The 56,513-nt window shown below is 55.9% G+C and carries 48 protein-coding genes and 6 tRNA genes (1 of these 54 only partly in view); 25 read left to right on the top strand and 29 right to left on the bottom strand.

Annotation, left to right across the window (positions count from 1 at the left end; translation table 11 throughout):
- Nucleotides 1-373 carry the 3' portion of a ribonuclease R gene (gene rnr / locus K4305_RS04280; RefSeq protein WP_331561134.1) on the top strand. Its footprint begins 2,003 nt before the window's first position, so only the last 373 of its 2,376 coding nucleotides appear in the window; its start codon lies beyond the left edge, outside the window; its stop codon occupies nt 371-373.
- A gap of 38 nt (nt 374-411) precedes the next feature.
- Here the strand turns inward: rnr and K4305_RS04285 are convergent, their stop codons facing one another.
- A complete protein-coding gene (locus K4305_RS04285) occupies nt 412-1,125 on the bottom strand; it encodes a type 1 glutamine amidotransferase (protein WP_331561135.1) in 714 nt (237 codons plus the stop codon).
- A complete protein-coding gene (locus tag K4305_RS04290; protein ID WP_331561136.1) occupies nt 1,118-3,661 on the bottom strand; it encodes an ATP-binding response regulator in 2,544 nt (847 codons plus the stop codon). The genes K4305_RS04285 and K4305_RS04290 overlap by 8 nt, the downstream gene beginning before the upstream one ends.
- A gap of 428 nt (nt 3,662-4,089) precedes the next feature.
- On the opposite strand from K4305_RS04290, the gene cqsA reads away from it, so the two are divergent.
- Nucleotides 4,090-5,337: an alpha-hydroxyketone-type quorum-sensing autoinducer synthase gene (cqsA, locus tag K4305_RS04295; protein ID WP_331561137.1), complete on the top strand. Its 1,248-nt coding sequence runs from the start codon at nt 4,090-4,092 to the stop codon at nt 5,335-5,337.
- Nucleotides 5,334-6,176: a GNAT family N-acetyltransferase gene (locus K4305_RS04300; RefSeq protein ID WP_331561139.1), complete on the top strand. Its 843-nt coding sequence runs from the start codon at nt 5,334-5,336 to the stop codon at nt 6,174-6,176. Before cqsA ends, K4305_RS04300 begins: the two co-directional genes overlap by 4 nt.
- A 9-nt stretch (nt 6,177-6,185) precedes the next feature.
- Here K4305_RS04300 and K4305_RS04305 read toward each other — a convergent pair whose 3' ends face one another.
- The 4 genes from K4305_RS04305 to trpB all read right to left on the bottom strand — a co-directional run bounded on the left by K4305_RS04305 (nt 6,186) and on the right by trpB (nt 8,843).
- Nucleotides 6,186-6,560 carry a rhodanese-like domain-containing protein gene (locus K4305_RS04305; protein ID WP_331561140.1) on the bottom strand — a complete coding sequence of 125 codons (375 nt, stop codon included), beginning with the start codon at nt 6,558-6,560 and terminating at the stop codon, nt 6,186-6,188.
- Between the two features lie 562 nt (nt 6,561-7,122).
- Nucleotides 7,123-7,209: transfer RNA gene (locus K4305_RS04310), tRNA-Ser, on the bottom strand.
- Nucleotides 7,210-7,408: 199 nt separating this feature from the next.
- A tRNA-Gly gene (locus tag K4305_RS04315) sits at nt 7,409-7,481 on the bottom strand.
- 162 nt (nt 7,482-7,643) lie between these two features.
- Complete coding sequence (gene trpB, locus K4305_RS04320) at nt 7,644-8,843, bottom strand: tryptophan synthase subunit beta (protein WP_331561141.1); 1,200 nt, start codon at nt 8,841-8,843, stop codon at nt 7,644-7,646.
- A 164-nt stretch (nt 8,844-9,007) separates the two neighbouring features.
- Between trpB and K4305_RS04325 the strand changes: the two genes are divergently transcribed.
- Nucleotides 9,008-11,659 (top strand): putative LPS assembly protein LptD, encoded by a 2,652-nt coding sequence (locus K4305_RS04325; RefSeq protein WP_331561142.1) that lies wholly within the window; start codon nt 9,008-9,010, stop codon nt 11,657-11,659.
- Here the strand turns inward: K4305_RS04325 and K4305_RS04330 are convergent.
- Nucleotides 11,656-12,537 carry an alpha/beta fold hydrolase gene (locus K4305_RS04330; RefSeq protein ID WP_331561143.1) on the bottom strand — a complete coding sequence of 294 codons (882 nt, stop codon included), beginning with the start codon at nt 12,535-12,537 and terminating at the stop codon, nt 11,656-11,658. The genes K4305_RS04325 and K4305_RS04330 overlap by 4 nt on opposite strands.
- A gap of 183 nt (nt 12,538-12,720) precedes the next feature.
- Here K4305_RS04330 and K4305_RS04335 point away from each other — a divergent pair, with 183 nt between their 5' ends.
- Together K4305_RS04335 and uvrA are read left to right on the top strand one after the other, a co-directional pair.
- Nucleotides 12,721-13,152: an RrF2 family transcriptional regulator gene (locus tag K4305_RS04335; protein ID WP_331561144.1), complete on the top strand. Its 432-nt coding sequence runs from the start codon at nt 12,721-12,723 to the stop codon at nt 13,150-13,152.
- Between the two features lie 90 nt (nt 13,153-13,242).
- Nucleotides 13,243-16,101, top strand: coding sequence for an excinuclease ABC subunit UvrA (uvrA, locus tag K4305_RS04340; protein ID WP_331561145.1), 2,859 nt, complete (start codon nt 13,243-13,245; stop codon nt 16,099-16,101).
- A gap of 16 nt (nt 16,102-16,117) precedes the next feature.
- Here uvrA and K4305_RS04345 read toward each other — a convergent pair whose 3' ends face one another.
- On the bottom strand, nt 16,118-16,408 hold the full coding sequence (locus K4305_RS04345) for a hypothetical protein (protein ID WP_331561146.1): 291 nt from the start codon (nt 16,406-16,408) through the stop codon (nt 16,118-16,120).
- A 234-nt stretch (nt 16,409-16,642) separates the two neighbouring features.
- Between K4305_RS04345 and groES the strand changes: the two genes are divergently transcribed.
- From groES to K4305_RS04375, 6 genes are all read left to right on the top strand, one after another.
- Entirely contained in the window at nt 16,643-16,930 is a 288-nt protein-coding gene (gene groES, locus K4305_RS04350; RefSeq protein ID WP_331561147.1) for a co-chaperone GroES, read from the top strand.
- A 52-nt stretch (nt 16,931-16,982) separates the two neighbouring features.
- A complete protein-coding gene (groL, locus tag K4305_RS04355) occupies nt 16,983-18,626 on the top strand; it encodes a chaperonin GroEL (RefSeq protein ID WP_331561148.1) in 1,644 nt (547 codons plus the stop codon).
- 140 nt (nt 18,627-18,766) lie between these two features.
- Nucleotides 18,767-19,447 carry a 7-cyano-7-deazaguanine synthase QueC gene (queC, locus tag K4305_RS04360; RefSeq protein WP_331561149.1) on the top strand — a complete coding sequence of 227 codons (681 nt, stop codon included), beginning with the start codon at nt 18,767-18,769 and terminating at the stop codon, nt 19,445-19,447.
- 115 nt (nt 19,448-19,562) lie between these two features.
- Nucleotides 19,563-20,249: a CPBP family intramembrane glutamic endopeptidase gene (locus K4305_RS04365; protein WP_331561150.1), complete on the top strand. Its 687-nt coding sequence runs from the start codon at nt 19,563-19,565 to the stop codon at nt 20,247-20,249.
- Nucleotides 20,250-20,266: 17 nt separating this feature from the next.
- A complete protein-coding gene (trpA, locus tag K4305_RS04370; RefSeq protein ID WP_331561151.1) occupies nt 20,267-21,070 on the top strand; it encodes a tryptophan synthase subunit alpha in 804 nt (267 codons plus the stop codon).
- Between the two features lie 10 nt (nt 21,071-21,080).
- Nucleotides 21,081-22,121 (top strand): glycosyltransferase family 2 protein, encoded by a 1,041-nt coding sequence (locus tag K4305_RS04375; protein WP_331561152.1) that lies wholly within the window; start codon nt 21,081-21,083, stop codon nt 22,119-22,121.
- Here K4305_RS04375 and K4305_RS04380 read toward each other — a convergent pair.
- Both K4305_RS04380 and K4305_RS04385 read right to left on the bottom strand, forming a co-directional pair.
- Nucleotides 22,098-23,159 (bottom strand): SDR family oxidoreductase, encoded by a 1,062-nt coding sequence (locus K4305_RS04380; RefSeq protein ID WP_331561153.1) that lies wholly within the window; start codon nt 23,157-23,159, stop codon nt 22,098-22,100. The genes K4305_RS04375 and K4305_RS04380 overlap by 24 nt on opposite strands.
- Nucleotides 23,160-23,194: 35 nt before the next feature.
- The gene (locus K4305_RS04385) at nt 23,195-23,737 is read right to left on the bottom strand and encodes an SRPBCC family protein (protein WP_331561154.1); all 543 of its coding nucleotides are present in this window, start codon (nt 23,735-23,737) and stop codon (nt 23,195-23,197) included.
- A 243-nt stretch (nt 23,738-23,980) separates the two neighbouring features.
- Here K4305_RS04385 and K4305_RS04390 point away from each other — a divergent pair, with 243 nt between their 5' ends.
- Both K4305_RS04390 and K4305_RS04395 read left to right on the top strand, forming a co-directional pair.
- The gene (locus tag K4305_RS04390) at nt 23,981-24,112 is read left to right on the top strand and encodes a hypothetical protein (protein ID WP_331561155.1); all 132 of its coding nucleotides are present in this window, start codon (nt 23,981-23,983) and stop codon (nt 24,110-24,112) included.
- A 77-nt stretch (nt 24,113-24,189) separates the two neighbouring features.
- Nucleotides 24,190-25,164, top strand: a complete 975-nt coding sequence (locus tag K4305_RS04395) for a calcium/sodium antiporter (RefSeq protein WP_331561156.1) — start codon at nt 24,190-24,192, stop codon at nt 25,162-25,164.
- A gap of 18 nt (nt 25,165-25,182) precedes the next feature.
- Here the strand turns inward: K4305_RS04395 and K4305_RS04400 are convergent, their stop codons facing one another.
- Nucleotides 25,183-26,388 carry a methionine adenosyltransferase gene (locus K4305_RS04400; protein WP_331561157.1) on the bottom strand — a complete coding sequence of 402 codons (1,206 nt, stop codon included), beginning with the start codon at nt 26,386-26,388 and terminating at the stop codon, nt 25,183-25,185.
- A gap of 122 nt (nt 26,389-26,510) precedes the next feature.
- On the opposite strand from K4305_RS04400, the gene bshA reads away from it, so the two are divergent.
- Entirely contained in the window at nt 26,511-27,644 is a 1,134-nt protein-coding gene (bshA, locus tag K4305_RS04405) for an N-acetyl-alpha-D-glucosaminyl L-malate synthase BshA (RefSeq protein ID WP_331561158.1), read from the top strand.
- A 140-nt stretch (nt 27,645-27,784) separates the two neighbouring features.
- Here bshA and K4305_RS04410 read toward each other — a convergent pair whose 3' ends face one another.
- Nucleotides 27,785-28,813 (bottom strand): rod shape-determining protein, encoded by a 1,029-nt coding sequence (locus tag K4305_RS04410; RefSeq protein WP_331561160.1) that lies wholly within the window; start codon nt 28,811-28,813, stop codon nt 27,785-27,787.
- 258 nt (nt 28,814-29,071) lie between these two features.
- On the opposite strand from K4305_RS04410, the gene hisD reads away from it, so the two are divergent.
- From hisD to acnB, 3 genes are all read left to right on the top strand, one after another.
- Nucleotides 29,072-30,358 carry a histidinol dehydrogenase gene (hisD, locus tag K4305_RS04415; protein WP_331561162.1) on the top strand — a complete coding sequence of 429 codons (1,287 nt, stop codon included), beginning with the start codon at nt 29,072-29,074 and terminating at the stop codon, nt 30,356-30,358.
- Entirely contained in the window at nt 30,355-31,404 is a 1,050-nt protein-coding gene (gene queA / locus K4305_RS04420; protein ID WP_331561163.1) for a tRNA preQ1(34) S-adenosylmethionine ribosyltransferase-isomerase QueA, read from the top strand. The genes hisD and queA overlap by 4 nt, the downstream gene beginning before the upstream one ends.
- Nucleotides 31,405-31,721: 317 nt before the next feature.
- Nucleotides 31,722-34,289, top strand: a complete 2,568-nt coding sequence (acnB, locus tag K4305_RS04425) for a bifunctional aconitate hydratase 2/2-methylisocitrate dehydratase (protein ID WP_331561164.1) — start codon at nt 31,722-31,724, stop codon at nt 34,287-34,289.
- 233 nt (nt 34,290-34,522) lie between these two features.
- Here acnB and K4305_RS04430 read toward each other — a convergent pair whose 3' ends face one another.
- The 8 genes from K4305_RS04430 to murA form a co-directional block, all read right to left on the bottom strand.
- A complete protein-coding gene (locus K4305_RS04430) occupies nt 34,523-34,999 on the bottom strand; it encodes a hypothetical protein (protein WP_331561165.1) in 477 nt (158 codons plus the stop codon).
- Between the two features lie 432 nt (nt 35,000-35,431).
- Entirely contained in the window at nt 35,432-36,565 is a 1,134-nt protein-coding gene (locus K4305_RS04435; protein WP_331561166.1) for a rod shape-determining protein, read from the bottom strand.
- Between the two features lie 294 nt (nt 36,566-36,859).
- Nucleotides 36,860-36,932, bottom strand: a tRNA-Gln gene (locus tag K4305_RS04440).
- 127 nt (nt 36,933-37,059) lie between these two features.
- Nucleotides 37,060-37,950 (bottom strand): hypothetical protein, encoded by an 891-nt coding sequence (locus K4305_RS04445; protein WP_331561167.1) that lies wholly within the window; start codon nt 37,948-37,950, stop codon nt 37,060-37,062.
- Nucleotides 37,951-37,986: 36 nt separating this feature from the next.
- Nucleotides 37,987-38,063, bottom strand: a tRNA-Arg gene (locus K4305_RS04450).
- A 7-nt stretch (nt 38,064-38,070) separates the two neighbouring features.
- Nucleotides 38,071-38,144, bottom strand: a tRNA-Glu gene (locus tag K4305_RS04455).
- 41 nt (nt 38,145-38,185) lie between these two features.
- A tRNA-Ile gene (locus K4305_RS04460) sits at nt 38,186-38,259 on the bottom strand.
- A gap of 83 nt (nt 38,260-38,342) precedes the next feature.
- Nucleotides 38,343-39,617, bottom strand: a complete 1,275-nt coding sequence (gene murA / locus K4305_RS04465; RefSeq protein WP_331561168.1) for a UDP-N-acetylglucosamine 1-carboxyvinyltransferase — start codon at nt 39,615-39,617, stop codon at nt 38,343-38,345.
- A 256-nt stretch (nt 39,618-39,873) separates the two neighbouring features.
- Here murA and K4305_RS04470 point away from each other — a divergent pair, with 256 nt between their 5' ends.
- The 3 genes from K4305_RS04470 to K4305_RS04480 are packed head-to-tail and all read left to right on the top strand — an operon-like array spanning nt 39,874 to nt 42,736.
- On the top strand, nt 39,874-41,331 hold the full coding sequence (locus K4305_RS04470) for a murein hydrolase activator EnvC family protein (protein WP_331561169.1): 1,458 nt from the start codon (nt 39,874-39,876) through the stop codon (nt 41,329-41,331).
- A 5-nt stretch (nt 41,332-41,336) separates the two neighbouring features.
- The gene (locus K4305_RS04475) at nt 41,337-41,900 is read left to right on the top strand and encodes a hypothetical protein (RefSeq protein ID WP_331561170.1); all 564 of its coding nucleotides are present in this window, start codon (nt 41,337-41,339) and stop codon (nt 41,898-41,900) included.
- Nucleotides 41,900-42,736, top strand: coding sequence for an NAD+ synthase (locus K4305_RS04480; protein WP_331561189.1), 837 nt, complete (start codon nt 41,900-41,902; stop codon nt 42,734-42,736). Before K4305_RS04475 ends, K4305_RS04480 begins: the two co-directional genes overlap by 1 nt.
- A 357-nt stretch (nt 42,737-43,093) precedes the next feature.
- Here K4305_RS04480 and nadB read toward each other — a convergent pair whose 3' ends face one another.
- The 9 genes from nadB to mreC form a co-directional block, all read right to left on the bottom strand.
- Nucleotides 43,094-44,689 carry an L-aspartate oxidase gene (gene nadB, locus K4305_RS04485; protein WP_331561171.1) on the bottom strand — a complete coding sequence of 532 codons (1,596 nt, stop codon included), beginning with the start codon at nt 44,687-44,689 and terminating at the stop codon, nt 43,094-43,096.
- 20 nt (nt 44,690-44,709) lie between these two features.
- Complete coding sequence (locus K4305_RS04490) at nt 44,710-45,324, bottom strand: DedA family protein (RefSeq protein ID WP_331561172.1); 615 nt, start codon at nt 45,322-45,324, stop codon at nt 44,710-44,712.
- A gap of 152 nt (nt 45,325-45,476) precedes the next feature.
- Nucleotides 45,477-46,022: a pyruvoyl-dependent arginine decarboxylase gene (locus K4305_RS04495; RefSeq protein WP_331561174.1), complete on the bottom strand. Its 546-nt coding sequence runs from the start codon at nt 46,020-46,022 to the stop codon at nt 45,477-45,479.
- 83 nt (nt 46,023-46,105) lie between these two features.
- Nucleotides 46,106-47,323: a tyrosine--tRNA ligase gene (tyrS, locus tag K4305_RS04500; RefSeq protein ID WP_331561175.1), complete on the bottom strand. Its 1,218-nt coding sequence runs from the start codon at nt 47,321-47,323 to the stop codon at nt 46,106-46,108.
- 25 nt (nt 47,324-47,348) lie between these two features.
- Entirely contained in the window at nt 47,349-47,822 is a 474-nt protein-coding gene (smpB, locus tag K4305_RS04505) for an SsrA-binding protein SmpB (RefSeq protein WP_331561177.1), read from the bottom strand.
- Nucleotides 47,823-47,837: 15 nt separating this feature from the next.
- Complete coding sequence (locus K4305_RS04510) at nt 47,838-49,322, bottom strand: FAD-binding oxidoreductase (protein WP_331561178.1); 1,485 nt, start codon at nt 49,320-49,322, stop codon at nt 47,838-47,840.
- The gene (mrdA, locus tag K4305_RS04515; RefSeq protein WP_331561179.1) at nt 49,319-51,268 is read right to left on the bottom strand and encodes a penicillin-binding protein 2; all 1,950 of its coding nucleotides are present in this window, start codon (nt 51,266-51,268) and stop codon (nt 49,319-49,321) included. The genes K4305_RS04510 and mrdA overlap by 4 nt, the downstream gene beginning before the upstream one ends.
- 3 nt (nt 51,269-51,271) lie before the next feature.
- Nucleotides 51,272-51,763, bottom strand: coding sequence for a rod shape-determining protein MreD (gene mreD, locus K4305_RS04520; protein ID WP_331561180.1), 492 nt, complete (start codon nt 51,761-51,763; stop codon nt 51,272-51,274).
- Nucleotides 51,764-51,766: 3 nt separating this feature from the next.
- Complete coding sequence (mreC, locus tag K4305_RS04525; RefSeq protein ID WP_331561182.1) at nt 51,767-52,627, bottom strand: rod shape-determining protein MreC; 861 nt, start codon at nt 52,625-52,627, stop codon at nt 51,767-51,769.
- Between the two features lie 142 nt (nt 52,628-52,769).
- Between mreC and K4305_RS04530 the strand changes: the two genes are divergently transcribed.
- The 4 genes from K4305_RS04530 to K4305_RS04545 all read left to right on the top strand — a co-directional run bounded on the left by K4305_RS04530 (nt 52,770) and on the right by K4305_RS04545 (nt 56,087).
- Entirely contained in the window at nt 52,770-53,159 is a 390-nt protein-coding gene (locus K4305_RS04530; RefSeq protein ID WP_331561183.1) for a co-chaperone GroES, read from the top strand.
- A 96-nt stretch (nt 53,160-53,255) separates the two neighbouring features.
- Entirely contained in the window at nt 53,256-54,212 is a 957-nt protein-coding gene (gene nadA, locus K4305_RS04535) for a quinolinate synthase NadA (protein ID WP_331561184.1), read from the top strand.
- A gap of 35 nt (nt 54,213-54,247) precedes the next feature.
- Complete coding sequence (locus K4305_RS04540) at nt 54,248-54,976, top strand: hypothetical protein (RefSeq protein WP_331561185.1); 729 nt, start codon at nt 54,248-54,250, stop codon at nt 54,974-54,976.
- Between the two features lie 10 nt (nt 54,977-54,986).
- Nucleotides 54,987-56,087 (top strand): pentapeptide repeat-containing protein, encoded by a 1,101-nt coding sequence (locus tag K4305_RS04545; protein WP_331561186.1) that lies wholly within the window; start codon nt 54,987-54,989, stop codon nt 56,085-56,087.
- Nucleotides 56,088-56,513 lie beyond the last annotated feature (426 nt).

Consider the following 56,513-nt stretch of genomic DNA (forward strand, 5'->3'; position numbering starts at 1 on the left):
TGCCGAACTCGAAGAGAAAATCAGGGTTGTCAGCCGCATCTCCAACGAGCGCGAAAAAAGCGCGGTCGAAGCCGAGCGCGAATCCATCAAACTCAAGCAGGTCGAGTATATGGCCGGCCATCTCGGCAAGGTCTATCAGGGGGTGATTTCAGGAGCGACCGAATACGGCATTTACGTCAGGATGGTCGATTTCGCCATCGAAGGTCTCGTGCACATGCGCAACCTTACCGACGATTATTACGAATACGACGAAACAACCTACTCTCTCATCGGCAAACGCCGCAAAAAACGGCTGCAGATCGGCCAGCGGGTAAAGGTGAAGGTCCATACTGTCGATATGCAGCGGCGTACCATCGACCTTGTTATCGCATAGGCTCTTTCGATGCGCAGCAATAGTCTGGTTCTGCGGAATCAGGCTATTGCTGCGATTTTCAGGAAATTCGTCATCAGGGCGATTCCCGTTTCGGTATACTCCTTCCGGATAGCCTCGAACTGTTCATAGAGGATATCGCTTCCGGTGTTCTGCAGGTCGGGATCGAGCCTCGACCATTCCATCAGCATGTCGGCAGTAAGTTCGAAATGGCACTGCAGCCCATAAGCTTTGGGCCCGACCAGGACAGCCTGGTTCCTGCAATGCATGCCGACGCCGAGCAATCTCATCGATCCGGTTATGTCCACGGTTTCCCCGTGCAGCTGGAACACACGGAACGATTCCGGCATGTTCCGGAACAACGGATCATTTATTCCTTCGCCGGTCAGTTCCATGCGGTATGGGCTGCCTTCAGGGTCGAAAAAGCCGATCTCCCTTACGGGGCTTGCCGTAACCAGACCACCGGCGGCTTTGACCATCACCTGCAGCCCGAGGCATATGCCGAGGCAGGGCATTCCGGCCTGCAGGGCTCGCCCGGCCATGTCGAGCTCCATTCGCATGGCAGAAGTGTCGTCGTCAGCGCTTTGCGGCCCTCCGAGGATGACCAGAGCATCGCAGGCAAGCGGATCGGGAATCGTATCGCCTCGCGAAACATCGCACACCGTATATGCGACGCAGTGTCTTTCGAGAACAGGCTCCAGCAGTCCCGGACCCTCTCTGGCAATGTTCTTGACGATCAGGATGCGTTTACCCATCGATCACTTTATTTTCGAGCATAGTCGATATAGCGCCGGAGGTATCGTTGAATGTCTGCCAAAGCACGGCAATCCAGCGGTCGTTGTCCGGCCATCTGCCTTTTCTGGTGGATTCGTTTATATAACGGGTCAGAATATACAAGCGGTTCGCTCCGCAGCTTCCCGAAGAGCCTTTCAGCGTATGAATGAGCATATCGACGCTCTTTATATCGCCTGAAGATACTGCAGAGCCGAGTCTCTCCAGAATTTCCTTCGTATCGTCAATATAGAGCCGCAGTATGCTCGTGACCAGCTCGTTGCCGCCTGTTTCCATCAGGCTGCTGATGATCGACCGGTCAAGGATTTTTTCCCCGGCGATAGTTTCCCAGAAGTTTTTCTCTTCAGGCGCCTTCCGTACTCCGTTCTGCCTGAGGCTGTCCGGCTCGATTCTGCAGGTAAGCCAGGAGGTTATCACCGATATCAGTTCGTCCCTGAAAACCGGTTTGCCGATATGATGGTTCATCCCTGCCGCCTTCGATCTGGCGATGTTTTCGGTATCGGTATTGCCGGTGATCGCGATGATCGGGATGGTATCGAACTTTCTGAATCGCGTGAACCGGTCTCCCTTACGGATTTCTCGTGCTGTCTGCAGGCCGTTCATGACCGGCATTTCCATATCCATAATGATGAGATCGTAATCCTGAAGTTCGAGGCGTTCCAGAGCGACTTCGCCGTTTTCGGCCTGTCCGGTCAGGCAGCCGTAATGCTCGAGAATCATGCTCATGAACTTCCGGCTCGTTTCATTGTCGTCCACCAGCAGGATTCTGCTGCCGCAGATGGTATCCTCCTGTTCCGACGATATCGTCGATGTTTCCGAGAAGAAATACCGCTCGAAAACACCCACGATATCGGGTCTTCTGATCGGTTTCGAGAGAATTTCGTTCATCCCGCACTTCGCTGCGCGCATACGGGCTTCGGACTGAGGAAGGGCCGTTATGCCGATGACCGGCGCCTGAAGGTAATGCATGGCGATCGACGGCTCGATGTTTTTTGCCGATCTCAGCCGGGTTATTGCGCAATCGCCATTGAGTTCGGGCATTTCAAAGTCCATGAATATAAGGTCATAGCGACGGAGTGCCGCCATTTCGAGTGCCTGTTTGCCGTTCTCCGCCTCGTCGAAAGGACATTGCCATTCCGAAACATACTTCGCAAGCAGCAGTCGGTTGCTCACCTGATCGTCGGCCATCAGGATCCTTTTGCTTTTCATGATCTCTTTTTTCAGATCGATAACCGTTTTCGAATGATATGCGGGAAGCCTGATGGTGAACTCCGTCCAGCGGCCTTCTTCCGAGTCGCAGCTTATGTCGCCGCCAAAAGCCTGCAGCACTCTTTTGCAGAAAGAGAGTCCCAGACCGTTACCTCCGCTTTTTCCATACGTGTAAAACCGGTCGAAAATCCTTGCCCGTTTCGTTGCCGGTATTCCCGGTCCGTAATCCCTGACTTTGACGAAGTTGCAGGTACTTCCGCATTCCGTCGCTATTTCGATACTGAAGCCCGGACGGCTCTTGTAATAGAGCGCATTTCTCATCAGGTTGAACAAAACATAGATGAACAGATCCTTGTCGCCGAAAAAGTCGAAGTTGTCCGAAGCCTTATTGGTAACAAGCGCCTTGTCCTCAGCGGAGCCGTAACCGTAACTGTTTATGGCCGTGTGGATAATGGTTTTTGCCGAATGCCTTTTGAAATTGTTGATATCCACCGATCCATCCTGAAGGCTGGCCAGAATTGAATCGATGATTTTATTGCCCCTTCGTATCGTTGCCGTACTTTCTTCGATAACATCGTGGATATTGATCAGGCCGGAGCAGCTCAGATCGACTCTGCCTTCCGAATCGCTGCTGTGCGGCTTGTTCGGCAGAATAGCCTGCAGCGAGCTCATGGCATTGGTTATGGAGCTGAGCGGATTTCTCATTTCATGGGCGATGCTGCCGCTGAGGCTCTGCAGGAGAGATACCCTGCTCTGATGCGCAAGCTGCCTTCTGTGATTGGCGATGATGCCGCCGGATATGGAGAAAAGAAAGATCGGAATGTATTCGGGAGTGAAGTATGCGTAAGATACCGCGCCATCAAGAAACAGTACCGCGGCATAGGCTGCAAGAAATCCGGACAGGGTCATGATGAAGATGATCATCCAGTCGAAGATGAACAGCGTCAGCAGAAATGTACCGGCCATGAACGACATCGCCCATACCAGCGACCATTCGTTCTTCAGCATCATGAAACTGAAAAAAAAGGGCATGACAATAAAAAGCGACAGAAAGAAATAGACCGGAAACAGCTTCTTCCACTGTTTCGGCAGTTGTCGGTAGAGCACCCAGGGGAGAGATATGAACGCACAGAGAATCCTGAACGACAGGTTCTCGTAAGGCTGCGGAAAAATATAGGTCCAGATAAGGTAATAAACCGGATACCCGAGAATACCGAACAGTCCGATAATGCCCATATTCGGTTCCGCATGTTCGACAATATCTATCGCTTTCTGTTTCAGTTTCTGCATTGAAAAAACATTTCTGGACGCCTCGACTGGATACTGGCAAAGGGGAAGGGGTTCGGTGTTTGTTTCATTAGTTGAACCGTTTCTGCACGCAATCAGTTTCTCCCTGTAACTACATGTGGCAATAGAGAAAATTCCTACCGGTCACGTTCCGGTTCTCATGCGTTTCCTGTGCTCCCGATACCTTTTGTCTGCGATTATGCGTCACCTGACGTGCAATTCCATGGTATGGGCAGGAGCGTTCTTTTTCTGCCGAATATGGCTTTTCTGTAAATTATAACCGGACACAAACTATCAGCATATACTGAGATAGTTACCTTTACAGAAATGGTCGTCGGGCGGTTTTCTGCGATTGCCATGGACGATTTCAGATGCCATAATTACAATAATAATAACAGGAAGGGATTTGATCAAACCTAAGGAGCGATACGATGATCGGAAAAGATGGAAAAATACCGAATACGGTCAACAGCTGCCCGGAAGACCGCTTAATCCTCGCAGTTCCGGATTTTCTTGAAAATCGGTTGAGTGCATTTGAAAAGGAGTCCATTCATACACGCTTCAACGGCAAACCCCTCGTTCTTGGCAGAAAACCCGGTCCGGATGCCATTATTCTCCAGAGTAACGATTATCTGAATATTTCGATGCATCCCGATATTTCGTGCGCCCAGATCAAAAAGCTCGAGCAGGCGGGGCAGGAGATGGTGATGTCGGCGGTCTTCATGCACGACGGCAGCGACAAGGCGATTTTCGAATCCGATATTGCCGGGTTTGCCGGATTCGAGAGCGCGATTCTCTGCCAGTCCGGATGGGCTGCAAACGTAGGCCTCATGCAGGTTATCGCCGACAGCAGCACGCCGGTCTATATCGACTTTCTGACCCACATGTCCCTGTGGGAGGGAATCAAGTCCGCAGGCGCGCCGTTTCATACCTTTCTGCACAACGATACCGCACACCTTGAAAAACTCATCCAGCGGCACGGACAGGGCATAATTCTCGTGGATTCGCTTTACAGTACCACCGGAGACATAGCGCCGCTGGCCGATATCGTCGATATTGCGAACCGATACAACTGCATTTCCGTAGTCGACGAGTCGCACTCCCTCGGCACCCATGGTCCCGAGGGACGGGGTCTTGTGGCTGCTCTCGGTCTCACCGACAGGGTGCATTTCATCACCGGAAGTCTCGCCAAAGCTTTTGCCGGCAGGGCAGGCATCATATTCTGCTCGAAGCGCTTTGCCCAATGCTACCCCTACATGGCTCATCCTGCAATATTCAGTTCCGCTCTCCTGCCGCACGAAATCGCCGGATTGTCGGCAACGCTGAAAATTATCAGAATGGGCGACGAACGGCGCAGGAAACTGCACGAAAACGCCATGTACCTGCGTCAGGGTCTGCTTGACCTCGGATACGCGATCGTCAGCCAGTCGCAGATTATTTCTCTCGAACCCGGCACCGAGCCTGAAACCGAACTGCTCAGAGACGCACTCGAGGACCGCAACGTTTTCGGATCGGTGTTCTGCGCCCCGGCTACGCCGAAGAACAGAGCGCTCATGCGTTTTTCGCTGCACAGCGGGCTTCGCAGAGAAGAACTCGACCATGTACTTCTGGTCTGCGAAGAGATCAGGGACGATACAGGCATGTGGAACTGGAAATCGACAAAACGACGCAAACCATGAAAAACGATCTCATCATCAGGACCATGACCCGCAAAGAGGTCGATATGGCGGTAGACTGGGCTGCAGCCGAAGGGTGGAACCCCGGTATACATGACGCAGACTGCTTCTGGCGTGCCGATACGAACGGTTTCGTCGGGGGATGGCTCGGCGACGAGCAGGTTGCCGCGATATCCGTTGTCCGCTACGGAAGTTCGTTCGGATTTCTCGGCTTCTATATCGTCAGGCCCGATTGCCGCGGCAAAGGGTATGGTCTGCAGGTATGGAACGCCGGCCTTGAACGCCTCGATGGGCGAACCGTGGGTCTTGACGGCGTGATTGCCCGGCAGGAGAACTATCGCAAGTCAGGTTTCAGTCTCGCCTGGAACAACGCCCGCTACGAAGGAAAGGGCGGCGGGGAAACAGCTCCGGGCGTGATTCCCGTCGGATCGGTGCCGAAAACGGAGCTGTACGGCTACGACCGGCAGTTCTTCGCCGAAGCGCGCGAAGCATTCCTCGAATGCTGGATCAGCCGTCCCGGTACGCAGTCGCACTGCGTGATGAATGGCGGCAGACTTGCCGGATACGGAGTGGCGCGTCCCTGCCGCAACGGATACAAGATCGGTCCGCTCTTTGCCGACACGCCGGAAATCGCTGATGATCTTTTTGTATCGCTCAAGGCCGGAGTGCCGGAAACCGAATCGTTCTTTCTCGATATTCCAATGGCGAACATCGAGGCTGTTGCCCTGGTGGATCGGCACGGCATGCATCCGGTCTTCGAAACCGCCCGCATGTATAGGGGAGAAGCTCCGGAGATCGGATTGCCGCGAACCTACGGCATAACCTCCTTTGAGCTCGGATAAAGCAATGGGTCAAGGTTGCCTGCCGAACCGCTTCAGCAAGCGGCCAAGGATGTTCTGATCCTGTTTCTTCCTTACCGGCAGTCCGGCCCGCTCCCAGCCGATAATGCCATCCTGCAGGTTCGCCACGTTCCTGTAGCCATGGCTCATCAGCATAGCTGTCGCTGTCGTGCTCCGGTTGCCACTTCGGCAGACCAGAACCACCTTCCGGTCAGCAGGGATTTCCCTATAGAGGCTTTCGAATCTGCTGAGTGGCACCGTCATCACCTCCGGAACATCGAAAGCTTTCCTCTCGATCTCGCCTTTTTCGCGAACATCGACCAGCAGCGCCCCTTTCCTTGTCATTTCAAAAGCGGCGGAAGGAGCTATATGTCTGACTTTTGCCATAAGTACATTGATTCAATTGGGTGCCCTGTGCTCATCGTATTATATACCTATACCCGGTAAGGGTATATAATACGATATTGCATGAACAACAACAACGGTCAGGAAAAGAAAGAAGGGGAATGCTCGCAATTACATAAAACAAAAGCAATCTCCGGGAGCCATCATGGCGCCGGGTTATGCATGCAGGCTCAAACCGCGCTTTTGAGGAGTCGTTTCTGCATCGGTTCGAATGTGATCCTGAGGTATCCGAAATCCCCTTGATTGATGGCATCTACCACAAAAAACACCACCAAAAACCCCGGACTTCACTATACCAATCCAGACAATATCAGACCCCAAAACAAGAAAAGCCCTGTAAAATCAGGGCTTTTCGGACTACATGAGACAGCTTTGAACTGCCATTTGGCGGAGAGGGTGGGATTGATTCGGGCTTGCGCCCTCACCCCTTCGGGGCGGACTCGCATTCGCTCGCCGTCGAAACGGCGTTGCCGTTTTCGAACCCAAGAGATTGGGTTCTCATCCCACCCTGAATGCAAAAACCCCGCTTTCGCGGGGTTTGCTGCGGAGAGGGTGGGATTCGAACCCACGGTACGATTGCTCGCACAACGGTTTTCGAGACCGCCCGATTCAACCGCTCTCGCACCTCTCCGTGTGCTGTCGAAAGATCATGACCGCGACGACGTGGATTTGACATCGGAGTCCTGAAGGGTCAGAATATAACAAAAAAAACAAAAAGCCATCGTCTGATCGGTTGAAAACCCGGGCGGACTGTTGAGCCTGGCCTGTCTGTCGGAAGCGATCCTGAACGAAAAAAGCCCCGGTCGATACCGGGGCTTTCTGTTTTCCGGAGCGGGAAACGAGACTCGAACTCGCGACCCCAACCTTGGCAAGGTTGTGCTCTACCAACTGAGCTATTCCCGCATCTGAAAGAGTGGGCTAATTATAGGGATTTTTTTTTTTTCGTGCAACAGGAAAAAAAGCAAAGCCGGATTTTCTTGTTTTTTTATTCCTGTAACCCTTGTCGTCACTGTTGTTTCAGTTCGTAACACATACACAAGTCAATCGCCTGCGCGATGCGGGCGCTCACAGGCCGAGGCTCTCGATGATTGTGCCCATATCCTTGTCGCCGCGGCCTGAAAGGTTTACGACAAGGATCGAATCCCTCTGCATGGTTGCCGCTCTCTTCAGCGCGTAATGAACGGCATGGGCCGATTCGAGCGCGCAGATGATTCCTTCGGTTTCGGCCAGCGTCTTCAGGGCGTCGAGCGCTTCGCGGTCGGTAGCCGAGGTGTAGCTGACGAGTCCGCATTCCTGCAGATAGCAGTGTTCCGGGCCGACGCCGGGATAATCGAGTCCGGCCGAGATCGAGTGGGCTTCGAGCACCTGGCCGTCTTCGGTCTGCAGCAGCCTTGTCATGGCGCCGTGCAGCACGCCGGGTTCGCCCTTCGTCAGCGATGCCGCGTGCCGTCCCTCGAGACCTTCGCCAGCAGCCTCCACGCCGACCAGTTCCACCTTCGGCACGTCGTCGAGAAACTCGTGGAACATGCCGATGGCGTTGCTGCCTCCGCCGACGCAGGCGGTAATTACCTCGGGCAGTTTTCCGGCCTGTTCCATCACCTGTTCCCGCGTTTCACGGCCGATCACGGCCTGGAAGTCGCGCACGATCATCGGGTATGGGTGCATGCCCACCACGGAACCGATAATGTAGAAGGTCTCTTCAGGGTTGTTCATCCAGTCGCGGATGGCTTCGCTTGTGGCGTCCTTGAGTGTCCTCGATCCCGAAATCACCGGCCGCACTTCGGCGCCGAGGAGTTTCATGCGCGCGACGTTCGGGGCCTGGCGCCGGATATCCTCCTCTCCCATGTAAACGATGCACTGCATGTCGAAAAGCGCGCAAACCGTTGCCGTGGCGACGCCGTGCTGGCCGGCGCCGGTTTCGGCGATAACGCGTCGCTTGCCCATGCGGCGGGCCAGGAGCGCCTGGCCGAGCGCGTTGTTGATCTTGTGCGCGCCGGTGTGGCACAGATCTTCGCGCTTGAGCAGGATCGAAGCGCCTCCGGCCTTTGCGCTGAGCCGTTCGGCATGATAGAGCGGAGTCGGGCGGCCCACATAATCGCGCAGGAGTTTGCCGAGCGTTTCCTGAAAAGCGGGATCCGTTTTCGATTTCCGGTACTCAGATTCGAGATCGGCGGCGTTTCTGATGAGCGTTTCGGGAATGAACTTCCCTCCGAACATACCGAAGTGCCCCCTTTCATCGGGAGCTGAATAAGGCGACGAGGACATGAAGCAGCAGCGAAAATTTACTGAAATGAGTCGGGTGCAAAAGGCCCGGAAGCATCAAGCGCAGAAAAGGCGACGCTTAGGCAACAATAAAATTAATATATTGAAACTTTTCGAGAGATACCTATGAAAGATACCCTTGTCCATCCGATCCGGAGAGTAGGCCCGTGACTGTCGGCAGGCATGTCATGCTGCTGGCGGCGGTTCTTGCGATGCATTTACCGTACGGCGCTGCCGCTGCTGCCGAAACCGACGTTGTTTCCGGCAGCAATCTGCCGTCGTCGGCCGGGGCCCGTGAAAGCATCACCGCATTTTCCGCCAGGGATTCCCTCATCTACCATTTCGGTGCGAAATCCATGGAACTGCGGGGCAAAGCGCGAATCGAACGCGATTCCACTACCGTCAGCGCTCCGAAAATAACGGTGGACTTCGGCAGTTCGACCATTCACGCATACGGCAGCGGAGCAGAAGCTCAAGGGACGGCCGAACCTGCGGTATTCAGCAACCGGGAGGGCAGTTTCAATGCCGACAGGATCACCTATGCCTTCTCCTCGGGCAGCGGCGAAACCACCAACCTCACATCGAGTTCGTCCGGTGTTATTTTCGGCGGACAGCAGGTGAGCCGGCTTGAAAACGGCGAGCTTGTCATCCGCGACGGTACCTTCACCACCTGCGACGACCCTGAACCGCATTACTGGATATCGTCGGACTACATGAAAATCATTCCCGGCAGCAGGATCATCGCAAAGCCCTTCATCATGTACATCCGGCCGGAAATCTTTTCGAAACGGCTGCCGGCCATTCCCATACTGCCCCTTCCGTTCATGGTTTTTCCGCTGCATGAAGGTCGTTCTTCCGGGGTGCTTATTCCCCGCTTCGGCCACGACGGCGACCGGGGCTACTCGTTTTCGGATCTCGGTTACTACTGGGCCATCAGCGACTACACTGACCTGCGTATCGAAGGCGATATCGCATTCAACGGAAGCTGGAGGCTTGCCGAGCGGTTCCGTTACAACAGCCGGTACAACTTCACCGGCATGCTCGAAGGCGAATACGAACGATACTTCAGGGGCGACTCCGGCGACCCGGATTTCGAGGAGTTCAACAGCTGGAGCTTTCGCTTCGAACATCACCAGGATTTCGATCCATCCTCCTCCCTCGACGCACGGCTTCGATTCCAGGGCGGAGACCGCAGTTACGATCTCGACGCCATCGATAGCGGAACGGTCGTCAACGAGCAGGCCGAATCCTACGCATCATACGCCAGGACCTTCGACGACGAGAACAGTATAGCCCTCATCAGTTATCAGCGTACCGATGACCTGAGAAGCAGCGACGAAAGTCAGCTCGCCGCCGCCGCTTTTTACCAGAACCGCTTCTATCCGTTCCGTTCCGGCAGACTCGGCAGCCTCGATGACTGGCGCGACCGGCTCTCCATAACCTCGGGGGGCTCGCTGCGGGCGCTCTACGCTTCCAGTGCCGGCAGCGACTCATGGGATTATCTTGCCGACGCAGCTATGGAAGCGGGATATTTCAAGGAGTATTCCCCGGGCAGCAAGGCGCTTTTCACCCAGGGCATCACCCTTCAGGGCAGGTTCCTCGAAGACGAAGCCTATGGCGACGACCGTTACGGCTTGAGGCTGCAGCTGCCCTTTCGCGTGCAATCGACGCTCTTCAGCCATTTCAACGTCAACGCCGGCATCTATTTCAACCACTACCTCGTCGGAAACGACATCCTCAGATACTACGACGGCTCGAACGTCGTTACCGACGAGCGTACCGGCACCGAAGGATTTTCGACCTGGCATATCGGCGCCGACCTTTCCACCCGGCTCTATGCGAGCATGAATACCCCCTTCCTGGAAAGGCTCGCAGGCCTGAAAGCCCTGCGTCATACCCTCATTCCCACTCTGTCCTGGACCTGGAACCCCGATTTCAGGGGAACCTCTTTCGATTATTACTCCACCGTGTTCAACGGCAGCGGCTACGATCGGTACAACCGCTTCGAGCATTCGGTCTACGCCGATATACCCGAAGGGCAGAATACCGTCGGACTGACCCTGAAAAACCTCTTTCACGGCAGGCTGAGCTCTCCGGAAGGCTTTGCCGGAGGCGATCGTACCCTGCACCTCTTCACGCTCTCCGCCTCGACCGCCTATAACTTCTCCGCCGGAGAATGTCCATGGACTCCTCTGCTGGTGACGGCGTCGAGCAGCGCGCTCTTCCCGAATTTTCTCATGAGCGCCGGCGCGCTCTATGACTTTTACGACTACGATCCTCTGACGGGCGACCGGGTGGACCGATTCGCGGCTGAAGACGGAGGGGGATTGCTTCGGTTCGTGAAAGGGTATTTCAACATGAGCATGAACCTCGAAGGCCGCAACCGCAACGGCCTTCCGGGGCGTCCCGAGGCGATGCGCGCCGAACAGGCCATATTCCGCGAACGGTTCGATGCCGGCGACTTCAGCGATATCGACTTCGCCCTTCCCTGGCGTCTGCGCATGTCGCTCTACCTGCTCTCCGACAGAACCGATCCCCTCAAAGAGGCCGAAACGACCACGCTGCTCAACATGTCGGCAAAAGTCGCCCTGTCGAAAAACTGGCAGGTCGGCATCAATACCGGCTACGATATCCAGCGAAACGAGTTCGTATTTCCGATGCTCCAGCTTTACCGCGACCTGCACTGCTGGCAGATGGGGTTCCAGTGGGTGCCCTCCGGCGAGTTCAACAGCTACTACTTCCAGATCGGCCTGAAAGCGCCTCAACTCGAGGACATCCGGTTCAGTACCGGCGGCAGGACGAGAGGATACACCGATTAGCCGACTATCGTATCGAGAATGCTTTCAAGCCTTTCATTGAAAGCCTCGGAGGCATCGTGGTGGATGCAATGCGCAGCTTTGGGAATGATGAACGCCCCGGCCTGCGGCAGCAGCTGCTGGAACTCGGGAATGATTCTGTGCGGAGGAAGCGCGCTGTCCTCCGCTCCCCAGACGAGAAAAGCCTGGCCTTGATAGCGGCAGGGTTTGGTGAGGTGATCGAGCGTGAAATCCTGCGGACGCCGCGAAGGAGAGAGATACGACCAGACGGCCCCTGTATCCTGCAGGGGTCTGGCGAACTGGTTGATCAGCTTCAGATCCACCTTGTTCTGGTTGTAGTAAGTCGGAACCAGGCTCTGGCTGACGCCGACCGGATTTGCGAAAGCCGTAAAAAGCACCTCCCCGATCATCGGCGAACCGACAAGTCCGAAAAAAACCTTTGCCATGCCGTCCATGCTGTCGCCGTACAACCCCGACGGGTTTGCAAGCACCAGCGCGCGAACCTTTTCGGGACGGAGGTGAGCGTAATAAATGCTGCCCGCGCCGCCCATCGAATGACCCACAAGAATCACATCGTCGAGCTTTTTCAGATGCAGGAACGCTTCGATCTGCGCGGCAAAAAGCTCCAGGCTGTAACGGACGTTCGGCTTCTGCGATTTGCCGAATCCGATGAGGTCCATCGCATAGATTCTGCGACTTCCTGCAAACCGTGGAATATTCTCCTTCCAGTGTTCGATCATCGCCCCGTATCCATGGATGAACAGAAGCGGCGGTTTATTGTGATTTTCGTCGCAACCGTATTCATGGTAACGGATTTTCGCTTCATGCTCGGCAGAAAGCTGCCAGAGGAAATACTGATCTTTCACTGGTGGGTGGGTCATGATCGGAAACTGTATGGTATTTTGAGCTATCGGGTCGTTGCCATGCCGTTTGTCGACAGGTGCCGAAGATCTCTTTCTGAAAAGAATGCATAAAAATATACGATGCATCAAACTAATTGCAATCTTCGGTGTTTTATTAGCAATTGGTTGTCATGCGCGCTTTAAAAATTATTGTACTTTTATATGCTTCAGGTTTCAAGAAAATTCGAATACGGACTGCATGCGGTTACCTATCTTGCAACAAAAGGGGCAGGTCGGGTAGTAACCGTAAAGGAGATGGCGGACCTCATAGGCTTTTCCCCGGAGTTTCTTTCGAAAGCGATGCAATGCCTGAAAAAAGCCGGAATCGTCGCCTCGGTGCAGGGAGTGAAGGGCGGATATCGTCTGGGGATGCCGCCGGAGGAAATTACTGTAGCCCAGATAGGCGTAGCCATCGAAGGAAATCCGCACCTCACCCGATGCGTTATAAAACCCGATAGCTGCGAAATTGCCGGGCATTGCAACTATCGCGGTTATATGCGCCATCTTCAGAACCGCATTCAGGATCTCATGGCATCGACCACCATCGCCGATCTGATCCGGGAGTATGAACCATCCATGCCGGTTTCGCAATAAAGCACATGGCGTCTCCGGTTCTCTCCGTTATTTACGTAAGGAGAGTCGTATATTCCCATTGTTCGAGTCAATGAAATTGCCAATACCATCATGTCTCTTTCCGTATCGCCGGATCTTCCGTCCGGCGCTGCCGCGCTTCCCGATATCGTTCTCAGGGGTATACGCACCCATAATCTGAAAAATATCACCGTCGCCATTCCGAGGAACCGCTTTGTTGTCCTGACCGGCGTCAGCGGTTCCGGCAAGTCGAGTCTTGCCTTCGATACCCTCTATGCCGAAGGGCATCGCCGCTACGTCGAGTCGTTATCCGCCTATGTCCGTCAGTTTCTCGAACGGATGCCGCGCCCCGATATCGAAATCGTTGAAGGCATTGCACCTGCCATCGCCATCGAGCAGAAAACCATCCCGAAAAACCCCCGGTCGACGGTCGGCACCGTTTCGGAAATCTACGACTACCTTCGTCTGCTCTATGCGCGCATCGGAAAAATCTACTCCCGCGATACCTCTGAACTGGTGCTCCGTCACACGCCGGAAGATCTCAGCTGCCAGGCACGTTTTTTCGACGAAGGGACAAGGTTCCAAGTGGGATTTCCTTTTCCCTGTCACAAGGACGCGGCCCTGCACGAATGCTCGGCAAAGGAAGAAATTGCCAACCTTCTGAAAAAAGGGTTTTTCAGGATCATCGAAGGCGACAGCGTGCTCGATCTTAACGAGGAGAAATCCTGCAGTCGGATCGGCGCAATGAGCCGCGACGAACTTTCCGGGCTGCTTGTGCTTGTAGACCGTTTCGTAGCCCGCGAGGACGATAAAACATACAGCCGCATCGAACAGGCCGCCGAAACCGCGTTCGGCGAATCCGGCGGCTATGCCGTGCTGAAAGTCGTCGGAGGCAGAACCTTTCAGTTCAGCGACCGGCTGGAACTGAACGGCATCGAGTATCAGGAACCCTCGCCGCAGCTCTTCGCCTTCAACTCTCCGATCGGCGCCTGCACCATGTGCCAGGGATTCGGGCGCATCGCCGGCATCGATGAGGACGCCGTCATCCCCGACAAATCCCTCAGCATTGCCGAAGGAGCCATAGTCTGCTGGAACTCCGAGAAATACCGCTGGAACTGGAAGCGGCTCATGAAGGTGGCCGGAAAAGTCGGCATACCGGTCGACGAACCATACGAAAAGCTCTCCCATCTCCATAAGGAGATGATCTGGAAAGGTATAGCCGGACAGGAGGAGAGCTACGACGGCATCTGGCCGTTCTTTGCCGAGATCGAAAGGGATGCCGGCTACAAAATGCACTACCGGGTATTCCTGAGCCGCTACCGCGGCTACGCAACCTGCCCTGAGTGCGAGGGGAGCCGTCTGAATGCGGATGCCCGGCTGGTAAGGATTTCGGGCCGCAATATCGGCGAAGTGACCCGTATGAACATCGGCGAGGCCTACGAATTCTTTACATCGCTCGATATTTCCACCTTCGACCGCAAGGTCGCCGAAGCTGTGCTCGAGGAGATCCTCAAACGGCTCACCTACCTGCTCGAAGTAGGCCTGAACTATCTTTCGCTCGACCGGCTCACCCATACGCTCAGCGGAGGAGAGTTCCAGCGCATCAACCTCTCCACCTCCATCGGCTCTCCGCTCGTCGGCGCGATATACATTCTCGACGAACCGAGCATCGGACTCCACCAGAGCGATTCGGCAAGGCTGATCCGGCTGCTCAGGAAACTCCGCGATCTCGGCAACACCGTAGTTGTCGTCGAGCACGACCGGGAGATCATCGAAGCCGCCGACGTGGTCATCGACCTCGGGCCAGGGGCAGGAAGGTTCGGTGGCGAGGTGGTATTCCAGGGCGCAATTGCCGACATGACGGCTTCGGGCGCCTCGCTGACCGCAGACTACCTGACAGGCAGAAAAATCATACCGGTACCCGCCGGGCGAAGGAAACCCGATTTTTCGAAAGCCATCGAAATACGGGGAGCGATGCAGAACAACCTGAAAAACATCGACGTACGCTTTCCGATCGGCGTCATGACCTGTGTCACCGGCGTGAGCGGTTCCGGCAAATCGACCCTCGTCAACGACATTCTTAAAAACGGAATCCTGCGCGAAAAGGAAGGAGGCATCGACAAGGTCGGTACCCACCGCTCCATAGCCGGAGCCGGGCTTATAGACCGTGTGGAACATGTCGACCAGTCGCCCATAGGGAGATCGAGCCGCAGCAATCCGGCCACCTACATGAAGATCTTCGACGACATCCGGGCCCTTTTCGCCCAGACCAGTGATGCGAAAGCACGTGGATGGAAAGCGGGATACTTCTCCTTCAACATTCCCGGCGGACGTTGCGAAAGCTGCGCGGGAGAGGGAAGCGTGAAAATCGAGATGCAGTTTCTCGCCGATATCGAAGCGGTCTGCGAAGAATGCAACGGACTCCGCTACAAACCCGAAACCCTCGCAATCAGGTACAACGGCCTCTCCATCGCCGAAGTGCTCGATCTGACCGTCAGCGAAGCGATCGGGTTTTTCGGCACCGAAAAGGCCCTCACCCGCAAACTGCAGGTACTCGACGAAGTCGGGCTCGGCTATATCCGTCTCGGTCAGTCATCCAGCACGCTCTCCGGCGGCGAAGCCCAGAGGCTCAAACTTGCGGGCTTCATCGCCCGCGCCGATGTCGAACATACGCTGTTTCTTTTCGACGAACCCACGACAGGGCTGCACTTTGACGATATCGGCAAACTGATCCGCTGTTTCGAAAAACTGCTCGATCACCACAATACCCTGATCATCATCGAACATAACCCCGACGTGATCAAGCAGGCCGACTGGGTTATCGATCTCGGCCCCGGAGCGGGGGACAAAGGAGGAGAGCTGGTAGCCGAAGGCACGCCCGAAACGATTGCCGGAGTCAGGGCATCGCTGACCGGGCGTCATCTGCAAGACTATCTCACCGGCGGGGGCTGAGAGGCCCTTCTGCGCTTCAGGCGATGGGGTCGTCTTCGAGCGCGCCGCCGTGGAGCCGTATATGGGGATAGTGCGACCGGGAGGTTCTCTCCACCCACACATCCTCCCCCTCGCTGCGGGCGGCTTCGTTCGCACCCGCCGATACCCGGTTTCCCGCCAGCGCAACGATCTCCGCAAGTATGGCCGCATGCCGCCGGTCATCTGAAGTTGCCGTATCGTCGCGCATTTTCGAACGCAGGCTCTCGAGTTTTTCAACGGCAACCTTGCCGATCGTATGGTAATAGCGTTTGTCGTATTCAGGATCCATGACATTCGGATTTAAAGGCGTCGCTCCTTTTCTGGGAGGTCAGGCCTGATGCTCTCTCACGGGTAACAGCTTTTCTTTTTTTCATGTTAGCGAAACTGTTTGGAGAGGAAAAATTTTTTTTTATACTTAGGTGTCCTTTTAGCACTCAATCATGTCGAGTGCTAAAAGATAGCAGTGAATCTGTTGCTGCCGCAATAATCAATCGTTCTCTTAACGCAAAACCAAGATAAGACAATGAACCTGAAACCCTTAGCTGATCGGGTCATCGTGAAGCCGGCTCCGGCGGAAGAAAAAACCAAAGGCGGCCTCTTCATTCCCGATACCGGTAAAGAAAAACCGCAGTATGGCGAAGTTGTCGCCGTCGGCCCCGGCAAAGTCGCCGAGAACGGCCAGGTGCTCGACATGCAGGTCGCAGTCGGCCAGAAAGTGCTTTACGGCAAATACTCCGGCACCGAAGTCAACGTCGAGGGAGAGGATTACCTGATCATGCGCGAATCCGACATCTTTGCCATTCTTGGCTGATCCTGACAGGTAACAACAATTTATCAACCAATTCCAGAAGGAACGCTTTACCATGACCGCTAAAGATATTCTCTTTGATTCCGACGCCCGGGCGAAGCTCAAAGTCGGCGTAGACAAACTGGCCAATGCCGTGAAAGTAACCCTCGGTCCAGCCGGACGCAACGTGCTGATCGACAAAAAATTCGGCGCTCCAACCTCAACCAAGGACGGCGTGACCGTTGCCAAGGAGATCGAGCTTGTCGATCCGGTCGAGAACATGGGCGCCCAGATGGTTCGCGAAGTCGCTTCGAAAACCAGCGACGTTGCCGGTGACGGCACCACCACCGCGACCGTGCTCGCACAGGCTATCTACCGCGAAGGTCTTAAGAACGTCGCCGCAGGCGCACGTCCGATCGATCTCAAACGCGGAATCGACCGCGCCGTCAAAGAGGTCGTCGCCGAGCTCCGCTCCATCAGCCGCAGCATCTCCGGCAAGAAAGAGATCGCCCAGGTCGGCACCATCTCTGCCAACAACGACCCTGAAATCGGCGAACTCATTGCCGAAGCAATGGACAAGGTCGGCAAGGACGGCGTCATCACCGTCGAAGAAGCAAAAGGCATGGACACCGAGCTGAAAGTCGTCGAGGGCATGCAGTTCGACCGCGGTTACCTCTCTCCGTACTTCGTCACCAACCCGGAGACCATGGAAGCCGAACTCGAAGATCCGCTGATCCTCATCCACGACAAGAAGATCGGCAACATGAAGGAGCTGCTCCCGATTCTCGAAAAATCGGCACAGTCCGGCCGTCCGCTGCTCATCATCGCAGAAGACATCGAAGGCGAAGCGCTTGCTACCCTCGTGGTCAACAAACTCCGCGGTACTCTTAAAGTCTGCGCAGTAAAGGCACCTGGCTTCGGCGACCGCCGCAAGGCAATGCTCGAAGATATCGCCATTCTTACCGGCGGTACCGTCATCTCCGAAGAGAAAGGCTACAAGCTTGAAAACGCCACGCTCGCATACCTCGGTCAGGCCGGTCGCGTCAACATCGACAAGGATAACACCACCGTCGTCGAAGGCAAAGGCACCCAGGAAGACATCAAGGCCCGCATCAACGAAATCAAAGGCCAGATCGACAAATCAACCTCCGACTACGATACCGAAAAGCTGCAGGAACGTCTTGCCAAGCTTTCCGGCGGCGTCGCCGTGCTCAACATCGGCGCATCGACCGAAGTCGAAATGAAAGAGAAGAAAGCCCGCGTCGAAGATGCCCTGCACGCAACACGCGCAGCAGTCCAGGAAGGCATCGTGGTCGGCGGCGGCGTAGCCCTCATCCGTGCGATCAAGGGTCTTGCCAATGCGGTTGCAGACAACGAAGACCAGAAAACAGGTATCGACATCATCCGCCGCGCGCTCGAAGAGCCGCTCCGCCAGATCGTTGCCAACACCGGCACCACCGACGGCGCTGTCGTGCTTGAAAAAGTCAAGGAAGGCGAAGGCGACTTCGGCTTCAACGCAAGAACCGAAGAGTACGAAAACCTCGTCGAAGCAGGTGTGGTCGATCCCACCAAGGTCACCAGAAGCGCGCTCGAAAACGCCGCTTCCGTTGCCGGCATCCTGCTGACCACCGAAGCAGCCATTACCGACATCAAGGAAGACAAGCCCGATATGCCGGCAATGCCTCCCGGCGGCATGGGCGGTATGGGCGGCATGTACTGATCTCCGCGATCGGCACATAACCCTTCAAAGCCATCCCGGAGACAATCCGGGATGGCTTTTTTTATTCACTCCGGCGCGCAATGAAAACCAAAGAATTCCATACCTTACAGAAATATTTCCGAACGGAATCCGCAGTAACAATGAAAGTCGTACTCCTCGTCAGCGGAGGCATGGACAGTCTCGTGACCACGGCCATAACTGCCGCAGCCGGACTCGATCTTGCCGCCATGCATGTCAACTACGGACAACGGACATGGCAGCGTGAACTCGAATGCTTTCGCCTCATCTGCAACCATTACGGCATTGCCGAACGCCTTGAAATCGATGCCGGATACTTTGCCGCCATCGGCGGATCATCGCTGACCGATCTCTCCATGCCGGTAGGCGGCGCCGATCTGCAAGGCACCACCATTCCCGCAAGTTACGTGCCATTCCGCAATGCGGGGTTTCTCTCCATGGCCGTAAGCTGGGCGGAGGTCATCGGCGCCGAACGCATCTGCATCGGAGCGGTCGAAGAAGATTCGTCGGGTTATCCTGATTGCCGGCAGGTATTCTACGACGCCTTCAACAAGGTCGTCGAGCTTGGCACCCGGCCCGAAACCCGCATTCTCATCCAGACGCCGCTTATCGCCATGCAGAAGAGCGAAATCGTTCTCAAAGGCATGGAGCTCGACGCCCCGTTCGAATACAGCTGGTCGTGCTACAAAAGCGAAGGAAAAGCCTGCGGCCTCTGCGACAGCTGCGCCCGCCGCCTCCGCGCCTTCGAACTCACCGGCCTCCGCGACCCGATTGACTATGAAGAAAGGCCGAAGTATATTTAAGTCAGAAGCGCTGGATGGCTGGAGGGCTGGAGGGGGAGAGTACTCAGCACTCACCGGGGAGGTGTTTCGGGAGATCGCAACGTCAACCTTTTGCAGATTATAAAAATAAGAAACAATGAAACCAGTCAAAGCGATGTTCCCTGGCAGTTCTGCCCTCGATGAGCGACTGAAACTGTCGTTCGGTCTGATGATCCTGATATGGGTCACCGGGTTTGTCGGGCATTTCACCCCTTTTCAGGAATGGCCGGCACTTGTTCTTTATGTTGCCGGTGCCATCGCGCTGGTGCTCTATAGAGGAAAAACCCGCAACGAATGGAAAGACATGTACCTTGCCGGCGGTGACCTCCGAAAATCGCTCTTCTGGGGAGGTCTGGCCGGCGTCCTGCTTTTCACTATGGACATCGTGAACACCGTGATGTACTACAGGAACGGGGGAGCGCCGATGGGCGAGATGCTCAACATTCTCGTTAACCGTTACATGCTGTTTCTCTTTCCCGTGCTGGTTCTGGCCGAGGAGTTCCTCTGGCGGGGCATCATGTTCTCGGCCATGATCGAAAAAGGATTCAACCGCCATCTGACGGTCTTTCTGACGGCCATATTCTACGTCGTCAACCATTTCGCAGTCGCTCCGGTAGGCTTTTGGGAGCGGGGGCTGATGGCCATGATGGCCTTTCCCATCGGGATCCTTGGCGGGTATCTGGTGCTCAGGACCCGCAACGTATGGGGCAGCGTGCTGGTGCACATGATCACCATGATCTCCATGATCCTCGATATATACGTCATTCCGCAACTGATTTTCTGACCGTTCATATCATTGCCATGCAAGAAAATCGCATTACCTCGCTGCTCAGGCAGGACAAGAAACTCCTGCTTGCCTACTATATGCCCGAATTTCCCGTTCCCGGCGCGACGCTGCCGGTACTCGAAGCGCTCCAGGAGAACGGCGCAGATATCATCGAACTCGGCATTCCATTCTCCGATCCCGTAGGCGACGGCCCGGTCATCCAGGATGCCGCACAGGTCGCCATCCGCAACGGCGTGACCCTCAGAAACCTGCTCGAGCTTGTCCGCAAAGCCCGAGCCGGCGAAGGGTGCAGTCCGGTAACGGCCCCGATTCTGCTCATGGGTTACTGCAACCCCCTTATCGCATACGGCGGCGACTGTTTTCTGGCCGATGCCGTAGAAGCCGGCGTCGACGGCCTGCTCCTGCCCGATCTGCCTCCCGAAGAAGCGGGCGATTTTCTCGAAAGAGCCAGAAGTTTCGGTCTTACCGTGGTTTTTCTCATCTCGCCTGTAACGCCGCCTGAACGCATCGAGCTCATCGATTCGCTCTCGACCGATTTTTCCTACTGCATTGCCGTCAATGCAACCACCGGCACGGCAAAACTTGAGGGAGCCGATGCCGATGCCGCAGTCGCCGAATATCTCCAGCGGGTCAGGCGGCACGCCCGGAAGAAATTCGTCGTCGGCTTCGGCATCAGGGACAGGGCGAAGGTCGAACGGATGTGGCAGTTCGCAGACGGGGCCGTAGTGGGCACCGCCCTCTTGCAGAGCCTTGCCGGAGCTTCAAGCCCGGCCGAGGCAGCCCTTCTTGCCGCCGGGTTCTGGCGCGCCCTCCGCTGACCGTTTTTTTATGAGCGCCGCCGACTCTATTGTCTGTCCGCAGGTTGATGTCATCATTCCCCATTACCGGGCGATCGACCGGCTGGAGCGATGCCTGCAATCGCTTCGGCGCACCTCTTACCCTTCGATGACCATTATCGTCGTCGACAACGGCGGCGGTGATCCTGCACTGCGGCAGCTCATATCACGATATCCCGGCGCGCGCCTTCTCTCCCTTTCAGAAAACAGGGGATACAGCGGCGGCTGCAATGCGGGATTCAGGGCATCGACGGCCGACTTCGTTGTGTTCATGAACGACGATACCACCCACGACTTCCGCTGGCTCCGGGAGCTGGTCTCCGCTGCCGCAGAAGAACCCGGCATTGCCGCCCTGCAGCCCAAAATCCTCTCCATGCAGGAGCATCGAAAGGGGCGGAACGTGTTCGATTATGCCGGTGGGGCCGGAGGCATGCTCGACCGGCTCGGTTATCCCTGGTGCTATGGAAGAAGCTTTTTCGGCGTCGAAGAGGACAGGGGACAGTACGATACGCCACGGAACATTTTCTGGGCTTCCGGTGCCGCCATGCTGGTTCGCCGCAGCAGCTTCGAGGAGGTCGGCGGTTTCGACGACTCGTTTTTCATGCACATGGAAGAGATCGATCTCTGCTGGCGGCTGCTTCTTGCGGGCTACCGGATCCGTTCGGTTCCTTCATCGGTCGTCTGGCATGAAGGAGGCGCTTCGCTGGCCTACGGCGCTCCGGAGAAAATCTACTGCAACCATCGCAACAATCTCGTCATGCTGGCGAAGAATCTCGGCATCGCGTCGCTCGTTCCCGTTCTGTCGGCACGGCTGCTGCTCGAGCCTGCCGCGGCGCTCTTTTATCTGATGAAGGGCCGGAACGGTTTGGCCGGCTTTGCCGCAGTCTTCAGAGCGCTGCGGGATTTTTTCATCGGGCTATCCCGAACGAATGGAAGCCGACGACAGATTCAGGGGTTACGGAAACGATCGGATGGCGCCATTTTCAGGAACCAGCCCTTCAGCATCTTCTTAACCGGACGTCGGGCGTCCTGAGCGGGGAGGCGGCAGATGCCCCCTGCGGACCATGTCCCCAACCGCTTCAAGAATGCTTTCCATCACCGGCATGAAGCTCATGCCGAGATCCTGCTTGATTTTGCTGCATCCATATCGAATCGATCTGCCGATATGGGTACGGATATAGGTTCCGGTATCGCGCGGCTGCGTATAAGAAAGTGCCATCATGAGCGTTGTTCCGAAACGCCCCGTCAGGTCTGCTTTCGGCAGGGGGTAGTTGCCGTAACCGGAGCAGGCGAGCTGTTCGACAAGGGTGCGCATGTCAAGAAGTCCGGCCGAACAGAGATACCGGCCCGCTGCGTCTCTGGTTTCCATGGCAAGAATGTGCGCCCTGGCCGTATCCCTGACGTCGACGAATCCCCAGTTCAGGTCCATGATGCCGGGATAGACCCCCATCATGATATCGCGTATCATGGCGTTCGTCGTGTTTATTTCCGGACCGAGAGCGGGGCCGGTTACCATCGAAGGGTTGATGGAAACAAGGTCGAACCCCGGTTTTTCCCGCGCGACGAACTCCCATGCCGACTTTTCGGCCAGGGTTTTCGAATAGTGGTAGGGATGTCTGTGCAAGGACGAACGGGTATTCCAGTCCCGTTCGGTAAACACTTTCGTACTGTCGGGTTCATCGGTAACCGCCGCTACCGAAGAGGTCAGGACGATCCTTTTCACCCCGCCGTTCGCGCGAGCGGCCTCCATGACGCCCAGGGTTCCCTGCAGTGCGGGTTCGACAAGATCTTTTGCAGGATTCTTCACATTGATGACATAGGGGCTTGCCGTATGGATGACGTACTCGCACTCCCGGAAAGCCGGCAGGAACGACTCCTTTCTGAGCAGATCGGCCTCGACAAGTTCAAGACGCTCATCCGCTCCCGGAAGCCCAAGAAGAAAGGGGTAATGTTCCCGGTGTTTTCTCACCGTTCCTCTCACGCGGTACCCGCCGGCCAGAAGCCCGGCGACGATATGGGAAGCTATGAAACCGGATGCTCCGGTGACGCAGACTGGTTTTTCGGTAATCATGGAACTTGCTGTCTGATGCTCTTGAACCGGTCTCCTCAGGTTTTCCAGAGGGTTTCGGCCCTTTGCTTGTGGGCTTTCAATATTCCGGGAAGATCCTGTCGCTGCACGAAACTCACAAGAACCGCCGGCGCGAAAAAAGCAGGTTTGATTTCGGCTTCGTACAAAAGGATCGTGCCGTTACGTTCAGGCAGATTCTCTATAACCCATGACCCCCGATAGGTTTCGAAATCGCCGCTGACCTGCTCGAACCGGATGCGCTTGAGGTATTCTTCCTCTACCCGTAGCCTGAAAGTAACGGTTTTTTCAAAAAAAAATATTCCGGTTTTTCCCGTCTGATCGAGCAGGACGGTTGTTCCGTGACGTTCCGCCGCCCTGCTGAAGACAACTTTCGGCAAGGTAGCGCTCAGGTTGTCGTAATCGGTCAGTGCCGCCCAGACAGCTTCGGGAGGGGCTTCGATAAAAATTTTCGCGGAAACGCCGGTAGTATCGTCGGGAAGGAAAGCAAGATCGATAGCTGTCTCTCCGCGGAGCAATCGGGACAGCATTGCCGGTTCGATTCCGTCGTTTATATTTCCCATGGCTCACTTGGTGAATTATTTCGCAGGAAGTGTTCCGGCAATCGCAGAGAGCATTCGAACCTCAGGGCCGGAATCGGTTGGCCCTCCGTTATGCGCCGCTCTTTTTCGTAAAGATACGCTTTCCTCCGGTGATGACCGGAAAATCTCTCCGTTTTTAACCTTACAAGAGGGCTTTTCCGATCGAATCGCTTATTTTTTCACTGGAACCCCTTAAACACGCAACCACAGCAACAATGTTCAGCCATGAATCGCATCGTTACCCTTATGCTGCTCTCATCGCTCCTGCTTGCGGCCTCAGGCTGCAGGAGCGCTCTCGAACCTGACGCCCGTGCCACGGTTCGAGGCAATCCGGCTGAAATAACGCTTGCAGGTTAAGGATTTATTTTATAGGTCTTGAAAGGGACGCATCGAGCTTCCGGATATCTGTATAACATCATTGATTGATAATTTTTATGCTGCTTTTTCTGCTTTCCGTAGTATTCGGTCTCGCGCTGCTTGTCTGGAGCGCCGGGCGCTTTGTTGACGGTTCCGCCGCCGCCGCCAGCCATTTCAATGTGCCGCCGCTGCTCATCGGCATGGTGATCGTCGGGTTCGGAACTTCCGCTCCTGAAATGACGGTTTCGGCCATCTCCTCCCTGCAGGGCAAACCCGACATTGCGCTCGGCAACGTCTTCGGATCGAACATCACCAACATCGCGCTCATTCTCGGCCTGACGGCCATGCTCAGCCCGATTGCCGTGCAATCCGGCGTGCTGCGCAAGGAACTTCCCGTTCTGACCCTCATGACGGCCATTGCGGCATTCCTCATGTACGACGGCATGCTCGGCAGGACGGATGCCCTCATTCTGCTGCTGCTTTTCGCTCTGCTGATGGGCTGGTCGGTCTGGGAAGGCATCCGGAAGCCGGGCGATGAGTTCGGCGCCGAAATGCAGGAGGAGCTTCAGCAGCACAAGATGCCGCTCGGCAAGGCTCTCATGCTTGTTGCCGCAGGCCTGCTGCTGCTGCTGGTCAGTTCGCGCATGCTGGTCTGGGGAGCGGTCGGCATCGCTGCGGCGCTCGGCGTCAGCGATATCGTCATCGGCCTGACCGTGGTGGCCGTCGGCACCTCGCTGCCCGAGCTCGCCTCGTCGCTTGTTGCCGTCCGCAAGGGCGAGCACGACATCGCGCTCGGCAATGTGATAGGTTCGAACCTCTTCAATATCCTTGCCGTAACCGGTATCGCAGGCGTGATTTATCCGGCGGCCATCGACCAGACGGTTTTTTCGCGCGACATCGTCATCATGCTCATGCTGACCCTTTCACTGTTCATCATCGGCTACGGTTTCCGCGGAGAGGGTACCGGCAGGATCAACCGTATCGAAGGCACAGCCCTGCTCGCCTCGTATATCGCCTATACCGCCTGGCTTGTGCTGACCAGCTTCAGTTGACTCAACCCGGTTTGACAGTCAGCAGACCGAAAAGCATCCGCGAGCGAGCTGTCCGACAAAGGCTTTCATATCGTTCAGTTCGCTCTCGATTATTGCCGAGGCTGCCCGCCCGATCGGCGCGAAAGCCCTGCCTGGTTCAGGCCTGATCCGGGCAGATGCCACAAATGGCCGGTCGATGGGGCTGCCGATACGGCTGCAAAAAAAAACCGTCACCTCCTTTACCCCCGCCACTTCGGAATAAATCCGCTCCGCCGTCTTCCGCGCAAGCACATTGTAGATTTTTCCCACGTGGCTCACGGGATTCTTGCCCGCAGCGGCTTCGAGGCTCGAGGGCCTGCCGAAAGCGATCAGGCCGTTGACCCTGTTGCCGCGTCCCACCTCGCCGCCGTCCGCTCCTTCCGCCGACGTGCCAAGCACCGTCAGGTAGATGCCGCCTTCGCCACGCTCGGGATCATCGAGCGTATTGATCCTTGGATCGATGGCATCGAAAGCATGGGCGCCGTTTCGAAGCCAGTCTCCGAGATGCGCCTGTACGGCCTGTTTTTTTCTGAAGTAATCTGCAGCATCGGCGATAAACCGGTCGACGAACGCCATCGCGACAGTCAGGTCGAGGTTTCGTCCGTTTCGGAACCCCATGATCTTGATATCCTCTCCCGTTTCGGGAAAGAGCCGCTTGAAGTCGGGGGAGTTCAGGTACCGTTCGGTCTCCAGCACGATCCTCTCGGTATCGCTCATCGGGGCATAGCCCACGCCGGCCGACGTATCGTTGGCGCCGGGCACCGGGCGGGCGAACAGGTCGGAGAGTTCTGCCGAACCCGGTCTGATTTCATGCTGGAACACCACATGCCGCTCAGGATCGACAAAACGCAGATTGTTTCGGATCCATGTTTTTGCCGCCCTTTCGACAATATCGTAAACCGGCAGGGGAGAGCCGTTCCAGCTCAGGGTCGCCCTGTCGCCAGTTATGATGCGCATCGGCTCGATAACCTCGCCTCCTCCCGGTTTCGGAGAAGTCGTGCCTGCCACAAGGAGTCCCTTATCGAGGTTGTGATGCAGCACGCGGCCGAACCGTTCGATATAGGCAGCAGAAAGCGCAAGGCCTGCCTCCTCCATGACGGAGTCGCAGATGGTGTCGGGGTGTCCTTTTCCCTTGCGCTCCACCAGCTCGGTCTGCAGTTCCGCAACCGAAGGGCACAGTGACTTTTCGATGGTGATATGCATCATGGCGGAAGCTCCTTTAGTAACCGAAACCGCCTCAGGAACCCATTTCGTTCAGGCCGGTTTCCCTTCGTCGCGGGCTCTTCCTCCTTTTATTGGTATATTGTCTCCAAAAAAACGCACTACCCATGAAAATCGGTATATCCTGTCATCATACCTACGGAGGCAGCGGGGCCATTGCGGCAGAGCTGGGCAAGGCGCTTGCGTCGCGGGGCCATATCGTGCATTTCTTCAGCCAGGCGGCACCCTTCAGGCTGGGAGCCTTTTCCGGAAACATTTTCTGCCACGAGGTCGAAGTGATGCACTACCCGCTCTTCGATTGTCCTTTTTACTCCCTTGCCCTCGCCTCGAAAATCGCGGAGGTTGCCTGGTACGAGCGTCTCGACGTGGTGCACGCCCACTACGCCATTCCGCATGCGCTCAGCGCCATGCTCGCAAGGCAGATGCTCGAGGATAAATGCTCCGAAAGACGGTGTTTCCGCATAGCCACCACGCTCCACGGCACCGATATCACCGTTGTAGGCGCCGACCGGGGCATGCAGGATGTCGTGCGGCTGGCCATCAACAAGTCGGACGGCGTAACGGCCGTATCGGGCTACCTCCGCGACGAAACCCGCAGGATGTTCAGCCCGAAAAAAGATATTTCGGTCATTCCGAATTTTGTCGATACCTCGATTTTCTACCGGAAGCCCGATCCGGAGCTCCGCAGCAATCTCGGCCTCGGCGGCGGGAAAATCGTCATTCACATATCGAATTTCAGACCGGTAAAATGCATCGGCGATATCGTGCAGGTCTTTCATGCGCTCACCACACAGACCGACGTCACCATGCTTTTCGTCGGCGACGGTCCCGAGCGAAGCGGCGCGGAAATCCGCGTGCGCGAACTCGGCATTGCCGACCGGGTTCGATTTCTCGGCAAGATCGACGACATCGTTCCGCTGCTCTCCATCTCTGACCTCATGCTTATGCCGAGCAACACCGAATCGTTCGGCCTTGCAGCCCTCGAAGCGATGGCCTGCGGCGTGCCCGTCGTCGCTACCGATGCGGGCGGTTTTCCCGAGTTCATCGAATCCGGCCTGCACGGCTATCTGCTTCCGCCCGGAGACATTGCGGCAATGACAGAAAAGGCCCTTCTGCTCCTTACCGACGAACTCCTGCACAACCGCTTTGCCGAGGCTTCCGTGCGGCAGGCCGGAGGGTTCGAAACCGCCCGGCTTGTCGAGCAGTACGAAGCCTTCTATTCAGGTCTGCTTGAAGGTTGAAGGGTTGAAGAGAGAAGGAAAGCGAGGAACAGGTCTGCCAGGGGCTGATGAGCCGATACGGAGCCACGCTATCGTGATGGGGCCGGAGTCCGTCTGACAAGCCTGGAATACCGGGCTTGTCAGACACTCAGGTTTTTCGATCAGTAGCGTTTTGTCGAGAGCAGCACGCTGCGGTATTTTTCAAGATTTTCGAGCACCTCTCCGGTACCTCGTGCCACGGCAGTCAGCGGCTCCTCGCTGATATGCACCGCAAGCTTCGTCTCCTCGTTGATTTTTTTATCGAGACCCTTGATAAGGGCTCCGCCTCCGGCCAGAAAGAGGCCGCGGTCGAGAATATCGGCCGAAAGCTCCGGTTTGGTGACTTCGAGACTTTTCTTGATCGAGGTGATGATCTGGCTGATCGGCGTGGCGATAGCCTCCCTGATGGTAGGGGAGTTTATTTCCCGCTCCTCGGGCAAAGCGGTCACGAGGTTCCTGCCCCGAACATTCATGGTCAGCTCCTTGTCGAGCTTGTAAGCCGAGGCGATCTTGATCTTTACATCCTCCGCCGTACGTTCGCCGATCGCGAGGTTGTAGGCTTTTCTGAAATGACGTACGATCGAGTTGGTAATATCGGTACCGGCGACGCGCAGCGATTCACCCGAAGCGATACCGCCGAGCGATATGACCGCGATTTCCGTCGTGCCGCCGCCGATATCGACGATCATGTTGCCCATCGGCTCCTTCACGTCGATGCCGATGCCGATGGCAGCCGCCATAGGTTCGGCCACAAGGTAGACCTCCTTGGCTCCGACATGCTCCGCCGAATCGCGCACGGCACGTTTTTCAACCTCCGTAATGCCGGAAGGGATGCCGATGACCATTCTTCGGATACCGAAGGAGAACTGGGATTTCGTTTTATTGATGAGGCCTTTGATAAGTTCTTCGGTGGCTTCGTAATCGGCGATGACGCCGTTTGCCAGAGGTCTTATGGTAATGATGCCGGGATGGGTCTTTTCATGCATCAGGAGAGCATCGAGGCCGATAGCGACAACTTTACCCGTATTGCGCTCGCGAGCGACGATCGAGGGTTCGTTAAGTACCAGGCCTTTGTCGCGAATATAAATCAGGGTATTGGCCGTACCGAGATCGATGGCAATATCCCGGAACAGGCTGCTGAAAAAGCTCATGTTTGACAGTGGATCTAAATGTGGTGCATAGCGGCTTGGAAAGGCGGCTGTTCAGGCTATATTCCAAGGTTTCATCTCAAGCCTAAAAGTACTCATTGGAACTTTTTTTTCAAATGAAAACGTCCGTTCCACGGGACTTTTTTCGCCCATTGCATCCTTTCGGACGATGCTTCCGGTTTTTTTTCCCGAAACGGCGCGATTCACTACATTAAACGACGCAGAAAAAGGTTTATTCCGAACCAAACGCATGACAAAACAGTGTTGAACATCTACCGATACGCCACCGACGGCGAAGCCCTCCGGAGGAAGCTCGAACGAAGCATCGATTTCGAACCTCCGGTCGAAAAGGCCGTTCATGACATACTCCATGCGGTCAGGACCGCCGGCGACCGGGCCGTCCTCGACTTTACCGAACAGTTTCAGGGCGTGCGACTGAAGGATTTCATGGTTTCGCCCGAAGAAATCCGCGAGGCATATGAGCGTGCCGATCCGGCATTCATCGCCGTGCTCGAAGAGGCCTACCGGAACATCACCGCGTTTCACCGGCACGAGGTTGAAAAAAGCTTTTTCTACGAAGAGGAGGGAGGCGTCATTCTCGGTCAGCGCGTAACCCCCATGGACCGGGCCATGCTCTACGTGCCCGGCGGAAAAGCCGCCTACCCTTCGTCCCTGCTCATGAACGCGGCTCCCGCCGTCGTTGCCGGCGTTCGCGAGATATTCCTGACCACGCCCTGCGACAGCGAAGGCAACGTGAGCGGCCATATTCTCGCCGCCGCCGCCGTTGCCGGCATAGACCGGGTATACAAGCTCGGCGGAGCGCAGGCCGTTGCGGCTTTCGCCTACGGCACGGAAAGCATACCCAGGGTTGATATCGTCACCGGGCCCGGCAACAAATACGTGGCGCTCGCCAAAAAGCAGGTATTCGGCCACGTAGCGATCGACAGCATCGCAGGCCCCTCCGAAGTGGTCGTCATCGCCGACGAGTCGGCCAATCCCGATTTTATCGTGCTCGACATGTTCGCTCAGGCCGAACACGACCCCGACGCATCCGCGGTGCTCATCACCCCTTCCGAACAGCTCGCGCAGGCGGTAAGGGAAGCCGCCCTGATCCACATCGACGGTATGATCCGCAAGGATGTCATCGCCGCGGCGCTCGAAAGCAACGGCGCCATCGTCATCACCGGTTCCATCGAAGAGGCCTGCCGGGTATCCGACTCGATCGCTCCCGAACACCTCGAACTGCACGTGAGCGACCCCTGGCAGCTGCTTGCCTCCATCCGTCACGCAGGTGCCGTCTTCATGGGGCGCTACTCCTGCGAAACCGTCGGCGACTACTTTGCCGGCCCGAACCACACGCTGCCGACGAACGGCACCGCCCGGTTCTTCTCGCCGCTTTCGGTACGCGACTTCATCAAGCACACCTCGATCATCTCCTATTCGAAACAAAAGCTGCTCTCATGCGGCGAAAAAATAGCATCCTTCGCCGACCACGAGGGGCTGCAGGCGCATGCCGAAGCTGTAAGGGAGAGGCTCCGGCATCCATGAACGTCAGCGACTACGATTACGAGCTTCCGGAGGGGGCGATCGCCCGCTACCCTCCGGCTGAACGCGGATCGACAAGGCTTCTCGTGCTCGATACCCGGAGCGGGACCATTCTGCACAACCGCTATGCCGGCCTTTCGGCATTTCTCCGCGAAGGCGACCTGCTTCTGCTCAACGACAGCCGCGTGGTCAGGGCAAGAATGTACGCCTCGAAACAGGGCGGAGGATCGGTCGAACTGATGCTGCTTGAAAAACACGGCGAGGCACAAGACCTCGTTCTCTACCGGGGGCGACTGAAAAAAGGCAGCCGGCTCACAGCCCACGGCCACCAACTGCTCGTCGAAGAGCTGTCCGGCGAGGGCGTAGCCCGCATTTCCCTGCCAGACGGCGGCCAGTTGCGGCAGCTTTTCGAGCAATATGCCGCAGTGCCCATTCCCCCCTACCTCAAGCGGGAAGCCGAGGAGATCGACGCCGAGCGCTACCAGACGGTTTTCGCCCGCAATCCCGGTTCCGTTGCGGCACCCACCGCATCGCTCAACATGACCGGAGCCCTCTTGAACGAACTCTCAGCCAAAGGCGTCGGAATAGCTTCGCTCACCCTGCATGTGGGGCTCGGCACCTTTCTTCCCATTCGTGCGGAACGCTTCGAACAGCACGTCATGCACCGGGAATACTATGAGATACCGCCCGGGACCATTGCGGCAATCCGTCGCGCGAAAGCCGCAGGAGGCAGGGTGGTAGCCGTAGGCACCACCGTAACCCGCACCCTGGAACACGCGGCCTCCCTTCCGGGATGGCTCGACTCCGGAGCGGCAATGAGCGGAGAAGCCGATATCTTCATCTACCCCGGATACCGTTTTCGGGTTATCGATCTGCTCCTTACCAATTTCCATGCGCCGCGCTCCACGGTGCTCATGCTCACCGCCGCTTTAGCCGGCAGGGAACTCCTCATGCAGGCATACGGCGAAGCTGTCGAACGGAACTACCGGTTTCTCAGTTACGGCGACAGCATGCTCTTGGGGCCGGGCATCCTCTCCGACGCCACCTGAACTCCATACCGGCTGAACCGGCCCGGCGCCATTTCGTCGAATCAGTGAACATCGGTATTCCATCGAAGCATTGTTCCGGATTATGACTGCCCTGACGAACAGAATCGGGTTCTCCGGTGAAGCCGGTTTCCTGAAATAGTTCGGCAAATGTCCCGTACTCGCTTAAGAAAGTGCGGTCAGTGCTTTTTCTGGTGTTTTCCGAACGTTTTGTTTTAAAAAAAAGGAGTGCTATTATAATGTTTTTGCCTTTTCGGAAAGGCAGAACGTTTTTTCCCTTCCATACACAACCGTTTCAACAAAATTTCCTGGAGAACCCAATGAGTCTTGTCACCCAATACCGTGCGCACACCGAAGAGAGAGCCCAGCAGGGCATCCCGCCCCTGCCGCTGACGGCCGATCAGGCCCGGGAGCTGATCCTCCTTCTTCAGCAGCAGTCCGAGGAGAAAGAGTACCTGCTCAAACTGTTCTGCGAACATATCAGTCCGGGCGTGGACGATGCCGCATTCGAGAAGGCCGCATTTCTCGACGCCGTCATCAAGGGAGAATCGGCATGTGACGTCATCACTCCGGTTGAAGCCGTAAGGATTCTCGGCACCATGCTCGGCGGCTACAACGTCAAGCCGCTCGTCGATGCCCTCGGCCACGCCGACAGCGCCGTAGCAGCCGAAGCCGCCTTGATGCTCAGGAACGTTCTGCTTGTCTACGATTCATTCGATGTCGTTGCCGAACTCGCCGCAACCAACGCCTTCGCAAAAGAGGTGCTGCAGTCCTGGGCAGACGCCGAATGGTTCACCACGCGGCCGGCACTTCCCGAAAAAATGACCCTCACGGTCTTCAAGGTACCCGGCGAAACCAACACCGACGACCTCTCGCCGGCCAGCGAAGCATTCACCCGCAGCGATATTCCGCTGCATGCGCTCTGCATGCTCGGTTCCAAAATGGACGACCCGATCGGCACCATCGCCCGACTCAAGGAAAAAGGTCACCCGCTCGCCTACGTCGGCGACGTCGTCGGTACCGGTTCAAGCAGAAAATCCGGCATCAACTCGGTGCAGTGGCACCTCGGCGAAGACATTCCGGCCGTGCCGAACAAGCGCACAGCCGGCGTTGTCATCGGAGGCATCGTCGCTCCCATTTTCTTCAACACCGCCGAAGACTCCGGGGCGCTGCCGATCCAGGCGGACGTCAACGCTATGGAGATGGGCGACGTCATCGATCTCTATCCCTACGAAGGCAGGATCGAGAAAAACGGCCAGATCATATCCCGTTTCGACCTCGCGCCCAACACCCTCGCCGATGAAATGCGGGCAGGCGGCCGTATTCCGCTCATCATCGGCAGGACTCTTACCGCCAGGGCCCGCAAAGTCCTCGGACTCGGAGAAACCGATATCTTCACCCTTCCGGAACAGCCAGCCGACAGCGGCAAAGGCTACACCCTTGCCCAGAAAATGATCGGCAAGGCCTGCGGCCTTCCCGGCGTGCGGCCAGGCATGTATGTGGAGCCCGAAACGCTGACCGTCGGTTCGCAGGATACCACCGGCGCCATGACCCGCGACGAAATCAAGGAGCTTGCCGCGCTGAGCTTCAGCGCAGATCTCTTCATGCAGAGTTTCTGCCATACCGCGGCCTATCCCAAACCTTCCGACATCAAGCTGCACCGCAGTCTGCCGTACTTCATCATGAGCCGCGGCGGCGTCGCTCTCCGTCCCGGCGACGGCGTCATCCACACCTGGCTGAACCGCATGGTGCTTCCCGATACCCTCGGCACAGGAGGCGACTCGCACACCCGTTTCCCGATCGGCATATCCTTCCCGGGCGGATCGGGGCTCGTGGCATTTGCCGGCGTCACCGGCACCATGCCGCTCAACGTGCCCGAATCCGTGCTGGTGCGCTTCAAGGGCGAACTCCAGGAAGGCATCACCCTTCGCGATCTCGTCAACGCCATTCCCTACGTCGCCATAAAACAGGGCCTTCTTACCGTCGAGAAAAAAGGCAAAAAGAATATTTTCGCCGGTCGTATTCTCGAAATCGAAGGGCTGCCGCAACTGAAAGTCGAACAGGCCTTCGAACTCAGCGACGCATCTGCCGAGCGCAGCGCTGCGGCATGTACCGTACGACTCGACAAAGAGCCGGTCATCGAATACCTCAGCTCGAACGTCACGCTGCTCGAACAGATGATCGAAGAGGGATACGGCGACCCCGAGACCCTTCGCCGCAGAATCGGCAAGATGCGGGAGTGGCTGTCGAACCCTGTGCTGCTTCAGCCCGACGCGGACGCAGAATACGCCGCAGTCATCGAGATCGACCTGAACACGATCAAGGAACCGGTGCTTGCATGTCCGAACGATCCCGACGACGTCATGACCCTCAGCGAAGTGCTGCTCGACGAAAGCCGGCCGAAACAGATCGACGAAGTCTTTGTCGGCAGCTGCATGACCAATATAGGTCATTTCCGCGCGCTTGGCGAAGTGCTGCGCAACAAGGGCGTCGCATCCGCAAGGCTCTGGATAGTGCCTCCCACGAAGATGGATATGAACAAGCTCATCGAAGAGGGCTACTACTCGGTATTCGGGGCTGCAGGAGCGAGAATGGAAATTCCGGGATGTTCGCTCTGCATGGGCAACCAGGCGCGTGTGGCAGACAACGCGGTTGTCTTCTCGACCAGCACGAGAAACTTCGATAACCGCATGGGCAAAGGGGCCCAGGTCTATCTCGGATCCGCTGAACTCGCAGCCGTAGCCGCACTGCTCGGACACCTGCCTGACAAGGACGAGTACCTTGAAGTGGTGCGTAAACAGCTTTCCGGCGGCAAAGAACAGGAAATCTACCGTTATCTCAACTTCCACCAGCTTGGAAAGGAGGAGCTGCAGGTACTCGTCGACTGAAAAAATATTCTGGTTGAATATGGAAATATTTTGCATATTCAGCCATGCAGTGGGCTTTTGAAAAGTCGCTGTTTTTTTTTAATATTGGAAAGCTGAAGAAGCTGTTAATTATCAAAACAACAAAAACAACAATCGAGCAATGAAAAAACTTTTCATTTTCCTCTTTCTCCTGAGCTCAGTATCCTTCGTAGGCTGTGCTAAAACTGAAGCTCCTGCACCTGCCGAAGCACCTGCTACCGAAGAGGCAGCACCTGCAGCAGAGGAAGCAGCACCTGCAGCAGAAGAAGCAGCTCCCGCAGCAGAAGAAGCAGCTCCTGCAGCAGAAGAAGCACCTGCAGAAGCACCTGCAGCTGCACCAGCAAAATAAGCCGGTTTTTTCTACCGCTTTGACCGGGAAGGCAGTGTTTGCGCACTGCCTTCCTTTTTTTTCCTGCTCCCGGCAGGACGCCGCTCAGTCTCTTTTTCCCTGAAGCCCATTTGTATCCGCCCGTTTCTTGATTTCCGCAAAAAACAGGGCTGCCGAACATGTCCTGAGCGTGTCCGGCAAATATCCTCGCGCCTGGCCTGTTATCCGAAACCGAGTCTGAGAGAAGTCCATACGCCGCGTGATAACATGCTGCTGCCCGGAAAAGCCGGTGCTGATCTTTCCGCAGAGAGAGAGAGAGAGAACGGTTCTGCACAAGAGCCGGTTTGAGCCGCAATCTTCTCATGCAGAACAATCGCTATCAACCCATGCATCCGCGGCATTATTGACCGAAGCAATCCGGACGATGACAGCGCAAAAAGAGGGCTTGAGAAAAGATATCTGTTTTCGGCAAGCAACCATGATCCTTCTCCGAAGGAGATTGCCGATCCATACGAAAACAGATGGAGGATCGAATTATTATTGGAAGGCAGGCAGTATCAGCGAATCGGATCATGTATTGAACATCGGCATCGGAAAATCACAAGCTCTCAAAATATACGTATCGGACATGCTGAAGATAATACAGGTATATTGTTTTCCTGGGCGTTCAGGATAATGATAATGTAACCCTGATGCCCCGAAAAAACCGTTTCTGATATTAAAACATCTTTAACGACGTCCGACGACACAGACGGTCAGGTAACAGATGTTGTTATATAAGGTCATCGTCGGATTATCATAAATCATTGTCATTGTTGATGCTTTGATTATTCTCGATAGTCTGTTGAGATGTCCCCGATTCCGTATCCTGATTTTTGCCTGAAAAGAATGGATTTTTATTCTTGTTGGTGCTGAGAAGAGGTCTGTACAATGACAGGTCTTCAATAATGGTGCCAATCCCCATGATTACAGGGGTAAGGGGATTTTCAACCATATTGACGGGTATTGTTGTATCGGCGGCAATTTTTTTATTAAAGTCTTTAATCAAAGCTCCGCCGCCTGTAAGATAAATTCCTCTTTTAAGAATATCGACAGCAATGTCAGGTTTCGGAGAGAGAGCTTCGATGTTCTTTCTGATGGAAACAATTATTTGATTCAAGGGAGTTGCTATCACTTTTCTGATTGTTTCCGAGTCAATTTCAATGGTATCCGGAAGCCCTGTTTCGATGTTTAAGCCACTGACGGTCATTGACAGTTCCTGTTCAAGCCTCAGGGCTGAACTGAGAGTCTTTTTTATTGTTTCAATGACATAGTCGCTGATTGCCAGATTTCTGTTATCCCGGATGTAACGATTGATTGTGTCATCCAATTCAGTGCCGGCAATAGGTAACGATTCGCCGGATGCAATACCTCCAAGGCATATGACCGCTATTTCAGTAGTTCCGGCTCCTATATTGACAATCATATTGCCAACCGGTTCAAAAGGGTTCAGTCCGATACCGATCGCAGCGGCAATAGGTTCGGCTACAAGATAGATTTCTTTTGCTCCAATATGTTCTGCTGCATCATAGACAGCCCTTTTTTCTACTTCAGTTATTCCCATAGGAATACTGATAACCATACGACGAATGCTCCAGTAAAATTTTGTTTTAAACCTGTCGAGCAGCACTTTTATCATTTTCACCGTGCATTCGTAATCGGCAATAACACCTTTTTTGACTGGTCTGATGGTAATTATACCGGGATGTAGTTTTTCATGCATGATCAAGGCGTCGCGCCCGACCTCGAGAATTTTGTTTGAACGGGCTTCACAGGCTAAAATCGAAGGCTCATTTACGATCAGCCCCTTTCCTCGTTGATAGATCAGGGTGTTTACCGTTCCTAAATCGAGACCTATATCTATACCCCGGTCTAAATGCAATCCGTTCATTTACTTAAATATTTGAATTTGAATAAGATATAGTTTGTGTTTACTTCAGGAGATCTGGGCATACGACCTCACAATATACGAAAAATATAAATAAATAATTTTCAGATGAGTCGTGTTGGGCAGAGCGCATTGTTATGCAGAGTCAGTCATCAATCATAATGTGATTTTCATGCCAGATATCCTTTATTGCAAGCGCTTGCAGGCAATGATAAAAAGATTTTCAGGGGAAGGGATTGCGAATGGATCAAAAGAAAAAGCCCCATAACACAATCTGTTACAGGGCCTTATCGACTGCTGAGGAGCCAGGACTCGAACCTGGAATTGCCTGATCCAGAATCAGGAGCCTTACCAATTTGGCCACTCCTCAATAAGAGTCATGAATATAGTAAAAAAATATTGAATACAACACTTTTCTTGCTCCTGAAAAGAAAAAATCCCGGTTTTGCCATCAGTACCCCATAAGGGTCCCCACTGGTGCCTGTATGAGAGATCCCCTACAGGGAGAGCAGCAAAAGAGGGAGAAGTATCAGGCTTCCGATCATGGTAGCCGATGCGAGCGCTGCGGAAAAATCCGTTGCGGCACGCTCCTTTTGCAGGGCAGAGGAACGGAACGTTCCTGCCGGAGCCGCTGCACAGAGGATGGCGACGTTTTTCTCCATCTCCTGAAGGCCGCAAACTGCAGCCGCAGCATATCCCGCAGCCGCGCCGGCCGCCAGCCGTATCAAGAACCCGGAGAAGAGCACCCTCTTTTCTGCCGGAGTCACTCTCAGCGAAGCGCCGGAAGCAAGCAGGAGCAGCGGAATGGCCAATTGAGCGGTATCGTGCAGGGCTACGGCCACAACCGGTTCGAACCTGAAGTCTGCAATATTCATCGCCAGCCCGCAGGCCAGCGCCCAGAGCATCGTCTTATGCGCCGGTTCATGCTGCTGTGTCGAAGCGGAGAACGTCGTCTTGCGCCATGCAAAGCGAGTCAGTGCCAGCAGGGAAAGCAGGGATCCGCCATGGAACAGCAGGAACGCCGCGATTCCTTCGTTGCCGAAAAACGGCTTGACGAAAGGCAGGACGAATGCTGTATTGGCAGCAACGATTCCCATGGTAAAGGAGGCTCGCACCGGCTCGCCGGGACGCAGCAGAGATGCAGCAGTCACCGAGCAGACAAACATGAATGCGCTCACCGCCAGAGCTGCCAGCGGCAGCCGGATCATTCCGGAGCTCAGCGTGATATAAGGAAAAACGGAGAGCGTAAGGGCCGGAAGGCTGACGAGGGCGACAAAGCGGAAAAGGAATGAAACGGCATTATCGTCGATAACCCCGATTCTCCCGAGCAGCAGGCCAAGGAGAAAAAAAAACGGAACCGGAAGAAACAGGAAAAGTGTCTCGGACATGAACTGAGGTGCGGTTATGCTGTCCTGTGGCAAGTATGGTACACCCGAGAGGATTCGAACCCCTAACCTTCTGATCCGTAGTCAGATGCTCTATCCAGTTGAGCTACGGGTGCAACAGTGTAGCGTGTACGGGATTCGAACCCGTGATCTTCGCCTTGAGAGGGCGATGTCCTGGGCCACTAGACGAACACGCCATGATACTGTACTCCAAAGCAAACCCGACATCGATCAGGAGTGGGCCCTGTAGGACTTGAACCTACGACCCAGCGATTATGAGTCGCTTGCTCTGACCAACTGAGCTAAGGGCCCTCAAACCTTCGCTTTAGAGGCTGTTAATATAACTCTTCAAAGAAAAATAGCAAAACAATATTCATCTTTCCGGATCTTTTTTTTCAGATGAACTCCTGGTACTTCTCTCTCGATATCTCCGCTCCGAGCCCGGAGAGTTTCTCTTCGATTTTTTCGTAGCCCCGGTCAAGGTGATAGACCCGAAGCACTTCTGTAACGCCCTCGGCAACAAGCCCGGCAAGCACCAGACATGCTGACGCTCTCAGGTCTGTGGACATCACTTTCGTGCCCGAAAGTTTCCGCGGTCCGTGCACGACAGCCTGATTCCTGACGATGTCGATATGAGCACCGAGGCGGTTGAGCTCGGGAATATGGTTGAACCGTTCGTGATAGACCTTGTCGGTAATCCTGCTGACCCCCTCGGCCTGGGTCATGAGGGCGGTCCACTGCGCCTGCATGTCTGTCGGGAACGAAGGGTACGGTTTTGCCGTAATACTTGTGGCCATAAGCGTTTCCGGGCTTTCGAGCGTGACGCTCTGGTCGGAATGGGTGACAACGCAGCCAGCAAGAGAAAACTTTTTCAGCACCGATCGGAGCTGCAGCGGTTCCACGCCGTCCAGAGTGATGCTTCCTTTTGTTATGGCTGCGGCTGCAAGCAGGGTACCGGCCTCGATCCTGTCGAACACATTGGTGAATTCAACAGCTTTCAGCCTGTCGACGCCCTCTATCCGCAGTTCCGTCGTTCCTGTTCCCTCTATGCGTGCTCCCATTGCCGAAAGGAACCGGCAAAGGGTTTCGATCTCAGGTTCGGCCGCGGCATTGACAAGCGTCGTGGTTCCTTCGGCCAGAACGGCCGCCATCAGGGCGTTTCCTGTAGCGCCTACAGACGAGATCGGAAAGTCGATATGTCCGCCCTGCAGTTTTCCTTTTTTCGCTTTCGCCCTGATGAAACCGGTTTCGATGGTGATCTCGGCACCGAGTTTCTCCATGGCCATCAGGTGCAGATCGATCGGTCTGGGCCCGAACGCGCAGCCGCCCGGCAGCGACACCCTTGCCTCGCCGAATCTTGCGAGCAGCGGTCCGAGCACGTAGATGGACGCACGCATTTTCTTGACAAGCTCGTAAGGCGCCAGAATGCTTTCGACATTTCCCGCAGCCACCGTGAGGGTATTGCCTGAAAACGACGTTTCAGTTCCGAGGTGATCGAGCAGACCGGTGAACGTGCGGATATCCTGCAGGTCGGGTATCCTGTGCAGCGTGAACCGGCCTTCGCCGACGAGCAGCGTCGCCGCAATGACGGGCAGTGAAGAGTTTTTCGATCCGGAAGCGGTAACCCGCCCGGACAGACGGTTTCCGCCTCGAATGACAAGCTTGTCCATGGTGATCCTGAGTCGTGAAAAAACCCATATTTACTGATTTCGATCCAGAAAAAACAGAAAAAAAACATCCCGCCCTTTTTTCGGATGAAAAAATTTATGATTAACCTTTCGTATGAACTTTTGGGAACCTCTGAAAAGTCACCGGCCAACCCGGGCAATTTGGGCGCGTAATAACTTTTTGTAGGTTACCTCTTGTCAATCGGATCGAACAGATACTTGCTTCTTTTTCACTGCCTGAAGACGTGTTATGTCCATCATGAGCGCACAATACCATCCAGAGACCGTTCGCAGATTCCGCAGGATTTTCTTTTTCCTGCTTTTCTTTCTTCCGTTCGTTGTTTCATCTGTTCCGGTTCTATCCTCTCCGGTCACCAACAACGAGATCCGGCAAATAAAAAAAGAGCGCCAGGCGATCGAGGCGACCCTGAAAAAGCTCCAGAAGGAGTTGCGCACATACCAGTCGAAGCTCAACGCGACGGCCAGCAAGGAAAAGCGATCGCTCGCCACTCTCGAAAACATCCGACGCCAGATACTCGTTACCGAGAAGCTGATCGCAGAAAACCAGAGCTACCTTTCCGAGCTCGACGATGATATAGACAGCCTCGGCAGCGAAATCGGAGCGAACCGGAAAAAGCATGCGCGGCTGACCGGCGATTTCCGCAGAACCGCCATATCTGTCTACAAATACGGACGCAACCGGGAAGCCGAACATCTTTTCTCGTCCGGATCGGTCAACGAAGCGCTGGCAAGGGCCCAATACATCGGATTTTTTTCAAGGGCGGTAAGCGGCAATGTCGAAAAACTGAGGAAAAATGCCGCCGAGCTCGAAAATAACCAGGCGACGCTCAAGAAGCGATTCAGGCAAAAAGCCGCGGTGCTCAAAGAGCAGGAGCAGCATCTGGAGAGCTATGCCCGGACGCGCAAAGAAAAGGAGCTTGCGCTCGTGAAGCTCAAAAAAGACAAACAGCAGTACGCCGCCCAGTTGGACACGGCAAAAAAGCAGCGGCAGCAGATCCAGTCGAAAATACAGAATCTCGTACTCGCCGAGCAGAAGGCAGTGGCAGCCGAGGAAGCCCGGCAGCAGCGATTGCTCGAAGAACGCAGAAAGGCGGAAGCTGAGCGTCTCGAAGCTGAGCGTCTCGAACAGCAGAAGCTTGCCGCCGGCACTGTGACCCAGACTCCATCCGCCTCTTCCGCTCCGAAAACGCCCGCTTCGGCGGCAAAAACGGCTCCGAAGCAATACGCATCGAAACAGACTCCGACCGTCGTTCCCGACTACTCATCCAGAGATATCGAACGTGTTTCCGCCGATTTCAACAAGGCATACGGAGCGCTGCCCTGGCCGGTCAGGGGAGGCGTCGTGTCGAGAAAGTTCGGTACTACCGAAGACAGCGACCTCAAAATCGTTTCGACCAACAACGGCATTGATATATCTGTGCCCGTCGGCACTCCCGTACGTGCGGTATCGGGCGGAAAAGTCGTGCAGATAGCATATCTTCCGACTTTCGGAAATATCGTGATCGTCAGGCACCCGGACTCCTTTCTGACTGTCTACGCCAATCTCGGATCCCTGAACGTGACGAAAAACGACATCATCAAATCGCAGCAGCTCATCGGCGTTTCAGGAAAAATGCCCGAAGGAGGTTCGGTCGTTCATTTCGAGATATGGAAAGGGACTGTCAAGCAGAACCCCGAACGATGGCTCCGGAGATAACGCAGATGGACATAAAAAAGCTTTTTTTATCCATAGCGGCGGTTCTTTTTTCCCGCCGGAAATTCTGGCAGGATTTTTTCACCGCCGGAAGCTCCGCTGAACAAAATCTTCAGAAAGATTACGTCCTGCCGGTCATCGCCATGGTTCAGCTCGTGAAGTTTCCGCTCGTCGGCACGCCCCGTCTTGCCATGTATGCCGCGCTTGCCACCTTCATGCTCGATATCGCGGCGCTCTACCTCGTAACCGGCGGCATGTTTCGCCTCCTCGACAGCGGTCGGGCCACCGCTTCCGATACAGATGCAGCAGCGCTGGCAGCCTTTTCCCTTACTCCCCTCTGGCTCGTCGAACCCTTTTACTTTCTCGGCGAATGGAGCTGGCTTTTCGCCGCCGTTGCGGCCGTGTATGCCGTTGTCATCCTCATCGACGGCATGAACGAGCTGTTCGAACGCAATCCGCTGCCTCTCCGGGCCCCACAGGCAAATGCCTCGCTCCTGCTTGTCGGCGTGAGTATCGCCCTGTTCATTGTCGAAAGAGGTATAATCCGTTTAATCGATACGCTGCATGTATGATGAAGCCTGAAGAACTGCATCTCGACTACGAAATCGTTGAAGAGCTGCTCAAGTCGTTTCTTCTTGACGAAATCCGCAAATTCGGCTTCCACTCCGTAGTCGTCGGGCTCTCCGGCGGCATCGACTCCGCCGTGGTCTGCGAGCTGGCCGCCAGGGCCTTCGGCCCCTCTCATGTGCTCGCCCTGCTCATGCCCTATCGGTCGAGCAGTCCCGAAAGCGTCGAACATGCCCGGCTGCTCGTCGACAAACTCGGCATCCGATCCCAGACCATCGACATTTCATCCGCGGTCGATGCCTTTATCGGCACTATACCCCTGGAAGAAAGGCTCAGGAGGGGCAACATCATGTCGCGTACCAGGATGGTCTATCTCTACGACATCTCCGCCCGTGACAGGAGCCTCGTCATCGGAACGAGCAACAAAACCGAGCTGTTGCTCGGCTACGGCACCCTCTTCGGCGACATGGCATCAGCGGTAAACCCGGTTGGAGACCTCTACAAAACCCAGCTGCGGGGTCTTGCCCGCCACCTCGACATTCCCGAACCGCTCCTTTCCAAATCCCCGTCCGCCGATCTCTGGGAAGGGCAGAGCGACGAAGCCGACCTCGGATTCTCCTACGAAGAAGTTGACTGCCTGCTCTACATGATGCTCGAAAAAAGGATGGACCGCCAGACCATTCTCCGCGAAGGCATTTCCCCCGCATTCTACGACCGCGTCCGAGCCATGGTCGTCCGCAACCAATACAAAAGAATGATGCCCGTCATAGCCAAAATCTCAAGCCGAACCCCCGGCATAGACTTCCGCTACGCCAGAGACTGGCAGGAGAAGATTAATTGATAATTGATAAGTTGAGCTGCAAAACAACGTCCCCTACTACCCCCCCGGAAAACAGTCTTCCCGACTTCGATAAGTCCCATACGTCGCATAGGTCCCATAAGTCCCATGCTTGAATGCAACTTGAGCTGCAAAACAACGTCCCTTGCTGCTGCGTGCGACTCACATCCCACACTCTTCCATCCGTGAAAATCCGCATTCAATAAGCGGGAACCGCGATCTTCTTCTTCATGGCGGATAGCGAGACAGCTCGAAAGCTCAATAGCAAGAAAGTGTAACACATAGAGCGTAACCCAATAATCCGTGCCAATCCGTGCTAATCCGTGGGCAACTCTTCCTCTTCAATCCCTGCTCCTCTTTTCAGAACGACCGCAGTACCGTATCGATAAGAAAATGCTTGTCGTCGCGTTCCGGGTAGTCGGTGGTGTAGTGCAGGCCTCTGGATTCGCGGCGCTTGATGGCGCTTTCGATGATCAGGTTTGCCACCTTGATCATGTTGCGCAATTCGAGGATCTGGGTGGTGATCTTGGTTCTCTTGTAGTAAGCCTCGGTTTCATCCTTCAGGAAATCGATCCTGCGTTTTGCCCGCTGCAGGCGCAGGTCGCTGCGCACGATGCCGACATAGTCGTTCATCACCTCCTGGGCCTCGCGCTTGTTGTGCGACACCAGAATCCACTCTTCGGGATTGACCGTTCCGCTGTCGTCCCAGTCGGGAAACCTGGTATCGTTCTGCAGCAGAGGGAGCTGGTGGCAGATATCCTCATAGGAGCGCCATGCGAAAACGAGGGCTTCGAGCAGCGAATTGCTGGCCAGCCTGTTTGCGCCATGCACGCCCGTACAGCTCGATTCGCCGCAGGCGTACAGACGGTTCAGCGTCGTCCTGCCCATATCGTCCGTACGGATGCCTCCGCAGGAATAGTGCGCGGCCGGAACGACCGGTATCATCTCTCTGGTTATATCGATACCGTACTTCAGGCAGGTTTCGTAGATGGTGGGGAAGTGCTCCCTTGTTTTGGCCGCGTCGATATGGGTAACATCGAGAAAGACGCACTCTTCGCCGGACTTCTTGATCTCCGAGTCGATGGCCCTTGCCACGATGTCCCTCGGCGCCAGGTTCTGTCGCTTGTCGTACTTGTGCATGAACTCCTGGCCGTTCTTCAGCTTCAGGATGCCGCCGAACCCTCTGACCGCCTCTGAAATCAGGAACGATTTGGCTTTCGGGTGATAGAGCGATGTCGGGTGGAACTGGATGAACTCCATATTGGCGATCTCCGCACCGGCCCGGTAAGCCATGGCGATACCATCGCCGGTAGCGATATCCGGGTTGGTGGTATGCTTGTACACATGGCCGAGCCCTCCCGAAGCCACCAGGGTAACCCTGGCCATGATTTTTTTCGGCTTGCGCTGCCTCGAATCGAGCACGTAGGCGCCGTAACAGGTAATATCGTTGGTTTTGATGCCCAGATGGTGTTCCGTCAGCAGTTCGATGGCGAAATGGTGTTCCAGCAGGGTGATGTTCGGATGACTGTTCACCTGGTCGAGCAGGGCCGACTCCACCTCGCGCCCGGTGAAATCGTGCGCATGCACGATCCTGCTGCGCGAATGCCCTCCCTCCTTGCCGAGATGCAGATGGTCGTGATCGGACGTGGTGAACCGCACCCCGAGTTCGATAAGGCGCCGGATATGCTCCGGGCCCTCATTCACCATTATGGCAACCATGTCGCGGTTGCAGAGTCCGGCGCCGGCATTGAGCGTATCGGCAATATGCAGTTCGGCCGAATCGCCGCTGTCGATTGTGGCCGCTATGCCTCCTTGAGCCCAGTTGGTGTTCGACGTCGAACTTTCTTTTTTGGTAATGATGGTAACCTTTGCATGTTCGGCCATATTGATGGCGAAATAGAGGCCGCCGATGCCGCTGCCGATCACCAGAACATCGGTATGTAAGGATTCAGTCATACATCACAGGGAGAGTAGGTTCATGAATGTTTTCCGGGTCTGAGGTGTCTGATGGCGCTGATGACGATCAGCACGATGCCGGCCATGATCACCACATGCAGATAGCCGACCACCTCAGGGAACAGAGTAGCTATATAATAACCGGTCAGCGTGAAACAAAGCACCCAGAGCACGGCGCCGCTTACGCTGTAAAAGAAAAAAACCCGGTAAGGCATGCCGGCGACGCCCGCGAGCGTTGCGGCAAAACTGCGTACCACCGGTACGAACCGGGCGAGAAAAACGGTTTTCGCTCCATGCTTTTCATAGAACGCTTCGGTTTTCTTCAGATGCTCGCGGTGGAAAAAAATCGTCTCCTTCTTTGAAAACAGACTTTTCTGCAACTGCCTTCCTATGAGATACCCGGTCGTATCGCCAAGCACGGATGCGCAGCTCAGCGTCGCGATAACGGCAACGATGTCGAGTTTGCCCGACGCGGCGATAAGCCCTGCAGTGAGCAGCAGCGAGTCTCCGGGCAGAAAGAACCCCGCAAACAGCCCGGTTTCGGCGAAAACGATGGCAAAAAGCAGGAAATAGCCGCCCTGGAGGATCAGTTCGTCAAGCGTGCGGATATGCTCCAGTGAGGCAAAAAAATCCATAGATAGCAAGAAGGATGCGGAATTAAATAAAACGGGGAACCGGTCTTCCGACCCTGTTCCCCGTTTCCGTTCGACAGCGATGTGCCCTAAAAATACCCCCTGCGGGCGGTGGAGATTCCTCCGCGCGGCGGCGAGGGAGTCTCATGATCCGTTCAGGGCAGGAGTACCGCGCAGGAAATGACTGTTGTCCAGAGGCCGTTTTCGCCCTCTGCCGACTGCGTGATATTGTAGGAATTGATGATTTTGCCGCTCATCTTGTAGATGCCCTCCCGCTCGTCCCAGTCCTTGTTCGGATCGAACTCGATACCGAGCGTCGTGGCAAGCATGGTGGCCGCAAGATCCTCGGCATACTCGCCGGACTGTTCGTCCGACTCGCCGTACGGGTGGTGTTCGGAGAGATAGCCGTACTGCGTATCGTCGGCAGGGATAGCCACGCCCACCGAAGCAGATATGAGCCGGTTATACTCGTTGGTCGAGTTGCGCGCCATGACCGCAAAGGTGATCTGGCCGGGAGAGAGCAGTTTCAACCCTTCCTCGACGCTGATGCGCTGGCACTTGGGCGGGAAGATGCTTGAAACGGTTACAAGATTGCACTTTTCGATCTTGGCATCCCTCAGCGCGAGCTCGAACGATGAAAGATACTCTTTGTGTCTTCCGACACCCTTGGTGAAAAATACTTTTTTCGGGACGAATGACAATGCCGTTCCTCCGGATGGATTAGTGTAATATGACTGCCTGCTCGATGGTCGAGTTGCTCAATTATAGGAAAAAGCGCCGGCATTCAAAACGATTTTTTCGCCGCGACTTTATAAAACTTTCTTTTGCCGGCCCTGATGATTACCGGTTCATCTCCCGGCACGATCGAGGCATTCACGTCGGCGATTTTCTCCTCGTCCGCCGTCACCGCGTTCTGCTGAATCATGCGCCGGGCTTCGCTTTTCGACGGTGCGGCGCCAAGCCTCACGAGCAGCTCGACCACAGGGACGCTGACCGCGTCGAACTCGAACAGCTCGATATTGTCCGGCGCTTTCTTCTGCACGAAAACCCGGTCGAAATGCTCTTCCGCCTCGATGGCGGCTTCAGGGGAGTAGTACTGCGCCACGATCTCTTTTGCCAGAGAGCGCTTCGCCTCTCTCGGATTGGTTTCGATGCTTTCCTTCAGGCCGGCAAGGGATCCGGTTCTGTGCGACACCAGCAGGCGGTGCCAGGTTTCGATCAGCTGATCCGGAATCGAAAGCGTCCTGCCGTACATGTCGTGCGGCGTATCGTTGAAACAGACGGCGTTGCCGAGCGACTTCGACATCTTCTCCTTTCCGTCGGTGCCCACAAGCAGCTCCATGGTGATGCAGGCCTGCGGCGCGATGCCGTATTCCCGCTGCAGGTCGCGTCCCACCAGCAGATTGAACTTCTGGTCGGTTCCCCCCAGCTCCACGTCGTTTTTCAGGTGAACGGAATCCATCCCCTGAGCGAGCGGATAGAGGAACTCGTGGATCGAAATCGGTTCGTTCGAGCGGTACCGCCGTTCGAAATCGTCCCGTTCGAGCATCCGGGCCACCGTGTAATGGCTCGACAGCCTGATGACGTCAGAAAAAGTCATTTTTCCGAGCCAGTCGGCATTGTAGCAGATGGTGGTTTTACCTGCATCGAGAATCTTCGACGCCTGCTCGAAATAGCTCTTGCCGTTTTCGCGCGCCTCCCCGGCCGAAAGCTGCGGGCGGGTTTTGCTTTTGCCCGAAGGATCGCCGATCATGGCCGTGAAATCGCCGATGATGAGAATCGCCTCATGGCCGAGATCCTGGAACTGGCGGAGTTTGCGCAGCACCACGGAATGGCCCAGATGGAGATCCGGGCGCGACGGGTCGGCGCCGAGCTTCACCTTCAGCGGCTTGCCGCTCTGCAGGCTGTGGCGCAGTTTTTTTTCGAGTTCCTCGATACTGATGATTTCAACCACATTGCCTGCAATGATATCGAGCTGTTCCTGTACGGTTGGAAAACGCATTGAAAAAAAAAGAAAAGAGTTAAGCTTAAAAATTCTTCTTCAGCTGCTGCAGCTGCCGTTCGTTCTCCCGCGACTTGAGGGTTTCTCGTTTATCGAACAGTTTCTTGCCCTTGGCAAGCGCAAGTTCGACCTTCAGAATGCCCCTGTCGGTGAAAAACGCCCTCAGCGGAATGAGCGTCAGTCCCTTCTCGCTGATCTTCGACTGCAGCCTCCTGATCTCCTCCCGATGCAGAAGCAGGCGCCGGCTCCGCTTCGGTTCGAGCTTGTCGAGCGTGTTATGCTCGTAAGGGGTGATCTGCATGTTCTCGAGCCAGACCTCTCCGCGGTGGATGACGGCGTAACTCTCGTTCAGGCTTGCCTTGCCCAGCCGGACCGATTTCACCTCGCTGCCCAGCAGTTCTATGCCGCAGACGACCGTGTCGATGATGTGATACTCGAACCGCGCCTTCCTGTTCTGTATGGAATGCACATAGTTCGGCTTGTCCGGTTTTTTTGCCAAAACGTCCTCTCGTGATTATGCAGGTTGCTCAAGATACGACGCCGGTATCAGGTTCCCGATATTGAGCACCAGCTCCGGGTCGAAGATTTTTTTTATCCGCACCATCTCCATGATGCTCTCGTCGCCGTACATGGAGGCCAGATAGCGCGATTTCAGCTTTCCGACACCGTGCTCGGCCGAAAGCGTCCCCCCCAGAGCCGCCACTTTTTCCACGAACTCCCCGTAAAGCTGCCTGGCTCGCAGGAACTCCTCCCGGTTACGGGGAAGGATGTTCAGATGCACATGCGCGTCGCCGATATGGCCGAAGATAATAAAGACGAAATCGTTTTTCAGGCACGAACTCTCGTAAAAATCGTACAGTTCCCTGAACGAAGCCGCCGGCACCGCCATATCGGTGCTGATCTTGCTCTCCTCCTGGCGGCTGAGCCACTCGTTAACGAGCAGTGGCAGCGCATGGCGGAACGCCGTCAGTTTTCGCTGTTCTTCCCGGTCGAGCGCCATCCATGTCGTTTCGAGCGGAACGCTGCACCGCTCCATAAGATCCAGCCAGGCCTGCAGGTCGGCATCCTCCCTTTCGGGATCGGTTTCCTGCTCGAAGAAAATCGCCCCGGCGGTACCCGCCGGAGTGTCGGGGTACTGCTGCCGCAGAAAGTCGAGCGAGCGCGAATCGAAAAGCTCCAGCACCCTCGGCCGCACGCCGCTTTCCGGCGAGCGGGCGGCTTCCGTGAACGCGAACAGGTCGTCGATCGAGCCGAAAAAGGCGAGGCCGGCAAACAGATGGCGGGGGAGAGGTATCAGCTTCAGGTCGGCTTCGACAATGATGCCGAGCGTTCCTTCGCTGCCGATGAACAGATCGATCAGGTCCATTCCCTCCTTCGAGTAGTAGCCTGCATTATGCTTGCTTGTTTCCGGCATCCGGTACTGTGGCCTCCTGAAAACGATCCGGCCGGCGACCGGCAGGTCGAGGCGGAAAAAGCCCTCATCGTCGGCAACATACCGCCCTCTCGGAATATCGAGCAGATCTCCCTGGGGAAGCGCCACCAGAATCCTCCGGACATGCTCGCGCGTCGAGCCGTACAGGAACGACCTCGACCCCGAAGAGTTGTTGGCGATGGTGCCGCCGATGAAACAGAGGCTCTCGGTAGGATCGGGAGGATAAAACCACCCCGTATCCTCCGCCTTCCGCTGAATATCCGCCAGCACCGCTCCGGCCTCGACCCTCATCGTCGCCTCACAGGCCGAGAGCGCCTGGGGTTCGCCTGTACGCTGCAGCCTGTGCGTGGCGATCACCCAATCGCCTTCGGGAATCCGTCCGCCCGTCGTACCGGTGCCGTTGCCGGCAATGGTGAAGCGCTTTCCGCTGCCCGACTCCGTTTTCAGCAGTCCGGCCGCCTCGGCCGCGCTTTCCGGCAGGTATACGCCCGGCGTACGCCCGGTTCGCAGGTTGCTCGTATCCGTCAGGAAGGCCTGTACGGACTGCGGATCATTCTTGAATATCACTCGGTCTCCTCCTCCGATGCGGTTTGCGGTTCGCTCTCTGCGCTCTCCGTCCGGGTAGCCGGAGCCCCCGTTGCGGCCGCCTCCGGCTGCGCTTGCGGCGCCGTTTCAGCCGCGGCGGCGCTGCTGTCCCGGCTTCCTGCCGGGGCGGTCGGCCTGACGGCTGCCCTACCGGCCGAATCCGGCAGCTCAGGCTTCTTCTCCTGCACATGATACCTTATCAGCTCCCGTGCGATAGGCGCTGAAATCGATCCTCCGAACCCGGAATTCTCCACCAGCACGCAGACGGCGATTTTCGGATTCTCCATGGGAGCGAACGCGATGAACCAGGCATGGTCCCTGCCGTGCGGATTCTGCGCCGTTCCGGTTTTGCCCGCCACCTCGATGTCCGGAAGGTTTGCCTGCCTGCCGGTACCCTCCACCACCACGCCGCGCATCGCGTTCCTGATATAGTCCAGATTCTTTTCCGACAGCGGCAGTTTCCTGTGCCGGTAGGCAAGCGGCACGTACCGGCCTGTCGCCGCGTCGCGGTATCCCTTAACAATATGCGGCTGGTGCCAGGTTCCCCTGTTGGCCAGCGCCGCCGCGTAAGTCGCCAGCTGCAGTGGCGTGGTGCCGAGCTCACCCTGGCCGATAGCGAGGCTGACCAGATACCCTTTCGTCCATCCGCCCCGTCCGTACCGTTCGTTGAAAAATTCTGTCGAAGGCAGAAGTCCGGAACGCTCGCCCGGAAGGTCGATGCCGGTTTCGGCGCCGAATCCGAGTATCCTGCCGTACTTCGTCCAGTTTTCGAACCCTGTCTGGAATATCAGGTTGTAAAAGTAGACGTTGCTCGAATGAATGATGGCCTTGTTCATGTCGATCGGTCCGAGCGCATGCCCCGCGTGATTGCGGAAAGCCCGTCTGCCGAACACGAAACTGCCGCGATCGAGGAATATCGCATCGGGGTTCACCTTTCCCTCCTCGAGAGCGGCCATGGCAAGCACCATCTTGTAAATCGACCCCGGAGGGTAGACCGCCTGCACCGTCCGGTTGAAAAGCGGTTTCTGGGGATTGTTCATGATGCTCCGCCACCCGTCCGGATCGGTCGAGCCGTTGAAGATATCAAGGTCGTAATCGGGCGCGCTGACCAGAGCGAGGATGCCTCCTGTCGACGGATCGATTGCCACTACCGCTCCGGATTTTCCGGTTTCCCTTATCAGCTGCTCGGCGAGCTGCTGCAGGCCGGCGTCGATGCACAGGTAGAGATCGTCCCCCCTGATGGCCGCAATGTCGCTTCTGCCTTCGTCGTATCTGCCTACATATTTGCCCAGCGGATTGACCATTCGGAACCGGGCTCCCTTCTGCCCCTTCAGCCGCTCCTCATATATCTTTTCAAGGCCGCTGAACCCTATCCTGTCCTCCTGGGTATACCCTTCCTCCGAAAGCGTTTCGAGCTGCTCCTTCGAAACCAGCCTGACATAACCGAACAGGTGCGACCCGTAGACGGAATCCATATACCGGCGTTTGTTGTCCGCCTCGATCAATATGCCCGGCAGCTGCCAGAGATTCTCGCTCAGGCGGGCTATAAGCACGGGATTGAGGTTTTTGTTGATCGTTGCCGCCGAAAACCGGTTGAAGCGCTTCCCTTTAAGGATTTTCTCCTTCACTTCATCGGCAGGCATACGCATCAGCCTGGCCAGAAGAGGGGCTTTCGAAAGCTGGAACTCTGCCGGCACCACCTTCACCGAATACAACGGCTGGTTATCCACCATGATATGGCCGTTCCTGTCGATCATCCGGCCTCTCGGCGCCTGCTCCCAGACCCTCCGGATGCTCGCAGCTGACGATACCGTTCCGAGCTCCTCGAAATTCAGCACCTGCAGATAAAAAAGCCGTCCGAAAAGCAGGCAGAATACGGCGATCACCAGATAAAAAACCAGTGAAGCTCCCCGTTGAATGGTATCCATCGGCTACTCGGAAAGAGTTTTTCTCAGATAAAGCCTGTTCACGATCACGCCGAGCAGAAGGTTCAGGACGCAGGCAAGAGCGCCGTTGGCGAAAATACGCAGCAGGAGCTGCTGTCCGAGCGGGTTCTCAACCAGGTTGAAAACAAGGTTGCCCGCAAAAGAGGCCATCACGATGGCCAGATACAGCATCCTCGATTTCTGGGACCTGGTGGCGTGGCTCTCTTCCGGCACATGGAAATAACCCGCCGTAAACCCCTCGATCGTCCTGAACAGCAGGTTTACGCCGAGATTTCCGGAGAACAGGCCGGCAATCAGGCCGGCCGCGAAACCGAAAGCCATGCCGGTGCGCTGCCCGATATAAACGGACATGAGGGAAAGCAGCACCGTCACCATATCGGGCGAAACGCCGAACAGCGACAATCGGGACATGCCGAATATCTGCAGCAGGGAGACTACGAGCAGTACGATAACAAGTGGAAGGAGGGATTGTCTCACGGCTCAGTTCACAGGGTTGATGGTTGAGGGTTCTCTATGGGGCGTGACGATGTCAAGCAGGTCGGGCTTATCCTGGTCTCTCTTAAGCGGAGCGACAAGCACATAGGAGAGGGTTGAAAAATCGACAGCCAGCCTGATATCGATGGTATAAAAAAGCTTGTCGGGCCTGATACGCACCACTCTGCCCACGGGAATGCCGCCTGGAGCGAACGTGCTGAAATCGGTCGTCAGCATCTCTTCGCCCCGTTTGAGCGGACTGCTGATCGGCATATGCTCGATGCTCGCAAGATGTTCTCCTCCGCCGTTCCAGGCCAGAATCCCCATGGCATTGCTTTCCGAAGAGATCACGCTCACCTTGAAATCGGTATGGATGACCGGCATGATAGCGGCATGACGCTCCGTAACGTAAACGACCCTGCCGACAAGGCCTTTCGGGGTAAGCACCGTCATATCCGGCCGGATTCCCCGGTTTTTCCCGGCATCGATCATAAGCATGTTTTCCCGCGCGCTGAACTTCCTGTCGATCACCCGGGCAACCACATAGCCTGAAGCGTCGAACGACGAATCGGCTGACAGGGCGCTTCGGGCCTTCGTATCGCGCAGCAGTCTCTCGTTCCGGAGGCACTTCGAAAGCAGCTCCGAATTCAGGAGCATCAGCCGCTCGTTCTCTTTGCGAAGATTGAGCAGGTAGCCGTAACTGACGATCTGCTCGTTGACCGATGCCTCGATCTCTTTGAACGAACCGCTGATGCTCGACACGATATCGTCCTGCTCTAAACGGACGACAAGCAGCGCTATGCCGCAATAGAGCATCAGCAGCAGATATGCGTTATGTCTGACGAGAAAAGATAAAAACTTCTGCACGCTCTTGAATTCCAATTATTAAAAGACGCAAAGCCCGCTCTTTCCGAAGGAGCCCCGCGATTTGCCCGGGCGGTTATTTTTGTTACATTTTCCTCTTCCGGGAAAGCACCCGATAGTCTTAAACCGACAACCATGCAAACATATGGTGCAAAATGCAAATATAACAGATAAATTTATAGTTGTCGGCGACAGAGTGCTCATCAGACCGAAATCTCACGACGATCGCACGAAATCGGGCATCTATCTTCCTCCCGGAATCCAGGAAAAAGCCAGAATCCAGAGCGGTTACGTCATCAAAACCGGTCCCGGCTATCCCGTAGGTCCCCCTCCGGAATCCGACGAACCATGGAAAGAACAGGTTTCCGGCGCCCAGTATATACCCCTGCAGGCGAAAGTCGGCGATCTGGCCATATTCATCCAGAACAGTTCCTACGAGATCGAATACGAAGACGAACGCTACGTCATCGTACCCAACTCGGCCATCCTGCTGCTTATCAGGGAAGACGACGATCTCGACTACTACCTGAAATAATACCTCTTCGGCCCGTCGCACCCGGGACGATCGTCACCGCACAGGGGCGCGTTCCGCAAGAGAGAGGATCCCGAACCATTAGCCGTAAACGCGCACATGATATCCGAAACCGCACAGCCGAGCGCCACAAGCGAGGAACTGATGCTCCGCGTACAGGAGCTGAAACGGGAGCTGAACGCCGTTCTGCTCGCCCATTACTACACGCTGCCGGAAATACAGCAGGCGGCCGACGTCGTAGGCGACAGCCTCGCCCTTGCCCGGAGCGCCGAAAAAACCGGCGCCGACGTCATCGTCTTCGCAGGAGTATACTTCATGGCCGAAACCGCCAAAATCCTCAACCCCGAAAAACTCGTGCTCGTCCCCGACCGGTACGCCGGCTGCCCGCTTGCCGACAGCTGTCCCGTCGACCAGTTCCGCGACTTCCGGAAGCGGCACCCCGACGCCGTCGCGGTCAGCTACATCAACTCTTCGGCCGAAATCAAGGCGCTCTCCGACATCATCTGCACCTCCTCCAACGCCGAACGGATCATCCGCTCCATACCCGCCGACCGGCAGATCATCTTCGGGCCCGACCGCAACCTCGGCGGTTATCTCATGAAAAAACTCGGGCGCGAAATGGTGCTCTGGCAGGGATTCTGCTATGTGCACGAAGCCTTCTGCGAACAACACATACTCGAAACCTGCCGTCTGCACCCCGAAGCGCTCCTTATCGCCCATCCCGAATGCAGGGAAGAGGTGCTTCGCCACGCGGCATTCACCGGCTCCACCCAGGCGCTGCTCGACTACACCGTATCGAGCGACGCCACGAGCTTCATCGTGGCTACCGAGCCCGGCATTCTCTTCGAAATGCAGCGGCGTTCGCCCGGCAAAACCTTCATTCCGGCGCCCAAAGACCGCGATAACCCCCGCAGCGTCTGCAAACAGATGAAGCAGAACACGCTCGACAAACTCGTCCTCTGCATGCAGAACCGCGCTCCGGAAGTGACGTTGCCCGAAGATCTCCGAAAAGCCGCGCTGCAGCCCATAAAAAGGATGCTCGAACTTTCGGCATGACCGCCATGCCACACACCTCATAAATCGCAAGGCCCATGAAGAACCTCCATTTCCGAAAACCGGGGGGAGCATCGTTCATCTCCATTCTGGCCCTCCTTTTTTTCACCACCACCGAATCCTACGGCTGGCACGACCGGACTCACCTGGCCATCGCAGAGGCCGCAGGCTTCGAACTCTGGTACAGCGCCGCCGCGCCTGACGTCGTAAAATCAAGAGAGGCTTTCCGGCCCGCCGAGGAAAAGAACCACTACCACAACAACAAAAAACAGCATGCGGTCACGCCGGAAATGGTAATGGAGCAGGTCGGGCGGTACAACGATCCCACCGACGACGAAGGGCACCTCTACGGCGCCATCATCGGCACCCTGCGCGACTACAAAGAACTCAGGCGGAGCGGCAAATACGCCAACTACCCGCTGGTCTTCTGCGCCCACTATGTCGGCGACCTCTCCATGCCGCTGCACAACGTTCCCTACGACGCCTTCAACAGAGAGCGCCACACCATCAACGACGGAATCATCGAATGCAGCGTACAGAACAACGTCGGCTACATCCAGCGCAGCATCTACGATATTTCCATCGAAAGCGAAGAAGATCTCGCTGGCGAAGTGGCCCGGATCGCCGAAATCTCGCGCAGGCTCGGCAGGAAAATCCGCAAAGAGAACCGCAACCTGACCCAGGCCGAAGCCTACGGGCAGGTCATCCACAGCGCATCGCTCTTCCGGGCCATCCTGCAGCACCTCGGCAAGAACCCCTGCATGTAAACCGATTCCAATGGCACAGTTGCAGCACCTCGACATTCTCGCCGAAGGAACGGTTTCATGGAACCGGTGGCGGAGCCAGAACCCCAGCCTTCGCCCCGACCTTTCCGGAGCCGATCTCGGAGGCCTCGATCTGCGGGATGCCGACCTGTCGGGTGCGCTGCTCTCCGGCGCGATACTCGTCGGAACCGACCTTCGCAACGCCGACCTCAGAGGGGCCGACCTCAGGGGAACCGATCTCTTTCATGCCGATCTCTCCGGCGCCGAGCTCAGCAAAAGCGCCATCGACATCAACACCCGCTACGACGCCGTCCGCGGCTGCGATATCGGCGTCAACGGATTTTACTCCCCGCAGACCGATTCCGCCGCCCTCATGCGGCTCGATCCACCCGGCAACTCCATGCAGGGCTCCAACGCCGAAGCCGTCATCGAAAGCCTCAAACACGCCAGGAAACTGCACACCTTTTCCATGATCCTTGCCGGCATCGGCCTGCTATTCATCGTCATCCGGCCGAAATCCATCACCCTGCCATACCTTGCCGGCTCGTTCAAATTCGACGATCTCAGCTACGCATTCATGGCCGCGATGCTCTCCACAGGCCTGCTGAGCCTCGTGGCCACCTTCATCGACTCCGCCCTGCAGGGAGCGCGTTACCTCAACGACCGCCGCTCGGCGATGACCGTAGGGCACTTTCCCTGGGTACTCTCGAAATACGAGCACGACCCCGCCGTACGCCGTCAGTCGAAGCAGCTGCGTTTCTTCATGAGCTTCCACCCGATGGTCTACCTCTACTTCTTCGTCAAATGGGACTCGCTCCTCCGCGGCGACTGGGCAGGCGTCGTCAGCCACTACCAGGAACTTCCCGTCATTCTCGGCGAATGGCTTCTGCCGCTCTTCTTTCTGCTGCTGATCAGTCACTGCCGGAACATCTTCAGGCTCTCCGAAGGGTTCCAGAAACCCATACTCTTCGACACCCTCACCGAACGAGAGCGTCGCACCGACATGGAACGGCTCGCCCATGCCGTCGAAACCCAGGCAGCCGAAATAGCCGCGCTCACCAGGCTTATGCGCAGCGAAAAACAAGACGCCCCCCCGACCTCGTCCCCATCGTGACCCACTCATCCCTCTTCCATCCTGTCAATCCGTGCCAATCGGTGAAAATCCGTGGGCAAAACTCTTCCTCGTTCAATCCTTCGGGCTACCGGCTAACTGCCCACCGCCCACCACTCACGGCCCACAATCTTTTAATCCGTGAAAATCCGTTTTTAATCAGCGGGAACCGCGCTCTTCCTCTTCATTGCTTGATAGCCCGACAGCTCAATGGCTGAAGAGCTTGATACAACCCCCGGTAACCCCTCATCCAAAAATCCGTGCCAATCCGTGAAAATCCGTGGGTAAAAATCTTCCTCTTAAATCCCACCGCCCACCACTCACGGCCCACAATCTTTTAATCCGTGAAAATCCGTTTTTAATCAGCGGGAACCGCGCTCTTCCTCTTCATTGCTTGATAGCCCGACAGCTCAATGGCTGAAGAGCTTG

Source organism: Chlorobium sp., assembly GCF_036528655.1.
Taxonomy (GTDB): Bacteria; Bacteroidota; Chlorobiia; order Chlorobiales; family Chlorobiaceae; genus Chlorobium.

Coding starts and splice junctions, on each gene's coding strand:
- K4305_RS04285 (WP_331561135.1), bottom strand. CDS start 1,125: ATGGGTAAACGCATCCTGATCGTCAAGAACATTGCCAGAGAGGGTCCG.
- K4305_RS04290 (WP_331561136.1), bottom strand. CDS start 3,661: ATGCAGAAACTGAAACAGAAAGCGATAGATATTGTCGAACATGCGGAA.
- cqsA (WP_331561137.1), top strand. CDS start 4,090: ATGATCGGAAAAGATGGAAAAATACCGAATACGGTCAACAGCTGCCCG.
- K4305_RS04300 (WP_331561139.1), top strand. CDS start 5,334: ATGAAAAACGATCTCATCATCAGGACCATGACCCGCAAAGAGGTCGAT.
- K4305_RS04305 (WP_331561140.1), bottom strand. CDS start 6,560: ATGGCAAAAGTCAGACATATAGCTCCTTCCGCCGCTTTTGAAATGACA.
- trpB (WP_331561141.1), bottom strand. CDS start 8,843: ATGTCCTCGTCGCCTTATTCAGCTCCCGATGAAAGGGGGCACTTCGGT.
- K4305_RS04330 (WP_331561143.1), bottom strand. CDS start 12,537: ATGACCCACCCACCAGTGAAAGATCAGTATTTCCTCTGGCAGCTTTCT.
- K4305_RS04335 (WP_331561144.1), top strand. CDS start 12,721: ATGCTTCAGGTTTCAAGAAAATTCGAATACGGACTGCATGCGGTTACC.
- uvrA (WP_331561145.1), top strand. CDS start 13,243: ATGTCTCTTTCCGTATCGCCGGATCTTCCGTCCGGCGCTGCCGCGCTT.
- K4305_RS04345 (WP_331561146.1), bottom strand. CDS start 16,408: ATGGATCCTGAATACGACAAACGCTATTACCATACGATCGGCAAGGTT.
- groES (WP_331561147.1), top strand. CDS start 16,643: ATGAACCTGAAACCCTTAGCTGATCGGGTCATCGTGAAGCCGGCTCCG.
- groL (WP_331561148.1), top strand. CDS start 16,983: ATGACCGCTAAAGATATTCTCTTTGATTCCGACGCCCGGGCGAAGCTC.
- queC (WP_331561149.1), top strand. CDS start 18,767: ATGAAAGTCGTACTCCTCGTCAGCGGAGGCATGGACAGTCTCGTGACC.
- K4305_RS04365 (WP_331561150.1), top strand. CDS start 19,563: ATGAAACCAGTCAAAGCGATGTTCCCTGGCAGTTCTGCCCTCGATGAG.
- trpA (WP_331561151.1), top strand. CDS start 20,267: ATGCAAGAAAATCGCATTACCTCGCTGCTCAGGCAGGACAAGAAACTC.
- K4305_RS04375 (WP_331561152.1), top strand. CDS start 21,081: ATGAGCGCCGCCGACTCTATTGTCTGTCCGCAGGTTGATGTCATCATT.
- K4305_RS04380 (WP_331561153.1), bottom strand. CDS start 23,159: ATGATTACCGAAAAACCAGTCTGCGTCACCGGAGCATCCGGTTTCATA.
- K4305_RS04385 (WP_331561154.1), bottom strand. CDS start 23,737: ATGGGAAATATAAACGACGGAATCGAACCGGCAATGCTGTCCCGATTG.
- K4305_RS04390 (WP_331561155.1), top strand. CDS start 23,981: ATGAATCGCATCGTTACCCTTATGCTGCTCTCATCGCTCCTGCTTGCG.
- K4305_RS04395 (WP_331561156.1), top strand. CDS start 24,190: ATGCTGCTTTTTCTGCTTTCCGTAGTATTCGGTCTCGCGCTGCTTGTC.
- K4305_RS04400 (WP_331561157.1), bottom strand. CDS start 26,388: ATGATGCATATCACCATCGAAAAGTCACTGTGCCCTTCGGTTGCGGAA.
- bshA (WP_331561158.1), top strand. CDS start 26,511: ATGAAAATCGGTATATCCTGTCATCATACCTACGGAGGCAGCGGGGCC.
- K4305_RS04410 (WP_331561160.1), bottom strand. CDS start 28,813: ATGAGCTTTTTCAGCAGCCTGTTCCGGGATATTGCCATCGATCTCGGT.
- queA (WP_331561163.1), top strand. CDS start 30,355: ATGAACGTCAGCGACTACGATTACGAGCTTCCGGAGGGGGCGATCGCC.
- acnB (WP_331561164.1), top strand. CDS start 31,722: ATGAGTCTTGTCACCCAATACCGTGCGCACACCGAAGAGAGAGCCCAG.
- K4305_RS04430 (WP_331561165.1), bottom strand. CDS start 34,999: ATGAGAAGATTGCGGCTCAAACCGGCTCTTGTGCAGAACCGTTCTCTC.
- K4305_RS04435 (WP_331561166.1), bottom strand. CDS start 36,565: ATGAACGGATTGCATTTAGACCGGGGTATAGATATAGGTCTCGATTTA.
- K4305_RS04445 (WP_331561167.1), bottom strand. CDS start 37,950: ATGTCCGAGACACTTTTCCTGTTTCTTCCGGTTCCGTTTTTTTTTCTC.
- murA (WP_331561168.1), bottom strand. CDS start 39,617: ATGGACAAGCTTGTCATTCGAGGCGGAAACCGTCTGTCCGGGCGGGTT.
- K4305_RS04470 (WP_331561169.1), top strand. CDS start 39,874: ATGAGCGCACAATACCATCCAGAGACCGTTCGCAGATTCCGCAGGATT.
- K4305_RS04475 (WP_331561170.1), top strand. CDS start 41,337: ATGGACATAAAAAAGCTTTTTTTATCCATAGCGGCGGTTCTTTTTTCC.
- K4305_RS04480 (WP_331561189.1), top strand. CDS start 41,900: ATGAAGCCTGAAGAACTGCATCTCGACTACGAAATCGTTGAAGAGCTG.
- nadB (WP_331561171.1), bottom strand. CDS start 44,689: ATGACTGAATCCTTACATACCGATGTTCTGGTGATCGGCAGCGGCATC.
- K4305_RS04490 (WP_331561172.1), bottom strand. CDS start 45,324: ATGGATTTTTTTGCCTCACTGGAGCATATCCGCACGCTTGACGAACTG.
- tyrS (WP_331561175.1), bottom strand. CDS start 47,323: ATGCGTTTTCCAACCGTACAGGAACAGCTCGATATCATTGCAGGCAAT.
- mrdA (WP_331561179.1), bottom strand. CDS start 51,268: ATGGATACCATTCAACGGGGAGCTTCACTGGTTTTTTATCTGGTGATC.
- K4305_RS04530 (WP_331561183.1), top strand. CDS start 52,770: ATGGTGCAAAATGCAAATATAACAGATAAATTTATAGTTGTCGGCGAC.
- nadA (WP_331561184.1), top strand. CDS start 53,256: ATGATATCCGAAACCGCACAGCCGAGCGCCACAAGCGAGGAACTGATG.
- K4305_RS04540 (WP_331561185.1), top strand. CDS start 54,248: ATGAAGAACCTCCATTTCCGAAAACCGGGGGGAGCATCGTTCATCTCC.
- K4305_RS04545 (WP_331561186.1), top strand. CDS start 54,987: ATGGCACAGTTGCAGCACCTCGACATTCTCGCCGAAGGAACGGTTTCA.